The organism is Bacteroides sp. f07, from assembly GCF_042854785.1.
GTDB lineage: Bacteria > Bacteroidota > Bacteroidia > Bacteroidales > Bacteroidaceae > Bacteroides.
In genome coordinates, this window is the sequence record NZ_BAABXI010000001.1 from 2,018,501 (window position 1) to 2,076,171 (window position 57,671).

A 57,671-nucleotide genomic window follows, 5' to 3' on the forward strand; every position below is an offset into this window, starting at 1 on the left:
GCTTCCCTCTTTTTCCTTGAAGAATACCGGTTGCAGATAATCCCCCAAATGCTCTTTTACGGCATCCTCAGCATACTGCTGCATACGTGAGTTAATGGTGGTATAAATCTTCAAACCATCAGTATAGATATTATAGTTCGTTCCGTCCTTCTTCTTGTTTTTCGCACACCATCCATACAACGGATTTGTTTCCCAAGAAAGAGAATCTTCGTAGAATTTCTGCATTTGCCAACCACGATAATCGCTTTTTACCGGTTTTGGTGCAGTCATTACACCACGAAGATATTCGCGGAAGTAAGTAGCCAACCCCTCTTTATGGTCTACACGATTATAAGTCAACTTCAACGGAAGAGCCTGTAACGAATCACGTTCAGCTTCTGTGATATATCCTGCTTTGCGCATCTGTTCGAGCACCACATTACGACGTCCGCGAGCACGTTCGTTGAAGCGTACCGGATTATAAAGCGATGGATTTTTGCACATACCGACCAAAGTTGCCGCTTCTTCCAGTTTCAAATCTTTCGGTTCGCAGCCAAAGTAAGTGTGTGCAGCCGTCTTGATACCAACAGCATTATTCAGGAAGTCAAACTTATTAAGATACATGCTCAGAATTTCCTCTTTGGTATAATACCGTTCAAGTTTCACGGCAATCACCCATTCAATCGGTTTCTGAAAAAGGCGCTGAAGAGTATTCCTGGCAACATTTTCCGTAAACAACTGCTTGGCAAGCTGCTGAGACAGAGTACTACCCCCACCCGCATTTTTCTGAAACATCAAACCACGCTTTACAAATGCACGGAACAATGCTTTGGCATCAATACCCGAATGTTCGACGAAACGAACATCTTCCGTAGCAATCAATGCATTAATTATATTTGGAGAGAGTTCCTTATAAGCAGTATATACGCGATTTTCCTTACTGTAAGACCAAGTACCCAGCACTTTGTCATCCTCAGAGAAAATCTCCGTCGCAAACTTATAACTCGGATTCTCCAACTCCTCGACAGGCGGCATATATCCTATCCAACCTTTCGAGATGGAAACAAATATAGTGACCACAGCCACTACTCCAATTGCCAATAAAATCCAAAGAGCTTTTATTATTTTTCGAATCATGTTTTTTCTAGCTTAAAAACGCATTAAATTAAGGTGCAAAGGTAGATAAAATCCAGTACTCAGCCAACGAGTTTGATTATTATTTCAGTTTTGTTAAATACCACATTCCTCTAAAATCAATGGAACATATTCAAAACCAGTATCAGCCCAAATCGCTCAATTTATGATCGAGATCAAAACGCAAAACATAAAAAACACCATTTATGGTATTTCCAAAGCAACGGATTTTCTGGTCAATACGGAATTTATGAACACCAGCACGCCATTCATCATCAGAGAAATAAGTACCTGTTTTTTTATTCTTACTGAATTCCTTATAATCCAGTCCGTCATCAGTAACTATCTGCTGCCATGACAAACTTTCAAATTTATTAAAAGCAGATTTAAACAAACCGATATTTTCACTTGAAACAAGATTAAATCCATTTTTTGCATCCAAACTGTCAAAATTCAGTTTGCTAAACCTTATGTTACTACAATAAGACTCAAATGAGATGTCGCCCCTTTGCAAAAGAGTCTCTCCAAGCTGGCCACCTTCCCACACATTCGGAACACTGTCCGTTGTATTATCTTCTTTAATCTTAACATCAAACTCATCAGACAAAAACTCAGATTTGGCAAACGATATCAAACAAGCCCGTCTTGCTTGTGCCTCCGCCACCGATGTCAAAGTAACCTCCGTATCATCAGACCCCTTCCTTACCAAAAGATATATTTTAGTCACATCATGCTGTACATCCTCATCCCAAAATGGCTCGTTCTGCAGTTTTGCCAGCTGGCTTTTCATACGCCTCATGCTGTCATTTACCTTGGCAGCCCGACTAAATATTATACTGTAAAAAGTCTCATTAGAGGTTACATTACTATTATAAAAATCACTCTTCTTATAAAGTAGATCTATCCCCAAAACAGACATATCATGAAGCACAGCAGACAATGGCTTCACTCCCGACTTTTCAAAATCGTCAATGTCCTTATATTGCCCGTTTAATGATAGTTCATTCAATATACAATCCATGTCCTATCAACTTAATATATCATCAAGATCCTTGTCAAATTGCTCAAACATGCCAGGAATATAATTCTGTATTCCCCCTTGTTGGCTGAGGACCACTCGTTCCCCTTTTGTCAATCCATCCTTCCCCCGTATAAAATGGAAAACACGGACATCCTCCAATGAAATCTCGTTTTTGTGTAACAAGCGACGGATGCCATTAAACAAATGATCACTATGAGATTCTACAATCACCTGACGACCAGACTTTGCTACCATTGCCAGAAAATCAATCAAATCGGCTTGTGCCGACGGATGGAGATGAATCTCCGGATTCTCAATAATAACAATACTGTCCTCCGGAAGAGCCAAACAAACAATGATAACCTCAGTTATGAAACTGATGCCTGTGCCGACATGGTATGGAAAAAGTTGCTTTCCACCGATTGTCTCAAACTTCACTCTATATTGTGTACCCTCAAAATCAACAATTAGACGATATCCCGTCAGTTTGTTCAGCCACAGATTTACCTGCCCTTCTAAAGTCTTCGTTTCCTTTCCTGCCCACAGAGATTCCGGTAAGAGCTGCGTCCGATTGTTCTGGTAAAAGTCAATCACGAACTCACCGTTAAGTCCCAGCGGATTTTGTTCCGCATTCGGATTAATGGTAGAATTATCCAAACGCCCGGTTCTCATAGCAGGCAAATAGAATAAAGCATTATGCAACATTGAATATAAACGCTCTGACGGCTTCTTATCCTGTTCGACATTTATGCTTTTAAACGCATCATCACCTGGTGTAAAGACTATATTAACCTCATTTCCTTCTTCTAAGAAATCTATCTCGTAACTTTTAGCATTTGTAATAAAATTGCGGGTCTCATTGAAAGTGACAACCGGAGTATGACGTGCTACCGCCCGATGGCTTTGAGGTTCTTCACGAAGATTGTCTGCTGCATTCAGCAATGCCTGTATGGCCGAGGACTTTCCTGCTGAATTAGCGCCAGAATAAAGATTCAACCTGCCTAAATCAAAATTATTCTCTTCAAATGACTTGTAGTCTCTGATTTTATACCCGTTCAACATTTTGTTCGTTTTTACGTAAATAACTATTTATCATCTCATAACGCAAATGAGTCTGTTTGCGGCTGTCAACTGAATATGTGAGTGAATCCACATATTCAGTGTTACCCAGCATCAAAGAATATGCCTTACAGATTTCATCCTTATTTATATTGTCCATTTTTGCTATCAAATAGCTAAAGCTCTCAAAAAAAGCCATATTTATAGGCCTTTTTTGCCTTCCCTCATCTGATGGAAGCCTGAAACCGCCAAGAGGTATTACATATTCGGCCGCATGGCACATACACTCATCGAATATAACTTTCAACCTCCCTATCAATTCGTCCTGATATTTGAGTCCATTGAGAAAAGACATCGTCTTGCCTAGGAAATCCTCCAAATTACTCTTATATTCCAGACTTTGACCAGCTTCAATATCTACAGACAGATGTTCGTTCCATAAATAGAAAGCCAAAAAACGAATAACGAGATATCGGTCCTTCATGTGCTTGGAAGGAATCGTATATTCTGTGGCACGCAAAAAATTATCATTCTCCGCCAATTCATCAATCAATCTGGTAGAAGTACCTTGGTATAGAGCATTCCGCATTTCTTGATTATTCAAATTCGTACCGCCCCTATTCACACGGTCAAAAAGGTCAAATGTAACCCGATCGCTTGTAGGAGCCTTAATGACATTGATTGTCAAAGTATAGTCCTCTATTTTATTCTGTTCGATAGGTGAAAGATCTGAGAAATAACGCTTGACATGGTTCTTTAATATGGACAATTTTTCCAATTTGAATTTATTGTCAATAAAATCAAAAAGCGTCCCCAAACGTTGTTTTCCATCTACAACCACATATACGCCCTCCGGATTCTCCTTTACATAAAAAGCCGGTAATGGTATTCCCATAATGATGGATTCTATCAGTTCACTTTTCTGCTTGGGAGACCAAACCATATTGCGTTGAAATGGAGGTGTCAAATCCAGCATAGACGGTTCTTTTTCCCAGCGACGCTTCAATTGAAAGACAGATGCCGTTTCGCGGGCAATGTTCAATACAGCGTCCGGATATATGTCATCAACGTTTTCATCAGTTGTTTCCAAAGAAGGATTTAACGTTTCGTCCCCTTCAAAATCGACCTTCATATCTTCAGGTATTTCCATATCCATTTATCTATTACATCTATATCTCTGTAATTTGCAAAGATAGCTAATAATTTGCATAAGTCAGCAGAATAAATTCGCAAAATAAATAAGATACTTATCAACTACACATTATTTATCTTCTTATCAAAACACAAAACAGGCGGGATTTTTCCCGCCTGTCATTCATACCTAATTATATCTTAACTACAAGATACCTACTACATCGTTGCCGCCTGTACACCAATCACTCCGGCAATCGCACCGGCAACAGCAATAATCACTTTCAAAATCATACTCCAAGTTCTTTTCATAGACATTCTACTTTTAAAATTAAACATTAAACAAACTACCAGACAGCCAATTGTGAGTTGCCAATTAATCAAGCGGCCGGGTCAGGTGTTTCTCCGTCATCTCCCCCATCGTTGCCACCACCTTCATCACCACCATCATCCGGATCTTCCGGTGCTACAGTAACACTGATTTTCTTCAGATATTCATCCAGACTGATCAAGTCCAGCTTCTCATCTGCCCGCGTTGCAGTCTTTGTGACACGCAGTTCCTTATTCGCTTGAAAAAAGATACGAACACTCTCCACACTTTTAGCAGTGATATCCTTCGCCAGCTCCGCACCTTTCGAACGGGCAGCCAACATAAATACTCCTAAACCTTCGATATTCACCGACTTACCTTCCAGCAACTGTTCCTTCATCTTATCCACGAAGTTCTGAATCACACTCTTGATATCACCGACAGAAAGAGAAGAACGATCCTTCATCTTCTCTGCGAGATATCTCAAATTGACAGACTGGCCTAAAGTAATCAGATGCGGATAAAATCTCTTGGGAGAATTAGGGACACGCGGATCTGTCGGTCGCGTAATGACTTTGTAAATTACACTCATACTACGTTTTTTAAAAGATTCAAATTCAAGTTATTTATTCACGTTTCGTTGATCAACGATGCAAAGGTGCGGCTTTTATTTCGTATAGAAAAGGAAAAAGCCCCTTGCGGAGCTCTTTTTATTCGATCAAGTGCATAATAGACTATTAATCAACAATATATTTCTTTTAGAATCTCTTACATCTATTTTTCTGAGTATCAATAATCACTTCACAGACAGTTGTAAATGAAAAAGCAATAACTTATGTACATTGAATTTGATAAGGAATATCTGAGGGAACTTTATGAACAAGGACGCACATAAGTAACCATTACAAATTATGGAAACAAAGAAAATATATGCCCCGGATGAGCTTATACCTTCGGAACCTATACATCCTGGAGAAATGCTCAAAGATGAGTTACAAGCACGCGGAATATCGCAACGTAAATTTGCCGAACTTATAGGTGTGTCCTATTCAGTTTTGAATGAAGTATTGAACGGCAAGCGGCCGATAACAACAGAGTACGCACTAAAAATGTAAGCATCCGATAAAGTACCCGTTTTCTCTATCATATTTTCATAGCACCTTTGCCTGTGCAATATTGCATGAACTTCTAACATATTTTCATTATGACAAAAGAACAATTTACCTCTTTACAGGAACTGCATCGTTTAAGCGGTCTGAGTCTTCTGAAATTTCTGCAACGTGAACATGTCAGTTACTCCACGTACAATTATTGGAAACGTAAATCTTCCAGTGTTCCCGATCACGAGACATCTGCTCCCCAATCAGTCTTAGCCCCCATCAGCCTGAAGTCCCCCTGTATTGCTTCCTCCTCTTCCGTTTCCGGAATGACCCTGTTGTTTCCTAATGGCGTCCGTGCCCATTTGGGTGCCGGTATGGAAGAGGCCGCTTCCCGTTTGATTAACCAATACGCCTGTTGCCATGTTCTGCCTGAATGATACGATGCGGTATTTTCTCTGCCCCGGCAGGACTGATATGCGCAAGGGTATCAGTTCTCTCTGCGGTGTGGTACACGAGCGTATGGGCTGCAGTGTCAGGAACGGTGATGTATTCATCTTCATTGGCAGCAGCCGTAAATTGATGAAGCTTCTCCATGCCGAGGATGGCGGTCTGGTGATGTATGTCAAGCGCCTTGAAGCCGGTCATTTCAAGATTCCCGAATATGATGAGAAATCGCGCAGTTATCCGATGGAATGGCGCGATCTTGTCCTTATGGTGGAAGGAATCCAGGAATCTCCCGGGCAGCGTTTAAGACGTCTGAGGGCGGAACGAAATGTATATACTGTATAAAAAAAGATGCCGTATCCCTTGTCTGTCCGGGATATATTTTGTACATTTATAGTGTAATTAAAAGAAACGGATTATGACCCAAGAAGAGATGCTTTCACAGATGAACTCAATGCTGCAGTCCCTGCAGCAGGTGAACGCATCCCAGGCTGAGACCATCATCAGGCTTACCCGGCAGAATGAATCCTTACAGAATCGTCTCAATGAGCTGACGGCTCAAGTCGCATGGCTGAACCGCCAGCTTTTCGGTCACAAGTCAGAGAAACTCCCGTCTCTTGATTCCAACCAGCCTGACCTGTTCGGTGACTTTCTTCCTGATAACGCGGCTGAACTGGAAAAAGCGCGTGAAGTAGCGGTGCAGACAATCACAAAAGAAACGGTGGAGAGCAAGAAACGGGAACGGAATAACCGCAGGATAATGGAAGGTCTTCCCGTACTTGAAAGGGTAATCATCGAGCCGGAAGACATTGACCTGGAACTGTACAGGAAGATTGGTGAGGAAGTGACCCGTGTGGTGGAACATAAGCCCGGACAACTTTATATAAAGGAGATTGTACGGCCCAAATATGCCCTTAAAGACAACACTTCACTTCCACCGGTCGGCAGAAAAGGAGTGGAGATAGCCGCCATGCCGCTGTTGCCTATATACAAAGGAATAGCGGGACCTACACTTTTGGCGGAGATACTCCTGCAGAAATATGAGTATCATCTTCCCTTCTACCGCCAGGTGAAACAGTTGCATCACCTGGGCTTCAAAGCTAGTGAAAGTACCATAGACGGATGGTTCAAGCCTGCGGTTGAACTTCTCAAGCCACTTTACGAGGTACTCAGGCAGGAAATCATGAAATCCGACTACATACAGGGGGATGAAACGACCGTACCTGTACTGGACAAGGCAGGACATCAGACCAACAAGGAATACTTGTGGATGGTCAGGGCAGTAGTCGAACGACTGGTGCTTTTCCATTATGACAAAGGATCACGGTCAGGTACGGTGATAGGGCAACTGGCTAAAAACTTCAAGGGTTATTTTCAATGTGACGGCTTTGAGGGTTACGAATCGGCTTTCAAGGTCAACCCGAATGTGCGCCTTGTTAACTGCATGGCTCATATACGCAGGTATTTTGAGCAGGCACTTGCTGAAAACAGGCAGATGGCGGAACATGCCTTAAAAGAAATACAGCTTCTATATCGCATAGAACATGACTGTGACCAGAAGCAGCTTACAGAAAATGAACGAATGGGAAAACGTCAGGAACTTGCTGGACCTATTATGGATGCCTTGAAGCTATGGATGGAAACAGAAGGGATAAAATACAGCCCAAACAGCCTGACCGGAAAGGCGATAACCTATGCCTATACCCGCTGGGAGAATATGATGAGGTATCTGCAGGATGGACGTATCCATATTGATAACAATCTGGCGGAAAATGCCATCCGACCAATCACATTGGGTAGAAAGAACTACTTGTTCTGTGGAGACCATCAGGCGGCCGTCAGCATGAGTGTCGTCTGTTCGTTACTGGCTACGTGCAAAGCGCATAAAGTAAATCCGCGCACTTATCTGAATGACGTTATAGCAAGAATGCCATATATGCAAAAGGCAAATTATGAGGAACTGCTACAAATGTTGCCACACAAATGGAAGGAAAAGAATAAAGAATGATGGAGATACAACGATAGATGGCTGCTTACCTTGAAAGGAGATATAGCCATTTTTTATAGTGTACTTTATCGGATGCTTACCTAAAAATAGAGGCAGCAACCGGTACTAAAGCATACATGTGGGTGAATATGCAAACTGCATATAATATGCAAACTGCCCGCCGTGACAATCGACTTTCAGCCATATTAGAGCAAATACGCAAAGCAGTCGCAATGCTTTAAAGTAGCTCCAAACATTATTTATCTTCTTCGTTAAAACACAAAACAGGCGGGGAAAATCCCGCCTGTTTTGTGTTTTAACACTTTATTCACTGCTTAATTATTATTTATTCTTCTAATCCCTCATGCATTAAAGCAGGATATTATGTATTTTCAAGCATGCTGTTGCCATTTTCTTCTTTTTTATATACTATCCAATTTCATCATGCCACTCTCACTCAGCAAAAAATCATCAGGACAAGAAATACCTGAAAAACGAAGATGTATCTTTTCTAAAGATTCCTGTATCAATTCCAGCGTATGGTATGCGATCAAAATGTCATACATAAATGCCTTCCTTCAGCATCTTCTCACGCAAAAACGAATCATCTTGTCACGCAATCGTACAATATCCACTTTGCAACCCAGCAAGTCTTCCAACTCCTGCTTAATACCAGCCAAAGCAAAAAAGCCATGGAGTTGCCCTTCTATATAAATATCGACATCGCTTGTAGCAGTATGTTCATTGCGAGCTACCGAACCAAATATTCCCATACGCAGAATTCCATATTTAGATGCATTTTGTTTTGTTGCATATAGTGGTGCAATAAGCTGACATATTCTGATAATGTTTTCATTTCTATATCTCTTTAATGGCTCTGAGTTACTTATCTACGCTATTTATACCACAAATATAATAAGTAAATTCGAGAATATAATACTAAGCCATAATCTTCACAGAGAAAAGATATATCACCACATTCAAACCATTTATTTCACTACAATAGGAATCATTTTACTATCCATGCGATTATCCCATATATATGCGATATAAATAACAGAATCTTCTCACTAGTGTCCCGTTAAAATCGGGACGAGTTATTAATTAATCAAATAATCCCGGAATAAGGGGATTAAATTGTTCTTTGACATCATTGAAATTAGTCTTATTAAACAGCTCTTGTAAAGGCGTTTTATCTGTTAATGAGATGCTAAGAATCTGCAAGACCTCATAAGTTGAACGATTCAGTTGCATATCATATTGGACAATAGCTACTAAACAATAGGTGATGATAGCAACACTAATCTGTATTCGAACCGCATTCTCGGTAGTACCCCAGAACCTTTTTATCTTAAGGTGTTGTTTCAGCCATTTGAAGAAAAGTTCCACGAACCATCTTTTCTTATAAAGATTGGCAACATCAAGTGCAGATATGTGTTTGGCATTCGTCAGGAATGTGAATTCACGATCATCCTCTTCATCATAGAAACGGATGACTCTGAATGATTCAGGATACTTCTTTTCAGAAGTGTACCCTATCAGTTTCACTTCCGCATCTGAAAGGATATTCTTCGGCATTCTACGCTTCCATTTACAGAACTTGCATTTCAGATTAGACTTCGCTCTGACTACAAAGAAAGAACCTGTAAGATGAATCCGATAAAGTTCTTTAAACGAGTCATACGCTCTGTCAAATATATAATAAGCATTTGGCTCATAATTAATTGCGGACATTTCTGTTGAATCATGCCTGGATGCTGTAGTTACTGTATAAAAGGCTGGAAGTTGTGCTTCTATGTCATAAAGGACATGAGCCTTAACTCCACCTTTTTTCTTACGGAACTTCGCCCAAGGGAATGTAGCCAAACATAAAGGAATCGTAGTGGAATCAAACGCATACTTCCTTCCTGGAATATCCAAGATGTGAGTCGATCGTTTTTCACATGCTTCCTTCATCATATAGAAAGCAAAATCTTCGAAGATTCTGTAATCCCGATTCTGATTGGCAGATGCAAGCGTAGTTTTGGCAATGGGCTCACGACCCAATCCCAAATGATAACGCTTTCCTTGATGTGCTTCCAAAGCTACAATCAAGTCACGAAGACTTTCACGATTACTGAGTTGACCGAACATCATTGCAAGTAACTGACTCCAGCAAGTGAAATGTTTCACATAACGATTGCCATCATACTTGTCTACAAGTCTTCTGAACTTATCATTGTTCAAGAATTCTACTAACTGAGCGAAAACATATTTATCTTGGTTCATTTGAGGTCACCTTAATTGACCTCAAAGGTATGATTTCAAATCGTCGCGCCTAAAAAGTAGTATCTAATAGACTATATTTCAATTATTTCAAAGAACTATTTATCCACTTTTACGGGACAGTAATGGAATCTTCTATAAAATAAATTATACGATGATGAGGATACTCTAATAAAGAACGGTATTGCTTCTCTCTACCTACCAATAGTTCTTCTACCTTACCTAATTGAGGATTAGACTGTAAAATACGAACAGCATTCAATATGCCATTTCGAAACTTATCTGCAGCTTTCTGACCTAAATTCTTCTTATACCACTGAAATATAGCCTTGAAAACATCTAAAGCTTCTTCATCCCATTCAACTTGAAACTCTACCACGACATTATTCTCTTTAAGGCTTCTTCATTACACACCTTTTTTCCCTGAGAAAAATTCTTTTCTACACGGTCTAAAATTGTATGAAGTTCATCTATTGAACAACAACCTGGTATAGATGTAGAACTTGAATAAGCTCCATATTCAGAGGTTGGTTCTGACACATGTGAAAGATATTCTTTCTTCTCTTCTATATCATGAGATTCTTTCTTTTTCATTTTATGAATTATTTTATACCACAAAGGTAACAAGTAAATCCGAGAATAGATACTAATCCATAATTATTTTCCCTTAAACCGATAAAAAAGGACGTTAATCAACATACCCCCTAAAACTGATATATCAACCATCTTCACAGACAGTTGATATATCTTACATACAAACACATATCAGCTTTTACGCTAATATGAGGGATAAGTCAGGAATATACCGCTGTATTCTTCCCAACTCGTATAATGCAGGGAATTCATGAATATATCATGAGTTCAGGGACCTACATATTTCTTTGATATTCCTTTAAATAGTTCGTAATACCTTCCAGCAATATATTCGTGACGCACAGCTTCCCTTCTTCTGAGAGAAGGAATTCAACATTCTTCTTATTATCCTGAAAGAAATTCTCGACTAGCACTGCCGGACAATTCGTTTTCTGACAGATATAAAGATTAGCAGTCCAATACAACTTGTGCGGAGACGGACGACGTACTTTCACCTTCCTATTCAAGGCAACTTGTGCCAGTTGCCGGGCAAGCCGTTTGCTATTCATTGAAGCATTGTTACCAACAAATACGCTCCATCCGTTTGCAGACATCCACTCAGCACCATTCCCCATCGCATTGCAATGGATTGATACCAATATAGTCTCTTTGCCGAATGCATTGACACGCTTCACACGCTCAGATAACGTCACATCATTTTCTTCCGGCACAATACGCATAGCATCAATGCCTTCATTTTGTAATCCGGTTACCACTCGGTCTGCAATCTCACGAATATATGCATACTCCTTCAAACGACCGTCAGGCGAACATTTGCCGGGAGTTTCCTTGCCGTGTCCGTTATCTATTAATATTTTCATGTGTAGATGGTTCTATTTTTGATACACTCCGTCCTTGGCCTCAAATATCACCGAAGGCTCAAATACTTCTACTGTATGCCATGCACCTTTGGGGATTTGACAGCCATACTTGGCTTCTGCAGGATTGAGGTGAATACGTTGTACTTCTTGATACGACACCTTGCGAGATACATCTTGAGCATCCATACCTTGTAGAAGTCCTGCCATATCATTCTCATATGAAACAACCTCTTCATAAATAATTTCGTCCAACTTACCACACAAGCAGATTACAGTTTCTGTAGTATCTTCATGGCGATGGATAGGCACTTCAGTTCCTGGCAACAACGCATTGAGCATGCGTTGGCTGGTATCAGCAGATGAAGTACGCAGGTCGAAATTCTGACGCAAACGCGGATTTTCTTTAGCCTCCGCAAAGAGAGTTTCGAGCATTATTTTATTTATTTCCATACTGTATATTCAATTATTGGGCATTCGTTTCGCTCTTCTAGGAATAAAAAAGTAGAAGCAAAACACCCATAAACCTTTTAAATATTTCATACATAAACATTAATAACGTCTCAACACCACTTGGAACGCCTCTGCGTAACTGCATCCCCATTGACTACCTCGCATTGCAGCCAAACCTGAAATATACTCATTGCTACGAGGATGAGGATATGGACGCATGACACCACGGTACATAGCCAACGCCTCGCATTTGGCATCCACACCTTCCTTACCCACCTCAACATAACAGTTAGGACGAAATAAATTCATGGCATCATTGATTGCCCACTCGCTACATGAAGGTACTTCCATATACCAAAACTCCTTCACAGACTTTATATTTGACTGCCGCTGAAACAAACGAACAGCCTCCTGACAAGCCATGGAAGTCTGCAAATGATCATTGTTTGTATCTGCAGGATGATGTGTAATGATAATATCCGGCTCACTCTCACGTATTACACTTTCAATAAATTGTACCAATTTCAAGTGAGGAACAGTATTCATTTCAATATTTGGGAAAGTTCCTTCATATATTTTACTTACACCCAAAAACTTATTTGATGCATTTGTGTCATCTTCCAATTCGTTATCTCCTGGACGAAACGCACGAGCCTTTGCTTCCGTACACATGATAGCTACATCCACTGTCTGTCCTTCACGAGTCCATTTATACATAGATGCACCAGCACCAAGAGTCTCATCATCTGGATGAGCTACTACAAGTAAGTATTTCATAAATTTAGATTTTAAATGTTACTTTTCCATTGTTTCTTTCGCATCATTTATAAACTCGTTCAGCATCCATGTACATTCCTTACCGAACAACGCATAAATAATACAAATCACTGTATATATAATCATTTTCAAATCGTAGAAGATACCTGCTTTTTTCACGTATGTATATTCCAATTCACGACGTGTAGGATATACTTTTTCCATATATTCCTTTTCATCCGTGATTTGGTCCCCATATATGAAATCATACAAAGCAGCAGGACCACTCAATCCTACAGGTACTTTTGCAGCCTCATTCCATTTGCCATAACGAAACATTTCAAACTGATCTTGAGCAACAGGACGAGGACCAATGATTGACATTGTGCCATTCAGTATATTGATTAACTGAGGTAGTTCATCAATCTTAACCTGACGAATGAAGCGACCGAATGGAAAGATACGATTTTCTTCAGGACGAAGGCTTGCCTCCGCCCCCCTTAGTGTGCGAAGCACCTTCATAGAGCGGAATTTATACATCTTGAAAGGCTTATTACCTTTACCAATACGGTTGGCACAATAAAAGATAGGACCAAAGTCGCTGATCAGGATGCCAATAATCGCAATCAAAAATACAGGACTCAATACTACAAGTGCAATAAATGCACACATGAAATCAAATAATCTTTTAATTATTCTGAGGAACATACTATTACTAATTAAGTGAATAACCTTTCTTTCTGAATTCCTTTGCCTGCTCAACTGTCGGCCAAGTGAAATAACTGCCGTTTTCTGTATCATTCTTACGTGTTTTAAGCGTGCCAGTAGCAATCTGTTTGATGGTTTCTACAACCAACTCACCACCCAGTTCCTTGGTTTTCTTCATCAACTGGAACATCGTTTTGCAATCACTGATATCCACGCTTCCTTGTAGACAGATGTCACCATCGTCAATATCCGCACTCATATAGTGTACAGTTGCACCACCCAGTTTCTCATTATTATATAGATACCAAAAAGAAGGCATACATCCTCTATAGTTTGGCAGCAATGCACCATGTACATTAATGATACCATATTTAGGAACACTCAGTAACTCTGGTTTGATGATCTGAGGTGCTGAATACGAAATTATCAGGTCAGGTGCAATGTCACGCACATGCTGTACATAGTCCTTAACATTCAAATTTGACACCACATGGAAGTCAGCACCAATCACTTTAGCCGAATGTGCAATGTTGCACCTGCCTCCATACATCTTATAACCACTCACGACATCCATTACACCTTGCACCTTACGCCAAATAGTACGGAACCCCATCTTGGCACACTGGAAAAATCCGAACCACTTCAACATGTCCAAAATCTTATTGTCCAAAGCGTACTTGGCCCTATTATTCACCACTTCAACAATATTACACACCTTTGAAGCCTTCAATATGTTGGTTGGTATATAAAACGTATCGTTCTGAGTGATGACCATCACTTTCAGTCTGTTATTTCCCATTTTATTGTATTGTCGCTAAAATCTTTAATTATATAGTTTCTCAATCTCGTCCCAAATCACATGGCTATCAAAATTTTCCAAAACCCATCTGCGTCCGTTCCGGCCTATCGATTTTCCATATTTCATCAGCATCAACAGTTTTTCAGCTATATCATCCGAATCATGTGACACAAAGAATCCAGTCACGCCATCAACAATTGAATCCCTACAACCTGTAGCTCTTGTGGTCAGCACCGGTATAGACATTGACTGAGCCTCCAGTACACCTGTTGGGAACCCCTCACGGTATGAAGCCAAAACATAAGCATCAATCAATGAATAATAGAGTTCCATACCACCATTTACAAAACCGGTGAAAATGATGTCTGGATCATTCATAATGTTTTGTTTCAACGATTCCGGAATAGCATCACGCTCCTCAAACATTCCGACAAGCAGCAACTTCATTTTATGATTCTTTTTAAGTTTTATAAAGGCTTCAACCAACTCAATGATCCCCTTGTCACGAACCAGCCTGCCAGTGAAACCTACAACGAAATCATCCTCTTCTATACCATATTTAACCCAAAGTTCAGCGACCTTTGTATTATCCACATTCTTAGGATTAAAATGAAAGTGTGTATCTACACCATTGCAAGTACCCTTATTCAAAACACCTTGCTTATATGCAGGAGCAAGACGGTCTTTAATACTACCTTGCAGAACAGATGGACTGACACATATTATTTTTGTTGCGCAAAAAGATGTCAGTCTATCGGCTGCCATTATACACCAACGGACAACCCCTTTACTTGTTTCATAAACAAGACCATGACGAAAGAAAAGTCTCTTTGGGACTCTCGCTAGGAAAGAAGCTACAATACCGACTAATGCCCCCTTTGGCGTATGACCAACCACAATATCAATATTATTCTTCTTTATATAGTGATAGACAGCCTTGATAGCCTTGATATCATCAACCAGTGATATTTTTCTATTGATAGGTACTTCCAAATATTCTATGCCATGCTGCTTTGCATACTCCGGCAGATATTCGCTGGGACTACACACCAAGAACTCTTTATAACCTTTTTTCTGAAAATGGTCAAATTGATCGCCAAAATATGATAGCGTAAAATAAATATTTACAACATGAAGTATTCTCATATTAAATGTTATTTTATTAAACTCCAAAAATCATTTCTGATACCTTGTGAAACAGTCTCCAGCAAATGATTCTTTCTGCCCACCTCAAAAGCCTTGTGTTGCATCTGTATAAGATTGTTTTTATCAGACCATATATCACGCAACACCTGTTCCATTGTCTTTAGATCATGTACACATATTGCACACTCATTGCGTCTTAGATATGAACCACCTGCCTGTTTGTCATCACAGATAGCCATCACAGCACAACCACTGTCCAAACAATCCACAATCTTGGTTGAGAAAGACAATCGGACTATACGCTTGCTCTTTGAATCAAAGCCTTCAACATGCAATGCAATGTCGCTATTATGGTAAATATCCATAAGTTGGGACATCGATACAGGATCGTGCATAAAAGCCGACTTCCCGTCGTTCAGGGCTGCCCGTTGTGATTCTGTAAGTTCTGTATTGGTATAGATATCAAGACGGAAGTTAGCACCTTCAGCATTTACCTTACGAATTGCATCAGACAACACTTTTAGGGTCTTCCAACGATTGATATAAATACCACCACCATATATAAAACGAATTGGATCGCCAACAAACTTCTTTTCATATTTAGGCAAAAACTCTCCGCATTTGCACAATATCTTCATGTTAGCACCAAAGTCACGTTCGCATTGTTCCTTTTGCTCTTGCGTCATCGTGTAAACCAAACTATACAACTTGAAAATGCTTCGGGTATTTCTTCTAAGTGCAAAATGATTAATCCAAAACAACGGTGAAAAGTTCAACTGATTATTCCCATAAAAGTCATCAGAGATGTATGATACCACAGAAACATCTGCTGTCTTCTTTACCAATCTGAGCATTTTGTGCATATAGTGATTGCCATAACAAGGGGCAAATATGATATCAGGATTAAAGCAGGTGACAAAATCCTTTATTTCCCCTTCGTTCCATCGTCCCAAAGCCCATGCAACTTCCCTTGCCAATCTTAGATAGCCACCCGCCCAACGCACTCCACCGTAGCTTTGTCGCTCGGCTACGGTAAAAACAGGATAGTCGTCATATTTTAATGTCATACCAGCCAATCCCTTCCCCAATATACTGTTTACCATCATCTTATCGGTTATCTGATAGTATTTTTTACACAACTTATTGTTGGGTAACTGTTCGTTACAAAATATCTGAGCAAATTCAGCATCGAAGCCCTGAAAGATATTAGAGAGCACATTACCACCATTCTGTTCGTCTCTCCATGCCTCTTTTGAAATTATTAGTATTCTCATTTATGTCTATATTTTACATAAAAGCCTAACAGCTTTCTTACTGCTGTATATCCAAGGATACTACATTTATTTACAATGTGCACATAAGGATACCAACTATACTGTATTAAAGACCAGAATTGCTTCATGTCTTTAATAAGATCATCAATATCACGTTCTTTTGAACGTGAAGTGTTTGTTAGCCAAAGAACATATTGATTTGCCAAAAAATGATTCAAGTAAATATTGTTGGGGAGAGGACTTGCTTTCATTCTCGCATACTTTTCAATAACATTTTTCATATCAATCAGGTGTTTGCGACTGACATTGTTGGATATTGACAATGTATTTTGTTGCCTATAAATATAAAACGGCAGATCAATAAAAGCAATCTTTGAACTAAATTGTAATAAGGACAAGCACCACTGAATATCTTCACTCAACTGACCTTTAACAAAACGCAGGTCAAATCTATTTAAAAAGCTTCTCCTTACTACTTTGTCACATGCTGAAGCCACAAAGAGGTTCTTCCTCATCATTACCTCCATTGAAGTATCAAGCCCAACGCCTGTAGGTCGTACATTGGCATACTTATCAATATTTTGGTAATACTTGCAAAGACGGTAAACCAGCACATCGCAACCTGTTTTGTCAATAGCATCAACCACCTGATTCAGTGCAAATGATTGATTCCACCAGTCATCACTATCCAAAAACATTAGATAATCTCCTGATGCCGCCTCAATACCATAGTTACGCGCATCACTCAAACCACCATTAATCTTATGTATAACCTTTACACGCGCATCACTTTTTGCATATTCATCACAAATGCCAGGACACTCATCGGGACTCCCGTCATCTACTAGTATCACTTCAATATCCCTATACGACTGCTCAAGAACGCTATCCACACACTGGTGTAGATAAGCTTCCACCTTGTAAATTGGGATTATTATTGAAATTTTCATATATACCCTACTGTCAAAAAGCAATTAAAATTTTAGACTACAACATTTCATTACATTACCCACTTATGTGTTTGATTTTTGAAGTTATGCTTAATCTCTTTTAAAAATATCTCTTGTATAAACCTTTTCAATTACATCATCAAGACAGCAGTCATAGCGGTTTGCGATGATAGCCTGACTCACCTGCTTGAACTTTGCAAGGTCATTGACCACCATACTACCAAAGAAAGTCGTTCCATCCTCAAGTGCAGGCTCGTAAATCACAATATTAGCACCCTTGCCCTTGATACGCTTCATCACGCCTTGGATTGAGCTCTGGCGGAAGTTGTCAGAATTCGACTTCATGGTCAGACGGAAAACACCGATGGTACATTCCTCCATTCCATCCTCAAACTCATTCTTGCCAGAATAGCCATACCAGCCAGCCATCTTGAGGACCTGATCAGCAATGAAGTCCTTACGAGTGCAGTTGCTCTCAACAATAGCAGTCATCATGTTTTGAGGCACTTCGTTATAGTTTGCGAGCAGCTGCTTAGTGTCCTTTGGCAGACAATAGCCACCATATCCAAATGAAGGATTATTATAGTGAGTACCGATACGAGGATCAAGACCAACACCTTGGATAATAGCCCGTGCATCCAATCCCTTGACCTCAGCGTATGTGTCGAGTTCATTGAAATATGAAACACGAAGAGCAAGGTATGTATTGGCGAACAGTTTTACAGCTTCAGCCTCTTTCATACCCATAAATAGAGTATCAATATTCTCTTTGATTGCGCCCTCTTGTAGCAATGTAGCAAATGTCTTGGCATCCTCCTCCATATGGTCACCAGCAATTTGGATGATTGCTTCGTTCTCTTCCTCAAATTCCGAATTCTTGATAATCTTGGGATAACCTACAATAATGCGAGAAGGGTACAAATTGTCGTAGAGAGCCTTACTCTCACGCAGAAACTCCGGAGAGAACAACAAACGGAACTTGAAATCTGTACCTTTAGCTGCAAACTTCTGAGCATACTTAACATATAAGCTGCGTGTGTACCCAACTGGAATAGTAGACTTAATTACCATCAGAGTCTCTGGATTCACATCAAGAACTAAGTTTATCACATCCTCAATGTGATGTGTGTCGAAGAAGTTCTTCTGAGGGTCATAGTTTGTAGGAGCGGCAATCACAACGATATCTGCATCCTTGTAGGCACTTGCACCATCCAAAGTTGCAGTAAGGTTCAGTTCCTTCTCTGCAAAGTATTTTTCAATGTACTCATCCTGAATAGGAGAAATGCGGTTGTTGATTTTCTCCACTTTTTCGGGAATAACATCAACAGCTGTTACTTTATGATGCTGTGCAAGCAAAGTTGCTATTGAAAGGCCAACGTAGCCTGTGCCAGCTACTGCGATCTGAATTTCATTGAAGGTTCTCATTGTTGTTGATATTTATTTTTATATAAATCATTATTTATTGCTTATCATACGATTCATCAAGTCGATGTACATCATCATATTTTTTTCCATGGAGAACATTGACTCGGAACGTGAGCGACAATTATCACGATATACCTCACATCCAACTTGACGAATCTCTGCGATCTTTTGGGAATAAAGTTCAGGAGCAAGTGATGGTATAAGGTATCCACATTTCTCGTCCCGACCAATCAACTCGGGTGTTGCAGTGCCATCGTATGCTACAACGGGGACACCTGAAGACAAAGCTTCTGCTGTTGTTTTACCAAAGGTTTCCTGAAGTGTAGGGTTCACAAAAACATCAGCCATCGCATACAGTTCCGCGAGTTCAGCCACATTTACCGTTGGAGGTAGATATGAAATGTTTCCTCTCTTGTGCAATACAGACGAACTGTCACCTACCAAAACCAACCGCATATCGTTGGGAAGAATGTCACTAAGCAAATGAAAAAAGTTAATGCCCTTTGCTAACGACCAAGCCTGTGAAACACCCAAAACAATAAAATCCTCGGCAGAGAATCCATATTTCTTCCGTATTGGCGTTTTATCCTTTGGACAGAATGTCTTCAAATCGATCCAATTATATATGCACTGAATATCGAATGCTTTGCCAAGAATAGACTGCTTAGCATCATTTGCCACCCATTGAGAAACACCAATTGCAGCAAGTTTCTTTATGGTGCCAAAGAGCTCTTTTTTCTCCTTAAGCATTGTTGTAGTCTGATCGAAGAACCAACTATGTAAATCTGTCTTCAGAACAGGACAATGACCACACTGTTCCTTCCATTTACTACATCCGGGAGCTATATAATACACACAATTACCCGTGTAAAACCAACAATCATGCAGAACGAGTATTGTTGCAATATCATGTTTGGCAAGATACTTGAGTAGCATTGGGAGATTGACATAATTGCCATGAAGATTACGAAGAATAACCACATCTGGCTGGATTACATCCATATATTTCAACAATCCTTTTGTTGCGCAATGTGAAAAATATCCCTGTTTCCCCCATATTCTCGAAAACAACGCATGAAACTTGTAGTCGACCTTGTTTCCTATATGATAACAATTTTCAGTCAGATCTGCCAAATCAGGAGCAGCCACATACGATTCAATGCCATGACTCTGAAAAAATTCATGCATCTCACGGGTCGTGCGTCCTGTACTAGAGTTGGCAAATACTGCATTTATTTGTAATACTTTCATTGATTCCTAAATTTTATCTTCAGAACATTCATCCAAACAAACTGTGGTAAGTATTTCATTATAAAAAGCATATACTTATTCGCTCCCATGGTTGGATTTTTCATATACTCTTCGTAATTGATAAAAATCTCCCCTTTTATCCTATTGAAATGCTCAGAAGCCTTTTTCATTTCAGAATATTTTTTTAGCTGAAACAAGACGAAGAACTGCTTGGAGCAAAGATTTTTGCGTGCTATATTATAATATTCAGGAAGATGAACCATCAATATTTGAGAGATACCATCCTGAATTGGCAATAAAGCAAGTTTGTTAACGTTAAAAGAAGCTGTCATTGTACTATTTTCCCTGTTCAAATAAAAATACAACGGATTATTGATGCACACAATTTTAGTACTTTTTGATACCGTGTTGTAAATAAATTCATCATCCTCGTACGCTCGAACCTCCCTAAACTTAACATCACTTACAATTTCACGCTTGAATAGCTTGCAGCAAACACTCGTATTGATATGCTTTCCTGTACCCACTGTCAGTTCTGCTAACGCCTCCTTCTTTGTATATATTTCTTTAAAAACATCAGGATAAGAACATGATTGCTCTCCAGTGGGTTCAACCTTCCACCAACCACATTGGACGATGTCTGCACTCTCACGAATCATTGTGTCATAAAGAGTTTTGTACATTTCTGGTTCTATCCAATCATCACCATCAATATAACCAATATATTCACCTTGTACATACTCAAATGCGTAATTTCGTGCGGAAGCCTGACCACCATTTTCTTTTGATAATACTTTTATGCGATTATCCTTTTGAGCATATTTATTACATATTTCCAAAGATTGGTCGGGAGATCCATCATTAACAAGAAGAAGTTCAAAATTGTCGTAAGTTTGAGCCAATATACTTTCTATACATTTAGGAAGATACTGTTCAACCTTATATATAGCTACAATTATGCTAATCAATGGTCTACTCATAAGTTATTAACTATAAATTTCCAATTAAGACAGGATACAATTATATTTGGTCTCCAAGCTACATTACCACCACTTTCAGGAACATTAGGTATAAACTTTGCCTTTGTTCCCGAGTAGTCATGATTAGTTAGAAACTCCCCCTTTAAGTTATTCACCTCAAATATATTATAAAATCTTTCTATTTGATCTTTTCTAAAAAAATCATTTTCTGTTAGCAGGCAGAAAAGTTTCGAGTAATTTATTCTACTGCTACGTCTATACCATTTTGATAACGCCTCTTTGGGTGTTGAATAATGCATAAAATAGACCTCAATATCATCAATTCTACCAACAGGGAAAGAAAATGGTTTATATGAATTATAAATTGACGATTGGGAAGGTTCTATCAATTCAACACTATGTTTAAAGTAGTACTCAGGTCGCGATATCAACTTTAAATAATCATCTGTAGTAAAATAAACACCTTCTGTTGGTGTTTTATAAGCAATACCATAATACTGATAGACATACCCCCCTGTGCAATTGTTGCTGATAATGCTGAAATCATCACATTTCAAGCCAATACGTCTTTTCCATTTAAAGAAACGTACCAATACATGATAATATGGCTTTAATAGCTGTTTCAATTTATTCATCTTTTCCAATATTTATCAACTATATCTGTTGCTTTTACAAGGTATGCTTCAGATCCTTTTTGAGAGAGAATCTTTGCAGGTATCCCCCCAACACTTACATTGGGAGTAGGAATATCTTTGCACACAACTGAATTGGCTCCAACGGCAACACCATCTGCAATATGGACATTTCCAATTACAGCCGTTCCAAAACCAAGGAATACATTATCGCCAACCATTGGCTTCATATTATCTCCTGTAAACCCAACGACTGTGCCACCAATTACTCGAAAGTTCTTTCCACATTGTCCTCCAATTATCACCATTCCGTAATGCTCTATGCAAAGTCCGGGACCGATTACATTGAACGCGATAGAAAAGCCTAATTTATGACTCAATTTTACATACTTGTATTTGAGATACTTGCCATAAAGGCGACCTATAAGGTCATGACGACAATTCTCGTAATACTCACATTTGCGGAGAAGCCGCTCAAATGTCCAAATAATATCATGCAAATATCTTGGTCTTTTAGTCGTTTTTCTAAGCGCAACCTTATCACACTCCAAGTAGTATAGATAATCTTCTTTACTTTGTATCATCTTTAAACCAATTATTGTTTATAATTTCTGCTTTACTAATAGGACCATCGGGGTAATATATCGGTTTGCCTGTCTCTATGATTGCTTTACACAACTCATAAAATCGTTGTGCGCCATTCTTTGGATTCCAAAGATTTAACATGGTATCAATCGCATTCTTTGAAAGTCGTTTACGAAGTTCTTTTGACTCTATCAGTTTCAGCACATTTCGCTCAAATGAACCATAATTCCCAGTCTCGTAAATCAATCCATTTTCGTTATGCTTAGCAAGGAAAGGAGTCGCCCCTATACCATGACTTGTAACAACGGCACAACCAGAGGCCATCGATTCACCAAGAACTGCCCCCCATCCCTCATTGAAGTCAGATGTAAACAGATAGATGTCTGCATGCTCCATAAAGGTGCGAACCTCTGTTGGTTTCATAATACCATGTATAATAACATTATCCTCAATATTATAGTCTTTTATAAGACTCTTCATGGCGGTTTCTTGCTCTCCTGAACCAATAATATCCAAAACGAAGTCAACATCACGTTCTTTCAATGTCTTAGCAATACGGATAGGATAATCAGGGTGTTTCAATTTTAAGAAACGACCAGCCCATAGCAAATGGATCTTGCCATCATCAACCTTTGTTTTTCTGCCCTCTGGATAAGCGACCTCAATAAAATGCCCCCATTTGAACCTACGACCTTTGAAAGCTGTAATTTTTTGCGTATCTATAGCTGTAAATCCGCTTGCCGCAAGCAAATAAAAATTGCTTTTGTGACCAGGAATTATGAATCGCTTCAATACCGTTATGAAAGTTAAAGGATTCAACATATGCCATACACCGTTACGGAACAACCGTTCGGCATAGAAGAAAGTTAATTTATCCTTTTTTACACGTTCTGCAATAAACTCATTCGGTGCAGCACCAAGAATCAAAGCATCTGCATTGTTACATGAATCCATGGCTCTTACATAGTCATCAGGACTTTCATATGAACATATGCAATAAGGAACATCTGACATATCCTGCCACCCCATATTTATTCGTCCCTGCTCTATCGGTTTGGTTTGTATAAAAACAAAATCAATTCTTGGATTTTCATATAAAGCATCACAAAGAAATCTCTCGTGATGATTTAGATAATTTGAAGCGAATACGATTTTCATTAGAAAAAAAATTCATAGTTGAAACTGTCGTCAAGTCTATGGATAAATATATATCCCATCATTGACAAAACTATAATCAAAACAATACTCTTATTTCTCGTATTTTGAGTCAATAATTCCTCCAGTACCAAATAAGTGTGAGGCATGAAATAAAAGGAGACACGTTCCGCAGTTCGGCTAATCAGACGCGCAGTCCATACTGATAATGACATAAATGAGATATTTACACTACCAACATTCGTTTCTTTTTGTTTTTGTATTTCGTCACGGTATTTATATGCATAATATGTAATAATCGCTACAATACTAAAAAATATGTATCCATTATCTGCTTTTTCAATATTCGTATACTTATCATATTCCATTACATCTGCAGCCCAAAGAAGCATCTTATCTCCAAGAAGTACAATTACCAATAGCCCCATAAATAACACCCCAGCTTTCTTCGGTGTCATATTCATATTTCCAATAATATATAACGGTATAGCCAATACCACTGATTTATGGAATTGTGCAGCTAACACGATCAATAACAAGAAGTACAATGTTTTCTTTTTTTTTACAAATTCATATGCAAACATTGTTATGCAAATCGCAATAGTCTGTCTCATTCCAGAAAGGGAAAATTGGAAGAATCCCATTGTAGTAAAAAAATACAATAATACTACTTTATTTGTAGCATTTCTTGCTATAAAATAGAACATTGATACGCATGTAAATAAAGAAGTCGCATAGATTAAGTAACGTGAATCATTTGTAAATAACTTTATTATAATCTGCAATAGATAGAAACCATGTTCATAATCCAACGTGTCATCAAAATAAGAAGTATAGTTTTCCAAATCTACCATTTCAAACATATGTAAATACGGCATTGTGTCAGTCCCTACAGTTTCCGATCGCAAGGCAAGTATCAAGAATATAGGTAATGTTCCTGCAAACAATAGTTTATTACCAGACCGCTGATTCGAGTACCGCTGTTCAATAAAGACTAAAATTAACAGCCAAAGTAATAACAAGTAATATATCATATCATTACTGTCCCGTAAAAGTGGATAAATAGTTCTTTGAAATAATTGAAATATAGTCTATTAGATACTACTTTTTAGGCGCGACGATTTGAAATCATACCTTTGAGGTCAATTAAGGTGACCTCAAATGAACCAAGATAAATATGTTTTCGCTCAGTTAGTAGAATTCTTGAACAATGATAAGTTCAGAAGACTTGTAGACAAGTATGATGGCAATCGTTATGTGAAACATTTCACTTGCTGGAGTCAGTTACTTGCAATGATGTTCGGTCAACTCAGTAATCGTGAAAGTCTTCGTGACTTGATTGTAGCTTTGGAAGCACATCAAGGAAAGCGTTATCATTTGGGATTGGGTCGTGAGCCCATTGCCAAAACTACGCTTGCATCTGCCAATCAGAATCGGGATTACAGAATCTTCGAAGATTTTGCTTTCTATATGATGAAGGAAGCATGTGAAAAACGATCGACTCACATCTTGGATATTCCAGGAAGGAAGTATGCGTTTGATTCCACTACGATTCCTTTATGTTTGGCTACATTCCCTTGGGCGAAGTTCCGTAAGAAAAAAGGTGGAGTTAAGGCTCATGTCCTTTATGACATAGAAGCACAACTTCCAGCCTTTTATACAGTAACTACAGCATCCAGGCATGATTCAACAGAAATGTCCGCAATTAATTATGAGCCAAATGCTTATTATATATTTGACAGAGCGTATGACTCGTTTAAAGAACTTTATCGGATTCATCTTACAGGTTCTTTCTTTGTAGTCAGAGCGAAGTCTAATCTGAAATGCAAGTTCTGTAAATGGAAGCGTAGAATGCCGAAGAATATCCTTTCAGATGCGGAAGTGAAACTGATAGGGTACACTTCTGAAAAGAAGTATCCTGAATCATTCAGAGTCATCCGTTTCTATGATGAAGAGGATGATCGTGAATTCACATTCCTGACGAATGCCAAACACATATCTGCACTTGATGTTGCCAATCTTTATAAGAAAAGATGGTTCGTGGAACTTTTCTTCAAATGGCTGAAACAACACCTTAAGATAAAAAGGTTCTGGGGTACTACCGAGAATGCGGTTCGAATACAGATTAGTGTTGCTATCATCACCTATTGTTTAGTAGCTATTGTCCAATATGATATGCAACTGAATCGTTCAACTTATGAGGTCTTGCAGATTCTTAGCATCTCATTAACAGATAAAACGCCTTTACAAGAGCTGTTTAATAAGACTAATTTCAATGATGTCAAAGAACAATTTAATCCCCTTATTCCGGGATTATTTGATTAATTAATAACTCGTCCCGATTTTAACGGGACACTAGTGATATCATATATATTTTCACCTTAAATAATTATTCAATAATTCAATACATCGTTGACGTTCCTTCTCTAAAAGAATATTTGTATTCTCCCAATCTATCTTATCATCTATTTGGATATCAGATAGTTGTGATATGGAAATTAACCTATGCTCAAGCTGTAAAACAGATAATAGAGATTCGAACCTTGCCATTCCGCGACCCGGATTGCCAATAACCCAAAAGTCCTTATTGAAAATAATACTGAACACCATACCATGAAAGGAATCGATAATAACCAACTTTGCGTCCATAAACCCTCTTAACCATTTAGTTACTGATGAGAAAGGTTTCTTTGTATTGAACGAATCATTCCCCTCATTGTCCTCTTGGTTGACAGTAAAGGGTGTTAAGTCTTCCCTTTGAGCCATCCCGTTTATAACCGACAAAACCTCTGGAGTTTTATTGAATACATAATAAAACAAGTTCCCTTCACTTTTTACTTCATGTTCATTCTCAACCAATCTAATATAATCTTCTCTCTGTAAAAGCATAGTTGGATCCAACACGTGGGTAGCTTCTACACCTAAATATTCCTTACACAACGAGATTCCAGAACTTTCACGAACCGTTATCAAGTCGAATTTTTTGGCAAGTTTAGAGCATACTGTTGTTTGCTTTTCATCATATTCCCAAAAGTCAACTCCGAATGATGTAGCATATGCAATGCGTTTTACCGTATCGTTTTTTGTAAACTGTAGAAACATTTGTTCTAACAAAGGGTTATATGCAGGTCTCCATGTTTGATCACTACCTACTATATAGGCTTCTTTTGGGTGCTGAATATGATAATAAGAAAACGCTTTTGCTGACTTTAGGGGTTGAGTGCGGGAAATATATTTATTTATAAATTCTACCAGCCTAATGCCCTGTTTTGCATTTTCTTTTTGTTGTTGCAATATGGTTCGTTTAATCCGCCCAATACTATACAGAAAATAGTTTCTAATAAGTTCATTAAGTCTTTGGAAAGCGTTATTCCTGGACAGAGGATCCCAATCTAAGGTCTCAACCTCATGTCCATTTCTTTTTAAAATAGTCTGTAGAGCATAATTCTGCAACAAACATCCGTAATTATAAAGGAGCGCTTGCGTTAATATTCCTATCTTCATTTTACTATTCTTTTAACAATATTTCTCTTTAACCACTCTATAAGTCGGTGGTTAAAACTAACCTCAAAGTGCTTGTTAACCTTGCTTGCCGCTCTTATGCCACCTTCTGCATATTTTTTCCAAAACACACTAACATATTCCGTTTCAGAGACACAATGTTCGATGGGGGGATTATACTTCAAAGCGTATTCATAGTCTGTTTCTTCAATGTCGGGTAACATCTCCAACAAAGCACATCCCTTTGACGAATATCCCAATACAAGAGAAACCCCTTTATCATCCAGCCATCTACTATACTTCAAATCATAGCCCCAAAAGTCAGCTAAGGTAATGTCTGCACATGATTTTCCAGATTTTGCAGGACACTTATAGCAAGAAGGGCGAAGCGATAAATTGTTCAGGAAGAATTTCATATAGAGATCCTGATTGTATATAGTGGACAACAAAATTGAATTTTGGTAGTTCTTAGAGGGTGACTTGTAAACAACAAAACCAAATTTTTTCCAACTATAACCACCAAGTTGCTTTTCTCTAAAATTTATGTCTGTTATCGTAGGCATAATCTTTAAAGAAGAAGACAAAACCGATTTTTTCCAGCCGCTTCGCTCGGATTTTATTTCTTCCAAATATTTACGCCAAACTCCAGGGCTTGGAACGCCATGGCAAACCACATCAACGGTAATTAAATTATCATAATCCTTGCGAAGACACTTCATGAGACCAGCAATCTGGCAAGAGGTACCTGTGTACAACACTTTTCTTCCCTGCTTAAGGAATTCAAGAGTCCGCCTGTAGGTTTCCCCTATTCTGCTCTGAACATACTTAGAGCCACGAAAAGCATCCAAACCCTTTATAGTTTCAACATAATCATGAACCACATCCAAATTCTCATCAAAGCGAGCTCCAAATACACACCCCCCCTCTGCAATGACAGTCTCTGCTAATAAGGTAAAAACGCCACCGGAGGAACTTTTCAATCGAATCTCTTCATTCGGATTGATTGCAGCAAATACTTTAAGTGGTATTCGAGGTTCGTTTGGATTGAGCACAAGGCATACTTTCTCGCAAAGACCACAATCAATACATTGTTCTTTGTCTACCACAGGATATCGGAAACCTTGCCCATCTTCTTCAAATGAGATGCATTGCTTGGGGCAAGACTGCATACATGCAGCACAACCGCAACAATTATGTTTGTCTATTATGTTGATCATTTTTAGGGGAGATTCAAAAAACTTATAAAATGTCAGTCAATATACGTTTAATCTTTCTTAATGGCATCTTTACGAATCTTTTCAACATACCTATATAGTACAACGTATTTTGCTCTATAGCTATTGTAATATACGTTTTCCAAAAGGGTTTTTCAAACAAGTCCATAACATATTTTTTAGTCTTAGAGTCTCGTACCATTGACAGATTAGTCAACTCTAGATTAAATAATGGCATTATGGAATTTTGTGTAAAATTCTTCAATGATTTATATGGATATTTACTCATATTTGAAAGAAGCAAATATCGATACAATACTCTTGTTATTGGTCTATCGATAATATAGTTAACCTCATATTTCTTTAAACCTTCGTTATTGCATATAGCAAGGAGACGTTCAAAGGCTTCGTAATTCCTTTTTTGTATAAAGATAAAATACTCAGGTTTTCTAAGTGCCCCTCCTAAGCCTATTTGTTTTTCATATTTTGTCCATATAAAATTTAAAGCATATGCAGCCCCTGTGTAATAAAATCGATTAACATGATGAAGGTAGTCTAAGACAAAAATCTGATCTTCGCCTAAAGTTACATCCTCCTGAAACATAATTTTGTGTTCGTCCAATATTGATTTTCGAAATAATTTATCATGTACAAAGAAAAAATCATGACTATAAGGGTCGAACCTATTAAAAAGATAGTCTATTATCTTGTCGCGACTTTCTAAATCAACCTTATCCCCATCAGGATAATGCTTTAATAACACTTTGCCATCTCTGAATCGTGAAAAGCCTCTACCAAACATCAATAAATCATAAGCTTCGAGATACCCTCCATCATACAGTGTACTATAACATGAAGGATGTATACCGTCATCACTATCTACAAAAGTAACCCAGTCACCAGTTGCATTACCAAGACCATTATTACGAGCTGCGCTAACTCCAGCATTATTCTGGGGAATAACACTTATGCGGGAATCTTTAGATGCCAATTCTTCGCAGATTTTTAAGCTGTTATCAACACTACCATCATCAACAATAATAATCTCAAGATTTTTATATTCTGATTGAATAATGCTACTGACACATGCAGTTATAGTATTTTCTCTATTATAAACAGGTATGATAACAGATATTTTAGGTCTATCCATAAGTCATCAATTGTAATACGTAGTATTAATGATTAGATCAATTTGTTAACAATTTATGTAATTTCAAATAAACGGTTAATCCATAAGGTATAAAAGTTATAATATATATAATATGATGAGTAATTTTCGCATTACCTAAATCACATAATCTTTTATACAATCTCCTAATATGTTCTGATGATTTACGCACAAGTATAACATTGAACAAATCCGTGACAAGCAGATTGCGAATCTCAGAAATATAGAATTCTTTCTTGCGGGATTCCAGACCATTTATACTATTAATAGCCGAAACTAGAGTATCCTCGTAAGAGTGGTATCTCTTAATTATTCCATCGATATCGCCATATTGTCCTCTTGAATGAGAATTGGATCGTGCAAGTACATTGCACAATATTTCTTTAATGGTATAGCTCTTATATCTAGCTAATATCGGGAGCATGATTTGCCAATTTTGACCAGTATTCTTAGCGCAGAAGATCTCCAACCCTGTTACCTCTTTCAAGTAGTCAATACGAACCATATATGCAATTGGAGGAAAGTAGAATCCATTTCTTGAGAACAGACAATCCTCAAACAACTCAAAATCCTTATAGTCTGGGGCATCCAATCCTGAGGTAGACAATGTTTCTAAAGTATCTTCATCAACAAACTGTAGCGCGCTTCTTACCAAACCATAATCTTGAGGCAACTCTTCAAACTTGGTGACAAGTTTTGAGATAAAAGCGGATGAATTGTAATAATCATCACTATCAGGCCATAACAAATACTTGCCTGTCACCAGTTTCAGAGCCCTATTTATGGCATAAGATTGCCCTGCGTTCTCTTGGTATATATATGAGAGATTATATCCCTTCTCTCCAAATTTCGAGATGTAACTTTCAACAACATATCGAGTGTTATCTTTCGATCCATCATCTATACAAAACATTTCCACATAGGGATAGTCCTGCATCAAAACAGAATCCAAAAGACGATGTAATATTGCTCCCGTGTTATAACAGGGTGTAATTATTGATACAAGTTTATCTTTCATGAGTGAAACTTTTTCACAATTTTTATAGTAATACTAACACGCATATCTTTTGATAATAATGCATACCATCCTGTTACACCAAGACATATAAGTGTTGATAGAACAGTTAGAACAAGCCTAAAGAAACCTTCCTCAATATTTACATGCAACAAGTAGATTATTAATACAGGTAAGACAGATATCAATAAACATCTCAATAGCACATCACAAACAAATGTGTTCACTTTATAAACTGGACAATACATGTGCAGTGTCCATGCATTAGACAACATGCCAAGTATTACTGCACAAAAGTTGAAAGCATACGATATCCATGCATTACCGCCCAAAGAGAAAGCGAAATATGAAATTGGCATAACTAGCAGATATAGTGTTCCATTAATAAGACTTGGACGTTTAATCTTCCCTGTTGCATGTATTCCAGCGACAATTAAATATGATACATTAGAAAACAAACAGAAAAGCATAGTAAATAGGCAAAAATAAGATGTCTGCTCAGGTACCACTCCCAACCACAATTTAAGAATATAGTCAATTTCACCTAAGATGGGTACAATTATCATCATCATCAATAAATAATTCATCTTACATGAATTATTAATAAGTCCAGACATCTCTTCATAATGATTTTGAGCATAATACTTGATGATCTGTGGACGAACAGCTGTATTTATATTATTTGCAAATGCTCCCACAGCACCTTGAACATTCGTTGCTATACCTGCTGCCGCATTCATTGCTGGACCAAAGAAAATATTGATTAGCATAGCTACACCTTGAGTACGAGCTGTTACACTGAGATTACCATATAAATCCCACCCCGAAAATGACAGCATTGGTTTTACGATTTCAGGAGAGTATTTTCTCAGAACATGACACTCCTTGAAATGGCAAATACAATAATACCTATAGTACATAGCGATTCCAGCACCAACCATAAGTACCAAAATTGCATATATTATAAGTTTGTCTAATGGTAATATCACCAATAAGTATAGTGTTCCAAGTTTGAGAAACACATTGACAAGTTCCACATATGCATACACATTCATTTTCTCATGAGCAATGATACTGGCATTATATGGTACTTGCGTTATTGAAATGAGAGTCGATAGAACGGATAATTGAAAAACAACATGAGCCGCAAACATACGATTCTCAGCTATAACCATCTTAGATGTCAAGAACCATAATCCTATAGTTTCACTCAATAAAAAAACGATTAATGCGATAATGGTATGAACCCAAAATGATGACGAAAAAGTGTCCCGTAGTTCACAAATATTTTCTTTACCAAGAGCATAAGTCAAGAAACGACTAGTCGCGCCAGACATAGTACTATTTATGAAAGAGAACATAGCCACCACCCCACCAACCACATTGTATATACCATAATCATCTATACCCAATGTATGTAATATGACCCTAGATGTATAAAGCGACACCGCCATGGATATAAACATGCGAATATATAAAAGTAATGTATTTTTTGCTATTCGCTTGTTATTTTGGGAAATATATTGCATATATTATTTTAATACTAATACCGAGCATTTAATAATTATTGCAGCAACAGAAGGAGGCAAGCCTTCTGCTACTTGGGGATGTTGATATGGTAGAACTTCCTCCACACCATTTTATTAACCACACCAGTGTAGCTTTGAATAATCTTCACCACCTTCTTGGCAACATCTTCAACATATACAGGTACGGGTATCCCGTTATCACCCTCGGCATTCATAGCAATAGCCGTGTCTACAGCCTGAAGGAGAGATTTTTCGTCAATGCCTGCAAGAATAAAGCCAGCCTTATCCAACGATTCGGGACGTTCGGTACTGGTACGAATACAGACAGCCGGAAAAGGATGCCCCACACTGGTAAAAAAGCTGCTTTCCTCGGGCAAAGTACCCGAATCACTGATTACAGCAGCAGCATTCATTTGAAGGCAGTTGTAATCATGAAAACCGAGAGGTTCATGACGTATTACACGTTTATCCAATTGGAAACCGCTCTTCTCAATACGGTTGCGCGAACGGGGATGACAGCTATAAAGGATAGGCATGTCATACTTCTCAGCTATGGCATTGATGGCATTGAACAGTGAAAGGAAATTCTCCTCTGTGTCTATGTTCTCCTCGCGGTGGGCACTGAGCAGGATGTATTTGCCCTTCTCCAAACCGAGACGTTGATGAATATCGCTGGCTTCTATGTCGGCAAGATTGGCATGCAATACCTCAGCCATGGGACTACCGGTAACATAGGTGCGTTCTTTGGGAAGACCGCACTCATGAAGGTATCTTCTTGCATGCTCGCTGTATGCCAGATTCACATCACTGATGATATCAACAATACGTCGGTTGGTCTCCTCAGGAAGACATTCATCCTTGCAACGGTTTCCTGCCTCCATGTGGAAGATGGGAATGTGCAGGCGCTTTGCCGCAATGGCACTCAAACAAGAGTTGGTATCACCCAATATAAGCAATGCATCAGGTTTGATCGCATTCATTAATTTGTAGGAGCAGTTGATGATATTACCAACCGTTGAACCCAAGTCGTCACCTACGGCATCCATATAAACCTCAGGATCGGCTAATTTCAAATCCTTGAAAAAAACTCCGTTGAGGTTGTAATCATAGTTCTGACCAGTATGCGCCAAAACTGTATCAAAGTATTTGCGACACTTGGTGATAACTGCCGCAAGACGAATAATCTCCGGTCTTGTACCTACTATGATAAGAAGTTTCAGTTTGCCGTTATCCGCAAACTTTACATCGCTATAATCTGTTTTAATATCTGCCATAATGTATTTATTCTACGGGTAAGAAATAAGTGTCCGGACAATTGGGGTCAAATGCCTCGTTGGCCCACATGAGGGTTACCAAATCGCAAGTATCAGAGAGGTTTATGATATTGTGAGTATAGCCGGGCAACATGTGTACAGCCTCTATCTTATCACCGCTAACCTCAAAATTCAACACTTCGTCAGAATCTATCCGGCGTTGCTGAATGAGAGCCTTACCCGATACAACAATAAAAAACTCCCATTTCGTATGATGCCAATGCTGCCCCTTGGTAATACCGGGCTTACTGATGTTCACACTAAACTGACCACAGTTCATTGTCTTCAGTAACTCGGTGAAACTCCCACGGTCATCTACGTTCATCTTCAACGGAAAGATTACCTTTTCTTGGGGTAAATAGCTAAGGAAGGTACTATAAAGTTTCTTGGCGAATGAGTTCCCGGGAATCTCGGGCATTACCAATGTTTGGGGCTGTGCCTTAAAGGATTCGAGTAACGAAACGATTTCACCAAGGGTTGCTTTGTGGGTAGTAGGCACAGCACAGTAACGCCCGTCAGCATTAAGGACTGTCTCCACACCGTCAAACTCACAATGATGTTCTTCACCTTGCAAAGCATTTATCATTTCTTTTACAAGGTCATCAATATAAAGAAGTTCAAGCTCTGCACCGGGATCATTAACCTGTATGGCAAGGTCGTTGGCGATGTTGTTGCAGAATGTGGCAACCGCACTGTTATAATTAGGACGACACCATTTGCCAAAGAGATTCGGGAAACGATAGACCAATACTCTGGCACCTGTTTCTCTACCATATTCAAAGAACAGTTCCTCACCCGCCAACTTGCTCTTACCGTAATCGCTGGTACCGTAACGGCCAATCAGGGTTGCCTGGATGCTACTTGACAACATCACGGGGCAATTGTTCTTATGAGCCTTCAAACAATCGAGCAACATTGACGCGAAGCCGAAGTTGCCGCTCATAAACTCGCTATTCTCTTTGGGACGGTTTACACCTGCCAAATTGAAAACAAAGTCACAGTCAGAACAGTAAGCATCCAGTTCCTCCTGACTACTGTCTATGTCATACTCATAAACAACGTCAATAACAAGACCGCCATAACAGCGGGCCTTTCCTTCCTTTATATTGTTGAGTTCGGCACAAAGATTCTTTCCTACAAAACCTTTGGCACCTGTAACCAATATCTTCATTATTCTGAACGGATTTCTTTAGACTTTGCACGCTCTATTAAACCGAGATCTTCCTGAATGAAACGTAAGCGCATAAGCTGTTCCTTCATCCCCTCAACATCCAGACGTGCGGTATTGTGAGAGTGATAGTCCTCAATTGCTGAAACCTTCTCATTACCTTCCACAAAGAACTTGTCATAGTTGAGGTCACGAGTGTCGCAAGGAATGCGGTAGTAGTTGCCGCAATCAATAGCTTTTGCCATTTCCTCACGGGTAACCAAAGTCTCATAGAGTTTTTCACCGTGACGGGTACCGATGATCTTAACCTCGGTTTCACCGTATTTAGGATCAATCCTGGAATAAATCTGCTTCAAAGCTTCAGCAAGCACATCCAAGGTGGCGGCAGGAGCCTTCTGTACGAAAAGGTCACCATTGTGACCATGGGTAAAGGCATAGACAACGAGGTCTACCGCATCATCCAAAGTCATCATGAAACGGGTCATATTGGGATCGGTAATGGTTATGGATTTACCCAACATGATTTGTTCCACCCACAAAGGAATAACCGAACCACGCGATGCCATTACATTGCCATAGCGGGTACAACAGATAGTCGTCTGAGCACCTTCACCTAATTCCCGTCCCTTCGCAATAGCCACCTTTTCCATCAAAGCTTTGGAGATCCCCATGGCATTGATGGGATAAGCCGCCTTGTCAGTAGAAAGAACGACTACATTCTTCACGCCGTGATCAATGGCTGAAAGCAGCACATTGCTTGTGCCCATCACATTGGTCATGGCCGCTTCCATAGGGAAGAATTCACAGGAAGGCACCTGTTTCAAAGCGGCAGCAGCAAACACATAGTCCACTCCACGCATCGCAACATCCACAGATTCACGGTTACGAACATTACCAATATAAAACTTCACCTTTGACGCCTGTTCGGGATGCTGTGCCTGAAGATGGTGACGCATATCATCCTGTTTCTTTTCATCCCGTGAAAAAATACGGATTTCCTTGATATCACTTGTGAGAAAACGACGGAGTACGGCATTACCGAATGAACCTGTACCACCTGTGATTAACAGGACTTTGTCTTTAAACACTGACATATCTTTGATATTTTTTATTAATTAGTCTTGTTTTTTACCTTATGCTCCCCATAACCGTAACCATAACCATATCGTTTACCATAGCCATAGTATTTGCCATATTTACCATAACCATAGTAATAGCCATATTTCTTCTTCTGAAGATTCAAACCATTGATGGCAATACAGAGATTAGGCAGTTTATTGTTTTCGGCAAGTTCGTTAATCAAAGTGAACTCTGCCTTACGGGTGTAATCAGCACGACATACATAGACGGATAAATCCGCCACACGTCCTATTAGCAAAGTATCTGTTACCATACCTACCGGAGCCGTATCCAATATCACATAATCAAAGCTCTTCTTAAGTGTTTCAACAGCTTTCTCCAATCCGTCACGAGCCAATAACTCTGTCGGATTAGGAGGAACTGTACCACCAGGAAGAATATATAAGTTCTTGTTTATATCAGAAGCCTGTACCAAATCAATCAGATTTATAGCAGGATTAGTCAGAAACTGGGTAATACCATGCTCCTTTCTAGGTATGTTGAAGACCTTATTCAAGCCCGGTTTACGGATATCAAGCCCTACAATTACAACTTTCTTGCCTAACAAAGAAAGACTGATAGCCAAATTAGCGGATACAAAAGACTTCCCTTCACCACTCACTGTAGAGGTCACTAAAATTACATTCTTGCCATTTTCAAGCATGAACTGAAGATTGGTACGGACATTACGGAAAGTCTCGCTCATCAAATTGTTCTGATTCTCAAATACGGCAATAGAACCCGTCTTTTCATCTGCCAATGGAATATCACCAATAACAGGAAGCGAAGTCAGTTTTTCAACATCTACACGACCTTCTATCTTAAATTTGGTCAGACCAATCAGATAAATGATACCTACCGGAATACCTATTCCAAATACCAAAGCCGCAAGATAAATCGTACTCCGCTTCGGAGAAATTGGAGCGCCGTCCGCCTGTGCCTCGTCAATAATCTTGGCATTATTGGCTATAGCAGCCAAAACAATGGCATTCTCCTCACGCTTTTGAAGTAACATCAGATACAAGCCAGACTTGATTTCCTGCTGGCGGGCAATACTAACAAACTGACGTTCCTGAGTGGGCGCGTCACTGATACGACGAGAATAGCGGCCTGCCTCACGAGCTAAATCCGCCCTCGTAATTTCCAGACCTTTCAGCATTGCATCCAAAGTGGTCTGTATGTTGCCACGCATCGCACGGATGCTGGCATTAAGATTTACAATTGCCGGATTGTTTTCAGTCGATGTACGCAACAGACGGTTACGCTCGGACACCATTTCATTATACCGGTCAATTGCTCCCGCTACACTAGCATCCTGTAAACCGACATTCGAAGGCAACACTTCATATTCGGCACCCTGCAGATATCTTTGCAAATCCATGACAAGATTAATCTGAGTCTGATTCTCCACGCGTTTCTTCTCATATTCGGCATTACCAGCCAAGGCTATTTGGGCTTCACTTGTCAAATCCGTAATACCTGCGCTACGCTTGAAGTTCTCCAAATCACGCTCTGTACTGCCCAGTTCTTTTGAGATAATACCGATACGTTCGTCAATAAACTCGGCTGTTCTCTGAGCCACCTCATTCTTGTCATTGTTGGCATTGATATTATACATTTCAAGCAGCTTGTCTATATAGTCCTTACCACGTTGGGTATTGGAGTTTTTAAGTGAAACGGTTACTACTGAAGTAGCCTTCGAGGTAGGGATTATTGACAGGGAACCGGCGTATCCTTTCGCTACAGAAAAAGGTCTGTTAATATAAGCCGTGATATGGCGTTCTTTTGTTACACTCTCAGGACGAAGTGATGACAAGGTATCGTTGTTCGCAAAAAAAGCAATTGTACCTTCATCGGTCGGGAGTACGGCAGGCAATTTCTCAAAACGTTTCCGGTACTCTTTTTCTCCCACCTTAATCTGTACATCCATCACACCGGAAGGTTGCAAGGACATATCTACTTCCATTGTCTGAGGAAGTTTATCCGCTTCCTGAGGAGTCAGGCTCACTAAGACAGGAGAAGTGCGATACAGTTCCTTTTTGGGAAACCTGTCCTCGTCCATATAAGTCACGAACAATCCCAGAGAACTGACCACCTCCCTTGCCAATGTTCTGGAACTCAAAACTTCAATTTCATTCTCTATATTACCCGATGAGGAGACAAAACCGTTCATCCCCATCTTTTCCAGTTCGGATGACATATTCGCACCACCGCCTTTCTTCTCATCCTTGATCAGGACTGTGGCGGAAACATTATAAATGGGGGTTGTCAAACGTAAATACCCCCATGCTAAGGCAACACAGACTATTACCGAAGCTACGAACCATGGCCAATGAATCAGATAATGGAAAAGGATTTCCTGAATATTGATCTGCTCTTCAGATTGTACTCCCGTTTTTTCTTTTCTTTCCTCAATCATATGATGTTATTATCTGAAGATTGTTACTAATAAACTTGCTAATGAAATCAAGATAGATGTAGCTGAGAACCAAATACTCGTACTGTTGCTGATATCCGAATTACGGGCCTTCGCCTTATTCGGAGTCACATATACAATATCATTCTGCTGCAACCAGTAATAAGGGGAAAGCAGAGTTTCAGCCTTATTCAAATCCAACGTTATGATCTGCTGCTTACCGTCAGCATCTTCACGAATCAATTTTACATTGTCACGCATTCCATAAATCGTCATGTCACCTGCCATGGCCAAAGCCTCCAACAGGTTCACTTTCTCATTGCTGATAGTGAATGTACCGGGACTGGCAACTTCACCCAATACGGAGATTTTATAGTTGACCATACGGGCGGTAACAATCGGAGTTTCTTTGATGTAAGGTTTCAGCTTCTCCATTATCATTTGCTCCACTTCCTTTTTGGTCAGTCCACCAACTTTCAATATTCCCAATACGGGAAAATTGATATTACCCTCATTATCTACCAGATAAGTCTGTTGGGAGGATTGGGAAGCACTCTGTGAGTTTCCGGCAGTCATACCGGCAGAACCAGTCACCGTTAGGTTGAAAGGAGCCGCCAGTTCAGGGTTGGTACATGACACAACAACAGTAAGCTGATCTTTCGGCATTATCCTGGCATCATACAGAGTTTCCTGTTGGACAGCCTGTCCCACCACTTCAGAATCCTGCAAATAAGGAACTTTCTTATAGGACTGGCAGGAAGCAAACAGAAAGATGGCAACTAAGCAGGAAAGTATTCCCCTAGCTTTTATCTGCATACTTGTAGCAATGTAAAATGATGTATTCATAATATATTCTAGTTTATTATTCTTTATCCAGTACCTCAAATCGCGGAGAATTCTTCGACTTGAATTCAGGCACTACTTTCTTCATCAGTCTGACCGTATCCATTATCTCTACAGCACGGGAAAGTCTCTCAAACTCTGTGTACGTATCAAGAATATCGGCATATTCATACCGACGTACTTTAGCTATCATAATCTTCTTATTCCCGGTAGGAATCGTATTTTCCTTGTCACTCAATACTTCTTCATAAAGCTTTTCACCCGGACGTAAGCCTGTGAATTCAATTTTGATATCCTCTCCCGGACGATAACCCGCCAGTTCAATCATACGGGTAGCCAAATCCACAATCTTAACAGCCTTCCCCATTTCAAAGACAAAGATCTCATTACCCTCTCCCATCGTAGCGGCTTCCATTACTAATCGGCAAGCCTCAGGAATAGTCATGAAAAAGCGAATAATGTCAGGATGAGTGACAGTAACAGGGCCTCCATTCTCTATTTGTTCTCTAAAACGGGGAATAACAGAACCGTTACTACCCAATACATTCCCAAAGCGCGTAGTGATGAATTTGGTATGACCTTTCACTTTACCCTCACGAATGGCACAACCCAGACTCTGCACATAGATTTCTGCCAGACGTTTGGAACATCCCATCACATTGGTAGGATTAACTGCTTTATCGGTAGAGACCATGATCATTTTTTCTGCACCATACTCCACAGCCATATCAGCTACCTGACGTGAACCGGTAACATTGACAAGTACAGCCTCGCAAGGGTTTTCCTCCATCAAAGGCACATGCTTATAAGCAGCAGCATGAAAGACAATTTGAGGATGGTAAATCTCAAATACCATACGTACGCGTTCTTTTACACGAACATCGCCAATCACCGGAATAAAATCTATAGTAGGATAATTCTTCTCAAATTCAAGACGGACATTATGCAAGGGAGTTTCAGCAGAATCGAACATGATAAGTTTCTGAATACCCATTTGTACCAATTGACGACAAAGCTCACTACCAATACTACCGGCAGCACCTGTCACCAATATAGTTTTCCCTCTGAATTCTTCTGCAACCTGACGGAGATTGATATTAATCTCAGCACGTCCCAACAAGTCTTCAATCTTAATGGGACGTATCCACTGGTGGAAATTACCATTGGAATCCGCCTCACTGATAGTGGGAGCAATCAGAGTTTTAAGCTTATTGCTTTTACAATACTCCAAAAGACGGTTCTCCTCCAGACGGGTATCCTCATAACGGGCAAACAGAATACCCTTAATACCACGTTTACGTATTATATAGTCAACATCCGCTTCGTTCTCAAAATAATAAATAGGAAGATCTGCCAAGTGACGACGGCTGTTGTTTTTGCCATAAACATAAAAGCCTGCGACCTTATAATGTGCACTGTCACGGAGACGCAACTTCAAAGCCACACTCTCTTCGTCAACGCCATAAATAAGGATACGTGTATTCTTTTTATTTACCCAATCCAACAAAAGATCGTAAGTGATGATAAGCGAAACACGAAAGACGATCAGCGCAGCCAGCGTCAACAGACCGTCAAACAGAAGGTAGGAGACTTTATAATTATCAAGCAGTTGTGTGTCGGATATAATCCAAAAAGAAATCACGGACAAACATCCTATCTTGAATAATACAGCGCACATGATACGCCAAAGCTCGCGTGCCTGAGAAAAACGGATAGTATTTCGATAGGTGTGAAACAGTAAAGATCCGGCAACACTTGCCGCCAAAGAAACGCCAACCAACTGGCAAAGTACCCAATCACTCATCGGAACATGTGCCATATAATGAATAACGGCATAAGCGACCAATGAACATAAGACAGATACCATCGTATCAATACCCAAAATGATCCAATAACTCAAATAGTTCTTACGAGCGTATTGAGCTATACCCCTTAATGTTTTTTCCATGATAGTATAAACGAAATTATTGTGTATCAGAGATGCAATCAGAAATTAAAATCAAGGCTTCACTGGTTCTACATACCCCATTGGCATGTCAGCACAAGCACATCCAAGCATATTTAGCCGGACGGCAATCTTACTCTTGCCATCAACATTGACAAGTTCACCCACAAGTCCCGTCAAAGGACCTTTGATGACGCGAACCTTTTCACCACGTGCCAAGGGAGCACTGTTCATGGAAATAACATCTTCTGAATAATCAAGCATAAAACGGAAACGAGCCATCTGCTCATCAGGAATCACGGTCGGACTGCTCTCACCACGCATTATCATATACCGACTTACTGTAGAAAAGGAAAGAACTTCTTTGCGTTCTTTTGCATCAGCGTGTACAAACACCATCATTGGAAGAAGCACTGATTCAACAACTTTACGGCGGTCACTCCACTGGTGAACCTCCTGTTGAACCGGAACAAAATTTTCAATCCCCATTTTTGTCAAACGCTCTGCAACTTTCTTTTCGTGATGCATACGAACCAAAGCTACATACCAGCGTTTAGAGTGTGCTACGCCTTCCCCTGTCCCATTACTAGGCCCAGCAATTACTGATTTTGCTTTTGTTAAAATCATGTTTTTTTACCCCATATTTGTCCGTTACTTCTTAGGTAACGGATAAGTCACATACAACAATGAAAAAGGAAATTACACACATAGACAGGGGAAAAAAGATAAAAATGCCTAATAATCAACGAGAAGATTCTTCGGATTAGGCAATAAAAATGATTGAACATGAAAAATCTACGATTTCATGTTCGGGTAGTTTTTTGCCCTATGTTTCAGATGAAACTAAAAAAAGTGAAGAAATATTTGTATGCTATCTATGTTTTTGTCTATCTTTGCGTCAAATTTAAATCCGTTACCTAAGAAGTAACGGGTAATTATTATCACTGATTACCAATACATTACACTATAATTATCTGCTAGCACAGTAGTTCCTTACGTAAGATAAATTCCCTTTATTTACCTTTGTACGTTCTTCAAGTTCGAAACCTTTCAAGTAGATTTGCGTGGTCTTTATAGATTTGTGCCCCAATGATTCACTAATCATTTCAATCGAAATTCCCCGGTATTTGGCAGTAGTAGCCCAAGAATGACGAAGCGTATAGGAAGTGACCGGAGACTTCAAGTGCAACGCCCTCGCCAACTCTTTCAAGCTATTATTAAACCGACGAAGAGCAGACTGGTATTCCCGATAAGCTGCCACATCTTTCCGTTTCTTATCCCCACGAAGAATATCAAAAAGATAATCAGGACAATTGGGCAAAGAAGCCCGATTATTCCGAAGTTGGTTTATTATTTCCCTGGCGCTGTCCAGTACTTCCAAGCTCATAGAAGTCTTCGTCTTGATACGATTGTACCGAAGCACATTACTGTCCAAAGCAGATTTCTCCAGATGAGCCAAGTCGGCAAACGACATCCCGCAAAACTGGAACATCAGGACGGCAATAGATTGCGTACGACGTAAACGCTCCGACTTCGGATCCTCATACAGAAGCTTGTGCAATTCGTCAAGCGGCAAAGCTTTTTTCTGACGGACATCGACTCCCGTATAAACATCATGAAACAATCGCGGCACGTAAGGGGTATTCCCTGCTTCCACTCCCCGATTGTAAATGCTACGAAGCATACGCATATACGTAGAAATCGTATTTGGCTTCAAGCCACACTCATAAAGATACTGCCCGTAGCATTGTAAACGTCCACGGGTGACTTGTCTGAACGACACATTGGATATGCCGCAGAACTTACTGAAAGAAAAGAGGGCGTTCTTGTAGACATGCGCTGTGGAATGGCGACCCTCCTCTCGCAAACGACCGATGTAGAGCTCTCCACACCGGCTAAATCCATTTTTACTTGTCATTTGCATCACTAGTTATTTTATATATATACCATTTGGCAAGCGGCAAAAAAACGAATCTTTTTGCAGCTTTATAGCACACTTACCAAAGTATATTTTAATATTTTATATTTTTAACAACAGTAAAAATTAGCAATTATGGCTAGTAAAAAAACATCCAAAAGAGAAACGAAAACACGAGTAAAAAACAATGCCAAAAATCAGAAAAAAAGCGGCGACAGACGTAAGAGAACTGAAATCATCAGTGAGGAAGAACTGGAAAAAAGAGGCGGACTGACCGGAGATGAAACGGCACTTTTCACAGTATATCTACAAAAGTTGGACGAAGGAGAAGTCCATATGGGATACTCAAAAAAGCTAAAAGATTTAGCCAAGCAAATCCATGAAAAAGAGCATTTGTACGTCCCAAAGCAAGGTGGGTATAAGTTAATGGAAATCAGCAGCATAGAGACTGAGTTATCCGTAATCAGAGGAATTCTCCGGGAGCAGCGGGAAGAAAAGGAAAGACAAGCTAAAGAGAAAGGTTCTAATAAGTATTTACAAAAATAATTGTGCAGGTGAGATGCAAACTTTACTTTTGCCGCCGTTTTCAACCGGCTGAAAAACAGTAAACTTTTTCCCTAAAAATAGTGACGCTATCCGGTCGTGATGGCGTCACTATGAGGCGAGGATAGTGACGCTATATCTGCAGTATACCGTCATTATCCCGAAAGGAAGAAATTTGCTAAAACAAACATGAATTTATAATTAAACAATTTAAACAATGAAAAGAAATAAAAAAAGGTCTGATGACTGTATGTCAATATGGAAAAGACGTATTGCCGCTGAAAAAGGAATTTCAGAAATAAATGCGGAGAAGATTGTACAGAAGTGCATGGAACTGGTAAAACACATGTTGTATGGAAATGTAATGATAGCTTTTCAGAAACAGGACGGAACATTCTGCCTGGAGAAAGGCACTCTGGTAGGATACGAAAAATTCTTTCATCGGGAGTTCAAGTTAACAGTAAAGCAGGAGTCTGTTGTCTACTGGAGTGAGGAACAACACGGATGGAGAAGATTCAGAATCAGCAACCTGATGGGATGGAAAGCAGTCGTTTAATTCAAAGTAAAACATATTGAACTATGAGTATGATAAACAAAGGAATCTCCTATTTCCCTACACCGGCCAACTTTTTCGATGAAGAAGTTATGGAATTGCTGGAAGCAAAATTTGGCGTTTTAGCCTCTTATGTCGTTCTGCGATTACTTTGCAAAATCTATAAAGAGGGATATTACATCTCTTGGGGAAAAGAACAAAGCCTGATTTTCGTCCGTAAAGTGGGCGGAGGAATTAATGAGGAAATGATGGAAAGGATTATGGGACTGCTATTGGAAAAGGGATTTTTCCATAAGGAAACTTACGAGCAATATGGTGTACTGACCTCGGAACGGATTCAGGAAGTATGGTTCGAAGCAACCACACGGCGGAAAATAGACTTTTCCCAATTACCTTATATATTAGAGACAAAAAGGAGAAAGGGGAAACAAAAGGAGGTGATGAACAATGAAAATGCAGACATTTCTTCGACTCAAGAGGACGCGAACCCGGATAATGAGGACATTTCCGGACAAACTAAACTAAAGCAAACTAAACTAAATCTTGAGGAAGAAGAAATAAGCGATGCCTCGTTTGAAATTCCGGGGTATGCCTACAATCAGGCTACACACAACATAGCCGGACTAATAGAAAGCCTGGAATACCATAAAGTGACGAATCCGAAAGAAAGGCAGACGATTCTCCGGCTGTCGGATTATGGCAGGAAAGGCACGCAGGTGTGGAAACTGCTTTCCAATACGTCCTGGAACAAAATCGGGGCGCCGGGGAAATATATCATTGCGGTGCTAGCCGGCGGACGGAAACAAGCCGGCTGATAAAAAGGTGATAAAAAAGGTGCGAAAAATCTGTGCTTCTCACAAATTCTTCGTACCTTTACACTCCGGTAAAACAAGTTCTATCCACATAAAATATAACAAAATGGAAAACAGAAGTTTAGTAACCATTGCCGAACATTCTAAAGAAAAAATCCTCTACATGCTCGAAATGGCGAAGCAGTTTGAAATGAACCCCAACCGCCGGTTATTGCAAGGAAAGGTTGTAGCAACCCTGTTCTTCGAGCCTTCCACCCGCACCCGCCTGAGTTTTGAAACTGCCGCCAACCGCCTCGGCGCACGGGTTATCGGATTTTCCGATCCCAAAGCAACCAGTTCTTCCAAGGGGGAGACACTTAAAGACACGATTATGATGGTGAGTAACTATGCGGACATTATCGTCATGCGCCACTACCTCGAAGGAGCGGCACGATATGCCAGCGAAGTAGCTCCGGTGCCTATTGTCAATGCAGGAGACGGAGCCAACCAGCATCCGTCGCAGACCATGCTCGACCTCTACTCTATCTACAAGACGCAGGGTACGCTGGAGAACCTGAATATTTTCCTGGTAGGCGATTTGAAATACGGACGTACCGTACACTCACTGCTGATGGCAATGCGCCACTTCAACCCCACTTTCCACTTTATCGCTCCCGATGAGCTGAAAATGCCGGAAGAATACAAACTCTATTGCAAGACTCACCAGATAAAATACGTTGAACATACGGACTTCTCCGAAGAGATTATCGCTGATGCCGATATTTTGTATATGACCCGTGTGCAACGCGAACGTTTCACCGACCTGATGGAATATGAACGGGTGAAGAACGTGTATATCCTCCGCAACAAGATGCTGGAAAATACTCGTCCGAACCTGCGTATATTGCACCCGCTGCCACGTGTCAACGAGATTGCTTACGATGTGGACGATAATCCGAAAGCATATTACTTCCAACAGGCACAGAACGGTCTGTATGCCCGCGAAGCGATTCTTTGCGATGTGTTAGGTATCACATTAGATGACGTTAAAAACGATATTTTATTATGAGCGAAAATAAACAAGAACTGCAAGTAGCCGCCCTGGAAAACGGGACGGTGATTGACCATATCCCGTCTGAAAAGCTCTTTACCGTAGTGCAACTGCTCGGCGTGGAGCAAATGAAAAGCAATATTACCATCGGTTTCAATCTCGACAGCAAGAAGCTGGGAAAGAAAGGTATCATCAAGATTGCGGACAAGTTTTTCTGTGATGAGGAGATTAACCGTATTTCGGTAGTCGCCCCGAACGTGAAGTTGAACATTATCCGCAACTATGAGGTAGTGGAAAAGAAGGAAGTGAAAATGCCGGACGAGCTTTGCGGAATCGTGAAATGCGCCAATCCGAAATGCATCACGAACAATGAGCCGATGTCTACGTTATTCCATGTGATAGACAAGGATAACTGCATCGTGAAATGTCATTATTGCGAGAAAGAGCAGAAACGTGAGGAGATTACAATCATTTAATTTTCAACTTGCCATTTTCCATTAAAGAAGTGAAACAAGACTGGAAACCAGGAACGATGATTTATCCGCTACCGGCTGTACTGGTCAGTTGCGGAAAGGAAGAAAGTGAATATAATATTATCACTGTGGCATGGACGGGTACGATTTGTACGAACCCGCCCATGTGTTATATATCCGTACGCCCGGAACGGAATTCTTATGGGATTATCAAGCGGAATATGGAGTTTGTCATTAATCTGACGACAAAAGACATGGCTTTCGCCACCGACTGGTGCGGAGTCCGTTCGGGACGCGATTATCATAAGTTTGAAGAAATGAAGCTCACTCCGGGACGATGCACCGTAGTGAACGCACCGTTGATTGAAGAGTCTCCCCTTTGCATCGAATGCCGTGTGAAGGAAATTGTTTCTCTCGGCTCGCATGATATGTTTATCGCGGATGTAGTGAATGTACGTGCCGACGAGCGGAATCTGAATCCCAAAACCGGCAAGTTCGAACTGGCGGAAGCTAATCCGCTGGTATATGTACATGGCGGATATTATGATTTGGGAGAAAAAATCGGCAAGTTCGGCTGGAGTGTGGAAAAGAAAAAATAAATCAGTATGTTGCGCAAAATCCTTCTTCTCGGTTCGTTGGCTATAGCCTGCATGGCTTCCGCCCAGAATTATAACTCTGACAGGGTAGACCGCCCCAATACAAGGAAAATAAATTTCGGGATCAAGGCGGGATTCAATTCTTCCATGTTCATGGTGTCCGAATTGAAGATTAAGGACGTAACAATTGACGAGGTGCAGAATAACTATAAAATCGGCTATTTCGGTGCTCTCTTTATGCGCATCAATATGAAAAAACATTTCATCCAGCCGGAAGTATCATACAATGTGACCAAATGCGAGATTACTTTTGACAAGCTGGGGTCGCAACATCCCGCCATCGAACCGGATTATGCTGCTGTGCAGTCTGTGCTGCACAGCATTGACTTTCCTATTCTTTATGGATACAATGTGGTGAAGAAAGGACCATACGGCATGTCTATCTTTGCAGGTCCGAAGCTCCGTTACTTATGGGGCAAGCATAATGAAATCACTTTCAAGAACTTCGACCAGAAAGGTATCCGTGAAAAGTTGTATCCATTCAATATCAGTGCAGTAATCGGCGTTGGCGTCAATATATCCCGTATCTTTTTCGATTTCCGCTATGAGCAGGGGGTAGGAAATATATCCAAATCCATCGTATATGATAATATCAATTCCGATGGCAGTACAGGAGTCAGCCACATCACTTTCCGCCGCCGCGACAGTGCGCTAAGTTTTTCGCTGGGATTCATCCTTTAGAGATAAAATATCATTAAATCCCGCCTTTTACTAACATTTTTCTTGCACTTCCTTCATTTTTTATTTATTTTCATTAACTTTGTACGCTTAAAAATAGGTATCTCGAATTAGAAATTTAATCTTACTTATAAAAGAATGAAAAGAGACGACTTAATTTTCGACATCATCGAAAAAGAGCATCAACGTCAGCTGAAAGGTATCGAGCTGATTGCATCAGAAAACTTTGTGAGTGACCAGGTAATGCAGGCAATGGGTTCTTGTCTGACTAACAAGTACGCAGAAGGTTATCCGGGCAAACGCTATTATGGTGGTTGTGAGGTTGTAGACCAGAGCGAACAAATCGCTATCGACCGTCTGAAAGAAATCTTCGGAGCCGAATGGGCAAACGTACAGCCGCACTCTGGAGCACAAGCTAACGCTGCTGTCTTCCTGGCTGTCCTGAATCCGGGCGACAAATTCATGGGATTGAATCTTGCACACGGCGGACACCTTTCTCACGGTTCACTGGTGAACACTTCAGGTATCATCTATACTCCTTGCGAATATAACCTGAACAAGGAAACAGGACGCGTTGACTACGACCAGATGGAAGAAGTCGCTCTGCGTGAGAAACCGAAAATGATTATCGGCGGCGGTTCCGCTTACTCCCGCGAATGGGATTACAAGCGTATGCGCGAAATCGCTGACAAGGTAGGCGCTATCCTGATGATCGATATGGCTCACCCTGCCGGTCTGATTGCTGCCGGAGTACTCGAGAACCCGGTTAAATATGCACACATCGTCACTTCTACTACACATAAAACACTTCGCGGACCTCGTGGTGGTGTCATCATGATGGGTAAGGACTTCCCCAATCCATGGGGCAAGAAAACTCCGAAGGGTGAAATCAAAATGATGTCTCAATTGCTGGATTCAGCCGTATTCCCCGGTATCCAAGGCGGACCGCTGGAACACGTGATTGCTGCCAAGGCAGTAGCTTTCGGTGAAATCCTGCAACCTGAATTCAAAGAATACGCTAAACAGGTACAGAAAAATGCGGCTGTACTTGCACAGGCTCTCGTAGACCGTGGCTTTACCATCGTTTCCGGTGGTACTGACAACCACTCCATGCTGGTAGACCTGCGTAGCAAATATCCGGATTTGACAGGTAAAGTAGCGGAAAAGGCATTGGTTTCCGCTGATATTACCGTTAACAAAAACATGGTTCCGTTTGACAGCCGTTCAGCTTTCCAGACTTCCGGTATCCGTCTGGGTACTCCCGCTATCACAACCCGTGGAGCTAAGGAAGACCTGATGCTCGAAATCGCTGAAATGATTGAGACTGTATTGTCTAACGTAGAAAATGAAGAGGTTATCGCACAAGTTCGTGCACGTGTCAACGAAACAATGAAGAAATATCCTCTGTTTGCTTATTAAGAAATAATTTGTTTTTTAATTGATAGCTTTGGCTATCTGAATAAAAATTGCATTCAGGTCTGTCCTTTATGAAAAGAGACAGACCTGTTTTCTTTATATTTATTAACTCTACTTTTCGAACTATCTGTCCCGAAAACCGTTGTTCTTATCACAAAAAGGATCTAAAATATCTCTTCAACAAAAAATCGTACGGTACATCGGAAGAGATGTAAAAAAATGTACCGGACTCTATATACTAGCATCCCCGTCTTTCCCTATTGATTTATAAGGAAAGACGGGGATTTACCATGTATTATCGGGAAATTTATTATTGATACACCTTAACTCAGCCCTTCAATTTCTCCATCCACAATGTCGATATGCAATGCCTGCGGCTCTTTCGGAAGTCCCGGCATACGGAGGATTTCCCCTGCTATCGCTACAATCATTTCCGCACCGTTATTGATAACTATATCCTTGATGTGGAATTCGAAATTGTTCACTGCACCATAAATTTTTGGGTCGGCAGAGAATGAGTATTGTGTTTTGGCAATGCAGACGGGATAGTGGGTAATTCCCATTTTCTCAATCAGCTTGATACGGTTGCGGGCAATGCTGCTGTAAGTAATGACACTCGCACCATAGATATTGGTAGCCACTTTCTCAATCTTCTGCTCGATACTGTCCTCTTCTTTGTATGTATAACGCAGAGATTCGGAGGGTTTATTTTCGATGGTATCCACTACCAGGCGAGCCATATCCACTGCCCCCTCTCCGCCTTTACTGAAGGCGTTGTTGATGGCAAAGCCCACACCCAGTTGCTCACAATGTTCGCGAAGCAGTTCCATCTCTTCGTCTGTATCGGTAGCGAACTTATTAAAAGCTACAATCACTGTCTGCCCGAAAGAACGGAGATTGCGGACGTGCTTGTCAAGGTTGCGCAATCCTTCTTTCAATCCTTCCATGTTCGGCTCCTTGATGCGGTCGAGACTGACGCCACCATGCATCTTCAGTCCTTGCGCAGTAGCAACGATTACTGTCAGTCGCGGTTGGAGCCCGCTTTTACGGCATTTGATATTATAGAACTTTTCCGCACCGAGGTCAGCGCCGAATCCGGCTTCTGTGATTACGTAGTCACCAAAAGACATTGCCAGCTTGGTAGCCAGGATAGAGTTGCAACCATGAGCGATATTGGCAAACGGTCCGCCGTGTACGAAAGCGGCAGTACCTTCAGTGGTCTGGACGAGATTGGGGTGGATAGCATCTTTCAGCAATACGGTGATGGCCCCTGCTACTCCCAGGTCTTTGACTGTGAAAGGCTTGTCATCGTAAGTGAATCCGAGCAGGATATTTTCGATACGACGGCGCAAGTCGCTCACATCTTTCGAAAGACAAAGAATTGCCATAATCTCCGAGGCCGGCGTAATGTCGAAACCGGACTCTTGTGTGATGCCGTTCGATTTCGGTCCCAAGCCGACAACGATACTACGCAATGAACGGTCGTTCACATCGAGTACACGGCGCCAGAGGATTTCTTTCAGTCCGAAACCTTTTGCCTGGTTCTGATAAAGATAATTATCCAACAGGGCGGAAATCATGTTGTGTGCAGAGGTAATGGCGTGAAAGTCTCCGGTGAAGTGAAGATTGATTTTGTCCATCGGAAGTACCTGGGCGTATCCGCCACCGGCTGCTCCGCCCTTCATGCCGAAGCATGGGCCGAGAGAAGGTTCGCGAAGCGCAACAATCGCTTTCTTTCCTATTTTATTGAGTCCCAAGGCAAGACCGATAGATACTGTAGTTTTGCCGATACCCGCTTTAGTGGCTGTAATGGCAGTCACCAGGATGAGATTGCTTTTCTTTACTTTCTCTTCATCAATCAGTTGTTCGGGAATCTTTGCGATATAGCGACCATAATTTTCCACCTCCTCGCGAGGAATTCCAATACTTTCGGCAACCTGCTTTACTTTTTTCAGCTCAATGCTGCGAGCTATTTCTATGTCTGATTTCATACAGAATATGATTAGTTTTATTTTGAAAATGCAAAAGTAACAAATCTGCGCCGAGTAACAAACTCTTTCCGCACAATAACTGTTGTAAGTAGCATAACCTAAACAACAACTTAATTATGGAATGGATTATTAATCAACTAAGGGTACACCCTGAGCTTGCCATTTTTCTCACTCTCTTTGCGGGATTCTGGTTGGGCAGGCTCAAAATAGGGAAGTTTTCTTTAGGTACGGTGACCAGCGTACTTCTTGTAGGAGTACTGGTGGGACAATTGAACATTACCGTAGACGGTCCGATGAAGGCCGTATTTTTTCTGCTCTTTTTGTTCGCCGTCGGCTATAAGGTAGGACCGCAGTTCTTTCGCGGACTGAAAAAGGATGGGTTGCCGCAGGTAGGATTCGCCGTGCTGATGTGTATAGTGAGCCTGGTGGCGCCATGGATTCTTGCGAAAATCATGGGGTATCATATGGGCGAAGCTGCCGGATTGCTGGCCGGGTCACAAACAATATCCGCCGTTATCGGCGTAGCAAGTGATACTATCAATCAGTTGGGTATCAGCGATGCGCAGAAGGCTACATATATCAATGCCATTCCGGTGGCTTACGCCGTGACTTATATTTTCGGTACGGCAGGCTCGGCATGGATTCTGGCTTCCCTCGGACCGAAAATGCTCGGCGGACTGGATAAAGTGAAAGCTGACTGTAAGGAGCTGGAAGCTCAGATGGGGACTTCGGAAGCTGATGAGCCCGGCTTCTCTCCCGCCCTTCGTCCGGTGGTGTTCCGTGCCTATAAAATCACGAACAAGTGGTTCGGCAAAGGAAAAAAAGTCAGCGAACTGGAAACTTATCTGAGCGAAAAAGACAAACGTTTATTTGTGGAGCGGGTTCGCCAGCGAGGAGTTGTGAAGGAAGTCAGTGCCGACATGATTCTTCATGCAGGAGACGAAGTCGTACTAAGCGGACGACGGGAATTCGTTATCGGTGAAGAAGACTGGATTGGGCCGGAAGTGATTGACGCCCAGTTGCTCGATTTTCCGGCGGAGACTCTTCCGGTAATGGTTACCCACCGGACTTTCGCAGGAGAAAAGATTGCGACTATCCGGGCACAGAAATTTATGCACGGTGTCAGCATCCGCAGCATCAAGCGTGCGGGTATCAATGTTCCCGTGCTTGCGCAGACAGTGGTAGATTCGGGAGATGTTCTCGAACTGACGGGAATGAAGCATGAGGTGGAAGCCGCTGCCAAACAGATGGGATATGTAGACCGTCCGACCAATCAGACGGATATGATTTTCGTAGGGCTGGGTATTCTGCTCGGCGGGCTTTTCGGCGCGCTTGCCATTCATTTGGGCGGTGTTCCCATCAGTCTTTCGACGAGTGGCGGAGCATTGATTGCCGGACTTCTATTCGGTTGGCTGCGCAGCAAGCATCCTACTTTCGGTGGTATCCCCGAACCGTCTTTATGGGTACTGAATAATGTGGGATTGAATATGTTTATCGCGGTAGTCGGCATTGCCGCAGGTCCCAGTTTTATAGCCGGATTCAAGGAAGTGGGTGTCAGCCTGTTCATCGTCGGTGCGCTGGCAACAGCCATTCCTCTTCTTGCAGGGTTGCTGATGGCAAGGTATCTGTTCAAGTTCCACCCTGCCCTGTCTTTGGGATGCACGGCGGGGGCACGTACTACAACTGCTGCGCTAGGTGCCATTCAGGATGCGGTGGAAAGTGACACGCCTGCCCTGGGATATACTGTGACGTATGCTGTCGGCAACACATTGCTGATTATTTGGGGAGTGGTCATCGTTCTGCTTATGTAATTCTGTATTCAATCAACTATTTCGAAAATATATAAATAAATAAATATCATTATGGAAAAGAAAACAAATAATCCGGCTATCACCAAAAGTTATGCCAGGAAAATGGAATCCATCAGCCCGTTCGAGCTTAAAAACAAGCTTATTGATATGGCGGATGAAAGTATCAAAAAGATAGCACATACCATGCTGAATGCCGGAAGAGGTAATCCGAACTGGATTGCCACCGAACCACGCGAAGCATTTTTCCTGCTGGGGCAATTCGGGCTTTGCGAATGTCGACGGGCGTTCTCACTGGAAGAAGGAATTGCCGGTATTCCGCAAAAGGCAGGGATTGCCGCCCGCTTCGAGGCTTTCCTGAAAGACAATGAAAAGGCGGCGGGAGCCAATCTGCTGAAAGAGGGATACAACTATATGCTGATGGAACACGCTGCCGACCCGGACACGCTGGTGCATGAATGGGCGGAATCTGTTATCGGTGACCAGTATCCCGTGCCCGACCGTATCCTACATTTTACGGAAATCATCGTACAGGATTATCTGGCTCAGGAAATGTGCGACCGCCGTCCACCGAAAGGGACTTGCGACCTCTTCGCGACCGAAGGGGGAACGGCTGCCATGTGTTATCTGTTCGATTCGCTGCAAGAGAATTTCCTGTTGAATGAGGGAGATGCCATCGCTTTGATGATTCCGGTTTTCACACCTTATATCGAGATTCCGCAACTGCGGCGTTACCAATTTGATGTCACTGAAATATCTGCCGACCAAATGACCGCCGACGGATTGCATACATGGCAATATAAGGATGAGGATATTGATAAGTTGAAAGATACGCGAATCAAGGCACTGTTTATCACCAATCCGAGCAATCCGCCCAGTTATGCGCTCAGCGCGGAGACTGCCGCACGCATTGTCAACATCGTAAAGAATGACAATCCGAACCTGATGATTATTACAGATGATGTGTATGGGACATTTATCCCGCACTTCCGTTCGTTGATGGCAGAATTGCCGCATAATACGCTTTGCGTTTATTCTTTCTCCAAATATTTCGGAGCTACGGGATGGAGAGACGCAGTTATTGCTCTACACGAAGACAACATCTACGACAAAATGATTGCCCGCCTGTCGGCGGAGCAGAAGGCAATCTTGAACAAGCGCTATTCCAGTCTGAGTTTGCAACCGGAAAAGATGAAGTTTATCGACCGCATGGTGGCTGACAGCCGGCAAATTGCACTGAATCATACCGCTGGACTTTCGCTGCCCCAACAGATGCAGATGAGTTTGTTCGCTATATTCTCCCTACTTGATAAGGAAGACCGCTATAAGGCAAAGATGCAGGAAATTATCCATCGCCGCTTGCATGCGTTATGGGATAATACCGGTTTTACACTGGTGGAAGACCCGCTGCGTGCCGGATACTATTCGGAAATAGATATGCTGGTATGGGCGAAAAAATTCTATGGAGATGATTTCGTTGCCTATCTGCAAAAGACATACAATCCGTTGGATGTAGTGTTCCGCCTCGCCAATGAGACTTCACTCGTGTTGCTGAACGGTGGCGGTTTCGCCGGACCGAAATGGAGCGTCCGCGTTTCACTTGCCAATTTGAATGAAGCCGATTATGTAAAAATCGGGCAGAGTATCAAGCGGGTGTTGGAAGAGTACGCCGAGGTGTGGAAAGCATCCTTATCATAAGTTTATTTAAAACGGGAAGTATCAATTTCTTCCCGTTTTTTTTCTTTATATCCCCCGAATTTGTAATTGAAGGAGATGCCGAACGCACGGGTAGTCCGCATATAATGATTGTTAACATTCTGCTGACCGTAGTGGACACGTGTCGATATGGTGGAAGTATTGAATATATCATCACATTTCAATGTCAGTTGCGCTTTTCCTTTCACAAAGGTATAGCGGAGCGCTGCGTCCAGGTTTCCCGAACGGGGCAGGTCGAAGATACCTTGTATGGCTTTGTTCTGATAGAAGCCGGTCAGGGTAAATTTCAAATCGGGTTTGGTGGAGAGGATAAATGTGTTGTTCATTGTCAGCACAAATGTATAGAGCTTACGGTCGAAGGGAATGTCCCAGAAATCGCTGTCTTTCTGGCGATAGCGGAAACCGATTGCGGTGATTCGGGAATCCAGCCATTTTTTTATTTTGAAAGGAATTACGGCTACCAGTCCCGCCTGTTCTGAAAAGTCAAAGTTGAAGCATTTGTAGATTTCCACCAGGCGTTCGGGCGACTGGTAGAGGGTCTGCATTTCCTTATTTTTGGTGTAGCCATAAAAGGCGGAGAAGACATATTTACCTTTTAGTATATAGTTGAGAGTGGTTTCGTAGTTCGTGGCAGGTCTGAGCAGGGGATTTCCTTGGATTTCGGAGTAGGCTCCCATGTAAGAGGTGGAGTTTTGCAGACTCCAGTATTCAGGGTATTCTTTGTCGCTACTCAATGATAGTTGCAGGACGTGTCCGGCAGCAGGCATGTATGTAAAATTGGCTACGGGATAAAAGCTCCATTCATTCCAAATGTTTGTGTGGTACAGTTCTGCGGCTAAAGAAATATCGGCGGAAAGTTTCTCACCGAAACTTTTGCTTAATCCTGCGTAGAGGTTCAGGGTTTGTTCACGACGGCGGGATTTCATGTTATTGTCCGGTAAGAGGTCGTTTGTTTGAGGGTCGTAATACATTTGAGAGCTATTGTCTAAGGCTGTGGTATAAGCCATACCGTAATTCAATCTCCAGTCTTTGCCTAATGTATGCTCTTGTCCGGCGTAGAATCGCCATTGATTGATTCGTTGGTTATCCCGGCTCAGGAAATTCAGTGATTCATTTCCTAAGGTGCTGTTCAATAGTTGTTCGCCCGGAGAGCGGTAGTATGTAAATGATGCGCCTGCTTTCAGTCCGAAAGGTGCCTGATAGTCAAGTTTCGCGTTATGGAGCTGGTTATCTCCGTATGAATCGGTTACGGAGTTCTGTGCACCGACAACGGTGGCATAGTGCTTGGAATCGGTAAAGGCTGTTGTATAGACCAGGCTTAACAGATGATTTTCCGCTAAATTATAGTCCATTCCGAAACGTATCTGATGGTTGTTATTACGGGAAAGCGTGACATCGTACATATCCATTTGATGCACCGAACCGTCGGCAAGCGTGTGAAGCGCTTCTTTGTCCGTCACCCGCCGGTCGCGGTCGTAAGTGTAAGAGTAAAGAAGGTCAGCAGAGAATTTACGTCCGGAATAGAGAAGACTTCCACGCTCTGCCAAAGATTCGTAGTGTGTTTGTGCATAGGCTGTATAAAGTTCTCCTTGCAGAGAGGGTTCTTTTCCCGTGCCCGAAGCGAGTACCAGGTTAATAGGTTTTTGACCGCATCGTAGGCATTGTCCACGGGCAGGTTACCCACCAGTCTCGGAACGTCATAGACTAATTTTCCCTGCTCTGCTTTCACTATCGGGCGTTCGCCGGTAATCATCACTTCGGGAAGTTCCTGATATAAACTATCTATGTAGACTCTATTTTTCACGCTATCGGCAGGTTCTTGCATCTGTTTACTTTCTTGCGCAGCTACGTGCAGCCAGGTACAGAAAAAAGAGAGGAAGAGTATGTTAATCCGTTTCATATCGCATTTATTTTGTTATACTGCAAAATACGGCAGAAAAAACGGAAGTTTGCGTTATCGTTGGGTTATCTAGTGTTATTTAGTGTTATCGCCAACTATCCAAACAAAGAAGAATTTGATAATAACACTGATAACAGACTGAATAATAATGAATCTATAATTATTAAAGTATTCCCTGTTTTCTTTTAAAAGAAGGCTATTTATGGTAACCTTTAGCACAATCTATTGATTAACTTTGCACCCAAATAACAACAGGATATTTATGAAAATCAATACTGAAACAAAATACTGCCAGACGTGTGGAATACCTTTAGATATAGATTATACAAATCTTGAGGCAAACCAAAATGTGGAATATTGCGACTATTGTTTGCACAATGGAGTTAAACTCTATGATTTTTCAATGGATTATCTCATTTATCTTTGGGGGCTTTTCCCCGAAGAATATTATAAAGAGACAGGAGTCAATCTCACTTCGGAAGAGTTGAGAACGGAAATGTCCAACCGACTTCCGAATATCAAGAGATGGAAACAAAAGATTAATACGGCTCATGTGCAATATGATTTGATTATAAGAGTTCAGGAGTATATCAACCGCCATTTATTTGACGACCTTGATTCCGAAAAGCTATCGCATGTTGCAGGTATCTCCAAATATTATTTTCGCAGGCTTTTCAAAGCAGTTTGTGGCGAAAATATGGGAATGTACATTCAACGACTGAGATTAGAGTACATTGCATTTAAGCTAATAACAACTGACGTAAGTGTCCCGAAACTTCTCGGTCAAATCAATTATCAGAACAAGCATACACTTTCGAGGGCATTCAAGAGTTATTTCAATTGTTCCATTCCGGAATTTCGCAAAAAGCATTCAAACGTCAATCCCGAAAGGAAAAATCCGATACAAATTGAACCAAGTATTGAAAAAATATCTGGTATCCGAATCGCATA

Annotated in this window: 54 protein-coding genes and 2 pseudogenes (2 of these 56 running past the window's edge); 16 read left to right on the plus strand and 40 right to left on the minus strand. The window is 40.8% G+C overall.

Annotation, left to right across the window (positions count from 1 at the left end; all coding sequences use genetic code 11):
• The 6 genes from ACGHVY_RS08085 to ACGHVY_RS08110 all read right to left on the minus strand — a co-directional run.
• Positions 1 to 1,116 carry the start of a transglycosylase domain-containing protein gene (locus ACGHVY_RS08085; RefSeq protein ID WP_308745234.1) on the minus strand. 1,209 nt of this gene lie to the left of the window's left edge, so 1,116 of the gene's 2,325 nt are visible here — the first part of the coding sequence; the start codon lies at positions 1,114 to 1,116; the stop codon falls past the left edge of the window.
• A 142-nt stretch (positions 1,117 to 1,258) separates the two neighbouring features.
• Positions 1,259 to 2,134, minus strand: a complete 876-nt coding sequence (locus tag ACGHVY_RS08090) for a hypothetical protein (RefSeq protein ID WP_308745233.1) — start codon at positions 2,132 to 2,134, stop codon at positions 1,259 to 1,261.
• Between the two features lie 6 nt (positions 2,135 to 2,140).
• The gene (locus tag ACGHVY_RS08095; protein WP_308745232.1) at positions 2,141 to 3,196 is read right to left on the minus strand and encodes a DUF3696 domain-containing protein; all 1,056 of its coding nucleotides are present in this window, start codon (positions 3,194 to 3,196) and stop codon (positions 2,141 to 2,143) included.
• Positions 3,180 to 4,343 (minus strand): DUF262 domain-containing protein, encoded by a 1,164-nt coding sequence (locus ACGHVY_RS08100; protein ID WP_308745231.1) that lies wholly within the window; start codon positions 4,341 to 4,343, stop codon positions 3,180 to 3,182. Before ACGHVY_RS08100 ends, ACGHVY_RS08095 begins: the two co-directional genes overlap by 17 nt.
• Before the next feature lie 200 nt (positions 4,344 to 4,543).
• Positions 4,544 to 4,636 (minus strand): smalltalk protein, encoded by a 93-nt coding sequence (locus ACGHVY_RS08105; RefSeq protein ID WP_156150203.1) that lies wholly within the window; start codon positions 4,634 to 4,636, stop codon positions 4,544 to 4,546.
• A 68-nt stretch (positions 4,637 to 4,704) separates the two neighbouring features.
• Positions 4,705 to 5,226, minus strand: coding sequence for an HU family DNA-binding protein (locus tag ACGHVY_RS08110; protein ID WP_390598282.1), 522 nt, complete (start codon positions 5,224 to 5,226; stop codon positions 4,705 to 4,707).
• A gap of 319 nt (positions 5,227 to 5,545) precedes the next feature.
• Here ACGHVY_RS08110 and ACGHVY_RS08115 point away from each other — a divergent pair.
• The 4 genes and pseudogenes from ACGHVY_RS08115 to tnpC form a co-directional block, all read left to right on the plus strand.
• Positions 5,546 to 5,740 (plus strand): annotated as a pseudogene (locus tag ACGHVY_RS08115) (transcriptional regulator); the annotation flags it as partial.
• Positions 5,741 to 5,838: 98 nt separating this feature from the next.
• Positions 5,839 to 6,171, plus strand: coding sequence for an IS66 family insertion sequence element accessory protein TnpA (gene tnpA, locus ACGHVY_RS08120; protein WP_195473341.1), 333 nt, complete (start codon positions 5,839 to 5,841; stop codon positions 6,169 to 6,171).
• Positions 6,155 to 6,523, plus strand: coding sequence for an IS66 family insertion sequence element accessory protein TnpB (gene tnpB / locus ACGHVY_RS08125; RefSeq protein WP_390598284.1), 369 nt, complete (start codon positions 6,155 to 6,157; stop codon positions 6,521 to 6,523). Before tnpA ends, tnpB begins: the two co-directional genes overlap by 17 nt.
• Before the next feature lie 73 nt (positions 6,524 to 6,596).
• Positions 6,597 to 8,186, plus strand: a complete 1,590-nt coding sequence (gene tnpC, locus ACGHVY_RS08130) for an IS66 family transposase (protein WP_195473342.1) — start codon at positions 6,597 to 6,599, stop codon at positions 8,184 to 8,186.
• A gap of 557 nt (positions 8,187 to 8,743) precedes the next feature.
• Here tnpC and ACGHVY_RS08135 read toward each other — a convergent pair.
• From ACGHVY_RS08135 to ACGHVY_RS08225, 19 genes are all read right to left on the minus strand, one after another.
• Positions 8,744 to 8,938 carry a nucleotidyltransferase family protein gene (locus tag ACGHVY_RS08135; protein ID WP_390598285.1) on the minus strand — a complete coding sequence of 65 codons (195 nt, stop codon included), beginning with the start codon at positions 8,936 to 8,938 and terminating at the stop codon, positions 8,744 to 8,746.
• Positions 8,939 to 9,269: 331 nt separating this feature from the next.
• On the minus strand, positions 9,270 to 10,433 hold the full coding sequence (locus ACGHVY_RS08140; protein ID WP_002561845.1) for an IS4 family transposase: 1,164 nt from the start codon (positions 10,431 to 10,433) through the stop codon (positions 9,270 to 9,272).
• 109 nt (positions 10,434 to 10,542) lie between these two features.
• On the minus strand, positions 10,543 to 10,809 hold the full coding sequence (locus ACGHVY_RS08145) for a type II toxin-antitoxin system RelE/ParE family toxin (RefSeq protein WP_390598287.1): 267 nt from the start codon (positions 10,807 to 10,809) through the stop codon (positions 10,543 to 10,545).
• Positions 10,803 to 11,024, minus strand: coding sequence for a hypothetical protein (locus tag ACGHVY_RS08150; protein WP_308746147.1), 222 nt, complete (start codon positions 11,022 to 11,024; stop codon positions 10,803 to 10,805). Before ACGHVY_RS08150 ends, ACGHVY_RS08145 begins: the two co-directional genes overlap by 7 nt.
• A gap of 275 nt (positions 11,025 to 11,299) precedes the next feature.
• A complete protein-coding gene (locus ACGHVY_RS08155; RefSeq protein ID WP_390598289.1) occupies positions 11,300 to 11,884 on the minus strand; it encodes an N-acetylmuramoyl-L-alanine amidase in 585 nt (194 codons plus the stop codon).
• Positions 11,885 to 11,896: 12 nt separating this feature from the next.
• The gene (locus ACGHVY_RS08160; RefSeq protein WP_390598291.1) at positions 11,897 to 12,334 is read right to left on the minus strand and encodes a WbuC family cupin fold metalloprotein; all 438 of its coding nucleotides are present in this window, start codon (positions 12,332 to 12,334) and stop codon (positions 11,897 to 11,899) included.
• 99 nt (positions 12,335 to 12,433) lie between these two features.
• Positions 12,434 to 13,111, minus strand: a complete 678-nt coding sequence (locus tag ACGHVY_RS08165; protein WP_390598292.1) for a PIG-L deacetylase family protein — start codon at positions 13,109 to 13,111, stop codon at positions 12,434 to 12,436.
• A gap of 18 nt (positions 13,112 to 13,129) precedes the next feature.
• Positions 13,130 to 13,798, minus strand: a complete 669-nt coding sequence (locus ACGHVY_RS08170; RefSeq protein ID WP_390598294.1) for a sugar transferase — start codon at positions 13,796 to 13,798, stop codon at positions 13,130 to 13,132.
• Between the two features lie 7 nt (positions 13,799 to 13,805).
• A complete protein-coding gene (locus ACGHVY_RS08175) occupies positions 13,806 to 14,597 on the minus strand; it encodes a methionyl-tRNA formyltransferase (RefSeq protein ID WP_390598296.1) in 792 nt (263 codons plus the stop codon).
• Between the two features lie 24 nt (positions 14,598 to 14,621).
• On the minus strand, positions 14,622 to 15,743 hold the full coding sequence (locus tag ACGHVY_RS08180; RefSeq protein ID WP_390598298.1) for a glycosyltransferase family 4 protein: 1,122 nt from the start codon (positions 15,741 to 15,743) through the stop codon (positions 14,622 to 14,624).
• An 8-nt stretch (positions 15,744 to 15,751) separates the two neighbouring features.
• Positions 15,752 to 17,017, minus strand: coding sequence for a hypothetical protein (locus ACGHVY_RS08185; protein ID WP_390598299.1), 1,266 nt, complete (start codon positions 17,015 to 17,017; stop codon positions 15,752 to 15,754).
• Positions 17,014 to 17,967, minus strand: a complete 954-nt coding sequence (locus ACGHVY_RS08190; protein ID WP_390598301.1) for a glycosyltransferase family 2 protein — start codon at positions 17,965 to 17,967, stop codon at positions 17,014 to 17,016. Before ACGHVY_RS08190 ends, ACGHVY_RS08185 begins: the two co-directional genes overlap by 4 nt.
• A 90-nt stretch (positions 17,968 to 18,057) precedes the next feature.
• Positions 18,058 to 19,392: a nucleotide sugar dehydrogenase gene (locus ACGHVY_RS08195; protein ID WP_390598303.1), complete on the minus strand. Its 1,335-nt coding sequence runs from the start codon at positions 19,390 to 19,392 to the stop codon at positions 18,058 to 18,060.
• Between the two features lie 30 nt (positions 19,393 to 19,422).
• Positions 19,423 to 20,643 (minus strand): glycosyltransferase, encoded by a 1,221-nt coding sequence (locus ACGHVY_RS08200; RefSeq protein WP_390598305.1) that lies wholly within the window; start codon positions 20,641 to 20,643, stop codon positions 19,423 to 19,425.
• Positions 20,640 to 21,623 carry a glycosyltransferase family 2 protein gene (locus ACGHVY_RS08205; RefSeq protein WP_390598307.1) on the minus strand — a complete coding sequence of 328 codons (984 nt, stop codon included), beginning with the start codon at positions 21,621 to 21,623 and terminating at the stop codon, positions 20,640 to 20,642. The genes ACGHVY_RS08200 and ACGHVY_RS08205 overlap by 4 nt, the downstream gene beginning before the upstream one ends.
• Positions 21,620 to 22,258 (minus strand): DUF1919 domain-containing protein, encoded by a 639-nt coding sequence (locus ACGHVY_RS08210; RefSeq protein ID WP_390598308.1) that lies wholly within the window; start codon positions 22,256 to 22,258, stop codon positions 21,620 to 21,622. The genes ACGHVY_RS08205 and ACGHVY_RS08210 overlap by 4 nt, the downstream gene beginning before the upstream one ends.
• Positions 22,255 to 22,839, minus strand: a complete 585-nt coding sequence (locus tag ACGHVY_RS08215) for a serine O-acetyltransferase (RefSeq protein WP_390598310.1) — start codon at positions 22,837 to 22,839, stop codon at positions 22,255 to 22,257. The genes ACGHVY_RS08210 and ACGHVY_RS08215 overlap by 4 nt, the downstream gene beginning before the upstream one ends.
• Positions 22,826 to 23,998: a glycosyltransferase gene (locus ACGHVY_RS08220; protein ID WP_390598312.1), complete on the minus strand. Its 1,173-nt coding sequence runs from the start codon at positions 23,996 to 23,998 to the stop codon at positions 22,826 to 22,828. Before ACGHVY_RS08220 ends, ACGHVY_RS08215 begins: the two co-directional genes overlap by 14 nt.
• Complete coding sequence (locus ACGHVY_RS08225; protein WP_390598314.1) at positions 23,998 to 25,029, minus strand: EpsG family protein; 1,032 nt, start codon at positions 25,027 to 25,029, stop codon at positions 23,998 to 24,000. Before ACGHVY_RS08225 ends, ACGHVY_RS08220 begins: the two co-directional genes overlap by 1 nt.
• Positions 25,030 to 25,156: 127 nt before the next feature.
• Between ACGHVY_RS08225 and ACGHVY_RS08230 the strand changes: the two genes are divergently transcribed.
• Positions 25,157 to 26,320: an IS4 family transposase gene (locus tag ACGHVY_RS08230; RefSeq protein WP_002561845.1), complete on the plus strand. Its 1,164-nt coding sequence runs from the start codon at positions 25,157 to 25,159 to the stop codon at positions 26,318 to 26,320.
• Between the two features lie 51 nt (positions 26,321 to 26,371).
• Here the strand turns inward: ACGHVY_RS08230 and ACGHVY_RS08235 are convergent, their stop codons facing one another.
• From ACGHVY_RS08235 to ACGHVY_RS08295, 13 genes are all read right to left on the minus strand, one after another.
• Entirely contained in the window at positions 26,372 to 27,499 is a 1,128-nt protein-coding gene (locus ACGHVY_RS08235) for a polysaccharide pyruvyl transferase family protein (RefSeq protein WP_390598316.1), read from the minus strand.
• Positions 27,496 to 28,713, minus strand: a complete 1,218-nt coding sequence (locus tag ACGHVY_RS08240; protein ID WP_390598318.1) for a Coenzyme F420 hydrogenase/dehydrogenase, beta subunit C-terminal domain — start codon at positions 28,711 to 28,713, stop codon at positions 27,496 to 27,498. Before ACGHVY_RS08240 ends, ACGHVY_RS08235 begins: the two co-directional genes overlap by 4 nt.
• Before the next feature lie 22 nt (positions 28,714 to 28,735).
• Complete coding sequence (locus tag ACGHVY_RS08245; RefSeq protein WP_390598320.1) at positions 28,736 to 29,860, minus strand: glycosyltransferase family 2 protein; 1,125 nt, start codon at positions 29,858 to 29,860, stop codon at positions 28,736 to 28,738.
• A 37-nt stretch (positions 29,861 to 29,897) separates the two neighbouring features.
• Positions 29,898 to 30,896, minus strand: a complete 999-nt coding sequence (locus ACGHVY_RS08250; protein WP_390598322.1) for a glycosyltransferase family 2 protein — start codon at positions 30,894 to 30,896, stop codon at positions 29,898 to 29,900.
• Complete coding sequence (locus ACGHVY_RS08255) at positions 30,893 to 32,422, minus strand: polysaccharide biosynthesis protein (RefSeq protein ID WP_390598324.1); 1,530 nt, start codon at positions 32,420 to 32,422, stop codon at positions 30,893 to 30,895. Before ACGHVY_RS08255 ends, ACGHVY_RS08250 begins: the two co-directional genes overlap by 4 nt.
• A 68-nt stretch (positions 32,423 to 32,490) precedes the next feature.
• Complete coding sequence (locus ACGHVY_RS08260; protein ID WP_390598326.1) at positions 32,491 to 33,696, minus strand: UDP-N-acetyl glucosamine 2-epimerase; 1,206 nt, start codon at positions 33,694 to 33,696, stop codon at positions 32,491 to 32,493.
• A gap of 7 nt (positions 33,697 to 33,703) precedes the next feature.
• The gene (locus ACGHVY_RS08265) at positions 33,704 to 34,906 is read right to left on the minus strand and encodes a capsular polysaccharide biosynthesis protein CapF (protein WP_390598328.1); all 1,203 of its coding nucleotides are present in this window, start codon (positions 34,904 to 34,906) and stop codon (positions 33,704 to 33,706) included.
• Positions 34,906 to 35,997, minus strand: a complete 1,092-nt coding sequence (locus ACGHVY_RS08270) for a polysaccharide biosynthesis protein (RefSeq protein ID WP_390598330.1) — start codon at positions 35,995 to 35,997, stop codon at positions 34,906 to 34,908. Before ACGHVY_RS08270 ends, ACGHVY_RS08265 begins: the two co-directional genes overlap by 1 nt.
• 17 nt (positions 35,998 to 36,014) lie before the next feature.
• Positions 36,015 to 38,441: a GumC family protein gene (locus ACGHVY_RS08275; protein ID WP_390598332.1), complete on the minus strand. Its 2,427-nt coding sequence runs from the start codon at positions 38,439 to 38,441 to the stop codon at positions 36,015 to 36,017.
• Between the two features lie 9 nt (positions 38,442 to 38,450).
• Complete coding sequence (locus ACGHVY_RS08280; RefSeq protein WP_390598334.1) at positions 38,451 to 39,284, minus strand: polysaccharide biosynthesis/export family protein; 834 nt, start codon at positions 39,282 to 39,284, stop codon at positions 38,451 to 38,453.
• 16 nt (positions 39,285 to 39,300) lie between these two features.
• Positions 39,301 to 41,229 (minus strand): polysaccharide biosynthesis protein, encoded by a 1,929-nt coding sequence (locus ACGHVY_RS08285; RefSeq protein ID WP_390598336.1) that lies wholly within the window; start codon positions 41,227 to 41,229, stop codon positions 39,301 to 39,303.
• Between the two features lie 51 nt (positions 41,230 to 41,280).
• Positions 41,281 to 41,853 (minus strand): UpxY family transcription antiterminator, encoded by a 573-nt coding sequence (locus ACGHVY_RS08290; protein WP_390598338.1) that lies wholly within the window; start codon positions 41,851 to 41,853, stop codon positions 41,281 to 41,283.
• A 343-nt stretch (positions 41,854 to 42,196) separates the two neighbouring features.
• Positions 42,197 to 43,144, minus strand: coding sequence for a tyrosine-type DNA invertase cluster 3b (locus ACGHVY_RS08295; RefSeq protein WP_308746123.1), 948 nt, complete (start codon positions 43,142 to 43,144; stop codon positions 42,197 to 42,199).
• Between the two features lie 135 nt (positions 43,145 to 43,279).
• On the opposite strand from ACGHVY_RS08295, the gene ACGHVY_RS08300 reads away from it, so the two are divergent.
• From ACGHVY_RS08300 to glyA, 8 genes are all read left to right on the plus strand, one after another.
• Complete coding sequence (locus ACGHVY_RS08300; protein ID WP_308746122.1) at positions 43,280 to 43,690, plus strand: DUF4119 family protein; 411 nt, start codon at positions 43,280 to 43,282, stop codon at positions 43,688 to 43,690.
• Between the two features lie 214 nt (positions 43,691 to 43,904).
• On the plus strand, positions 43,905 to 44,243 hold the full coding sequence (locus tag ACGHVY_RS08305) for an SH3 beta-barrel fold-containing protein (protein ID WP_308746121.1): 339 nt from the start codon (positions 43,905 to 43,907) through the stop codon (positions 44,241 to 44,243).
• A gap of 23 nt (positions 44,244 to 44,266) precedes the next feature.
• Positions 44,267 to 45,055, plus strand: coding sequence for a DUF4373 domain-containing protein (locus ACGHVY_RS08310; protein WP_390598341.1), 789 nt, complete (start codon positions 44,267 to 44,269; stop codon positions 45,053 to 45,055).
• A gap of 103 nt (positions 45,056 to 45,158) precedes the next feature.
• Positions 45,159 to 46,100 (plus strand): aspartate carbamoyltransferase, encoded by a 942-nt coding sequence (gene pyrB, locus ACGHVY_RS08315; protein ID WP_308746119.1) that lies wholly within the window; start codon positions 45,159 to 45,161, stop codon positions 46,098 to 46,100.
• Positions 46,097 to 46,558 (plus strand): aspartate carbamoyltransferase regulatory subunit, encoded by a 462-nt coding sequence (pyrI, locus tag ACGHVY_RS08320; RefSeq protein ID WP_308746118.1) that lies wholly within the window; start codon positions 46,097 to 46,099, stop codon positions 46,556 to 46,558. Before pyrB ends, pyrI begins: the two co-directional genes overlap by 4 nt.
• Positions 46,559 to 46,587: 29 nt before the next feature.
• Entirely contained in the window at positions 46,588 to 47,154 is a 567-nt protein-coding gene (locus ACGHVY_RS08325) for a flavin reductase family protein (RefSeq protein ID WP_390598344.1), read from the plus strand.
• A gap of 6 nt (positions 47,155 to 47,160) precedes the next feature.
• On the plus strand, positions 47,161 to 47,892 hold the full coding sequence (locus ACGHVY_RS08330; protein WP_308746116.1) for a porin family protein: 732 nt from the start codon (positions 47,161 to 47,163) through the stop codon (positions 47,890 to 47,892).
• Between the two features lie 135 nt (positions 47,893 to 48,027).
• A complete protein-coding gene (gene glyA, locus ACGHVY_RS08335; protein WP_308746115.1) occupies positions 48,028 to 49,308 on the plus strand; it encodes a serine hydroxymethyltransferase in 1,281 nt (426 codons plus the stop codon).
• A 320-nt stretch (positions 49,309 to 49,628) separates the two neighbouring features.
• Here the strand turns inward: glyA and ACGHVY_RS08340 are convergent, their stop codons facing one another.
• Complete coding sequence (locus ACGHVY_RS08340) at positions 49,629 to 51,296, minus strand: formate--tetrahydrofolate ligase (RefSeq protein WP_390598347.1); 1,668 nt, start codon at positions 51,294 to 51,296, stop codon at positions 49,629 to 49,631.
• A 116-nt stretch (positions 51,297 to 51,412) separates the two neighbouring features.
• On the opposite strand from ACGHVY_RS08340, the gene aspT reads away from it, so the two are divergent.
• Together aspT and aspD are read left to right on the plus strand one after the other, a co-directional pair.
• The gene (gene aspT / locus ACGHVY_RS08345; RefSeq protein WP_390598349.1) at positions 51,413 to 53,107 is read left to right on the plus strand and encodes an aspartate-alanine antiporter; all 1,695 of its coding nucleotides are present in this window, start codon (positions 51,413 to 51,415) and stop codon (positions 53,105 to 53,107) included.
• Positions 53,108 to 53,158: 51 nt separating this feature from the next.
• A complete protein-coding gene (aspD, locus tag ACGHVY_RS08350) occupies positions 53,159 to 54,802 on the plus strand; it encodes an aspartate 4-decarboxylase (protein ID WP_390598351.1) in 1,644 nt (547 codons plus the stop codon).
• Positions 54,803 to 54,804: 2 nt separating this feature from the next.
• Here aspD and ACGHVY_RS08355 read toward each other — a convergent pair.
• Positions 54,805 to 56,720, minus strand: a pseudogene (locus tag ACGHVY_RS08355) (outer membrane beta-barrel family protein).
• A 262-nt stretch (positions 56,721 to 56,982) separates the two neighbouring features.
• On the opposite strand from ACGHVY_RS08355, the gene ACGHVY_RS08360 reads away from it, so the two are divergent.
• A protein-coding gene (locus ACGHVY_RS08360; protein WP_390598353.1) for a GyrI-like domain-containing protein crosses the window boundary here: on the plus strand, positions 56,983 to 57,671 show its 5' portion. It continues 439 nt past the right edge of the window; the window shows 689 of its 1,128 coding nt (coding positions 1–689); its start codon is at positions 56,983 to 56,985; its stop codon lies beyond the right edge, outside the window.

Bases quoted from the DNA above. Each gene is read 5' to 3' on its own strand.
- ACGHVY_RS08105 (WP_156150203.1), bottom strand. From the start codon at position 4,636: ATGAAAAGAACTTGGAGTATGATTTTGAAAGTGATTATTGCTGTTGCC.
- ACGHVY_RS08240 (WP_390598318.1), bottom strand. From the start codon at position 28,713: ATGATCAACATAATAGACAAACATAATTGTTGCGGTTGTGCTGCATGT.
- glyA (WP_308746115.1), top strand. From the start codon at position 48,028: ATGAAAAGAGACGACTTAATTTTCGACATCATCGAAAAAGAGCATCAA.
- ACGHVY_RS08135 (WP_390598285.1), bottom strand. From the start codon at position 8,938: ATGGGAATATTTGGTTCGGTAGCTCGCAATGAACATACTGCTACAAGC.
- ACGHVY_RS08275 (WP_390598332.1), bottom strand. From the start codon at position 38,441: ATGATTGAGGAAAGAAAAGAAAAAACGGGAGTACAATCTGAAGAGCAG.
- ACGHVY_RS08270 (WP_390598330.1), bottom strand. From the start codon at position 35,997: ATGTCAGTGTTTAAAGACAAAGTCCTGTTAATCACAGGTGGTACAGGT.
- ACGHVY_RS08170 (WP_390598294.1), bottom strand. From the start codon at position 13,798: ATGTTCCTCAGAATAATTAAAAGATTATTTGATTTCATGTGTGCATTT.
- ACGHVY_RS08110 (WP_390598282.1), bottom strand. From the start codon at position 5,226: ATGAGTGTAATTTACAAAGTCATTACGCGACCGACAGATCCGCGTGTC.
- ACGHVY_RS08305 (WP_308746121.1), top strand. From the start codon at position 43,905: ATGAAAAGAAATAAAAAAAGGTCTGATGACTGTATGTCAATATGGAAA.
- ACGHVY_RS08235 (WP_390598316.1), bottom strand. From the start codon at position 27,499: ATGAAGATAGGAATATTAACGCAAGCGCTCCTTTATAATTACGGATGT.
- ACGHVY_RS08210 (WP_390598308.1), bottom strand. From the start codon at position 22,258: ATGAATAAATTGAAACAGCTATTAAAGCCATATTATCATGTATTGGTA.
- ACGHVY_RS08180 (WP_390598298.1), bottom strand. From the start codon at position 15,743: ATGAGAATACTTCATGTTGTAAATATTTATTTTACGCTATCATATTTT.
- ACGHVY_RS08260 (WP_390598326.1), bottom strand. From the start codon at position 33,696: ATGGCAGATATTAAAACAGATTATAGCGATGTAAAGTTTGCGGATAAC.
- ACGHVY_RS08290 (WP_390598338.1), bottom strand. From the start codon at position 41,853: ATGATTTTAACAAAAGCAAAATCAGTAATTGCTGGGCCTAGTAATGGG.
- ACGHVY_RS08185 (WP_390598299.1), bottom strand. From the start codon at position 17,017: ATGAGAATACTAATAATTTCAAAAGAGGCATGGAGAGACGAACAGAAT.
- ACGHVY_RS08245 (WP_390598320.1), bottom strand. From the start codon at position 29,860: ATGGATAGACCTAAAATATCTGTTATCATACCTGTTTATAATAGAGAA.
- ACGHVY_RS08095 (WP_308745232.1), bottom strand. From the start codon at position 3,196: ATGTTGAACGGGTATAAAATCAGAGACTACAAGTCATTTGAAGAGAAT.
- ACGHVY_RS08225 (WP_390598314.1), bottom strand. From the start codon at position 25,029: ATGATATATTACTTGTTATTACTTTGGCTGTTAATTTTAGTCTTTATT.
- ACGHVY_RS08090 (WP_308745233.1), bottom strand. From the start codon at position 2,134: ATGGATTGTATATTGAATGAACTATCATTAAACGGGCAATATAAGGAC.
- tnpC (WP_195473342.1), top strand. From the start codon at position 6,597: ATGACCCAAGAAGAGATGCTTTCACAGATGAACTCAATGCTGCAGTCC.
- ACGHVY_RS08220 (WP_390598312.1), bottom strand. From the start codon at position 23,998: ATGAAAATCGTATTCGCTTCAAATTATCTAAATCATCACGAGAGATTT.
- ACGHVY_RS08140 (WP_002561845.1), bottom strand. From the start codon at position 10,433: ATGAACCAAGATAAATATGTTTTCGCTCAGTTAGTAGAATTCTTGAAC.
- aspT (WP_390598349.1), top strand. From the start codon at position 51,413: ATGGAATGGATTATTAATCAACTAAGGGTACACCCTGAGCTTGCCATT.
- ACGHVY_RS08200 (WP_390598305.1), bottom strand. From the start codon at position 20,643: ATGAAAGTATTACAAATAAATGCAGTATTTGCCAACTCTAGTACAGGA.
- ACGHVY_RS08175 (WP_390598296.1), bottom strand. From the start codon at position 14,597: ATGGGAAATAACAGACTGAAAGTGATGGTCATCACTCAGAACGATACG.
- ACGHVY_RS08295 (WP_308746123.1), bottom strand. From the start codon at position 43,144: ATGACAAGTAAAAATGGATTTAGCCGGTGTGGAGAGCTCTACATCGGT.
- ACGHVY_RS08190 (WP_390598301.1), bottom strand. From the start codon at position 17,967: ATGAAAATTTCAATAATAATCCCAATTTACAAGGTGGAAGCTTATCTA.
- ACGHVY_RS08250 (WP_390598322.1), bottom strand. From the start codon at position 30,896: ATGAAAGATAAACTTGTATCAATAATTACACCCTGTTATAACACGGGA.
- ACGHVY_RS08100 (WP_308745231.1), bottom strand. From the start codon at position 4,343: ATGGAAATACCTGAAGATATGAAGGTCGATTTTGAAGGGGACGAAACG.
- ACGHVY_RS08280 (WP_390598334.1), bottom strand. From the start codon at position 39,284: ATGAATACATCATTTTACATTGCTACAAGTATGCAGATAAAAGCTAGG.
- tnpA (WP_195473341.1), top strand. From the start codon at position 5,839: ATGACAAAAGAACAATTTACCTCTTTACAGGAACTGCATCGTTTAAGC.
- ACGHVY_RS08265 (WP_390598328.1), bottom strand. From the start codon at position 34,906: ATGAAGATATTGGTTACAGGTGCCAAAGGTTTTGTAGGAAAGAATCTT.
- ACGHVY_RS08310 (WP_390598341.1), top strand. From the start codon at position 44,267: ATGAGTATGATAAACAAAGGAATCTCCTATTTCCCTACACCGGCCAAC.
- ACGHVY_RS08155 (WP_390598289.1), bottom strand. From the start codon at position 11,884: ATGAAAATATTAATAGATAACGGACACGGCAAGGAAACTCCCGGCAAA.
- ACGHVY_RS08230 (WP_002561845.1), top strand. From the start codon at position 25,157: ATGAACCAAGATAAATATGTTTTCGCTCAGTTAGTAGAATTCTTGAAC.
- pyrI (WP_308746118.1), top strand. From the start codon at position 46,097: ATGAGCGAAAATAAACAAGAACTGCAAGTAGCCGCCCTGGAAAACGGG.
- ACGHVY_RS08300 (WP_308746122.1), top strand. From the start codon at position 43,280: ATGGCTAGTAAAAAAACATCCAAAAGAGAAACGAAAACACGAGTAAAA.
- ACGHVY_RS08205 (WP_390598307.1), bottom strand. From the start codon at position 21,623: ATGAGTAGACCATTGATTAGCATAATTGTAGCTATATATAAGGTTGAA.
- ACGHVY_RS08150 (WP_308746147.1), bottom strand. From the start codon at position 11,024: ATGAAAAAGAAAGAATCTCATGATATAGAAGAGAAGAAAGAATATCTT.
- ACGHVY_RS08285 (WP_390598336.1), bottom strand. From the start codon at position 41,229: ATGGAAAAAACATTAAGGGGTATAGCTCAATACGCTCGTAAGAACTAT.
- ACGHVY_RS08160 (WP_390598291.1), bottom strand. From the start codon at position 12,334: ATGGAAATAAATAAAATAATGCTCGAAACTCTCTTTGCGGAGGCTAAA.
- ACGHVY_RS08165 (WP_390598292.1), bottom strand. From the start codon at position 13,111: ATGAAATACTTACTTGTAGTAGCTCATCCAGATGATGAGACTCTTGGT.
- tnpB (WP_390598284.1), top strand. From the start codon at position 6,155: ATGTTCTGCCTGAATGATACGATGCGGTATTTTCTCTGCCCCGGCAGG.
- pyrB (WP_308746119.1), top strand. From the start codon at position 45,159: ATGGAAAACAGAAGTTTAGTAACCATTGCCGAACATTCTAAAGAAAAA.
- ACGHVY_RS08255 (WP_390598324.1), bottom strand. From the start codon at position 32,422: ATGCAATATATTTCCCAAAATAACAAGCGAATAGCAAAAAATACATTA.
- ACGHVY_RS08215 (WP_390598310.1), bottom strand. From the start codon at position 22,839: ATGATACAAAGTAAAGAAGATTATCTATACTACTTGGAGTGTGATAAG.
- ACGHVY_RS08330 (WP_308746116.1), top strand. From the start codon at position 47,161: ATGTTGCGCAAAATCCTTCTTCTCGGTTCGTTGGCTATAGCCTGCATG.
- aspD (WP_390598351.1), top strand. From the start codon at position 53,159: ATGGAAAAGAAAACAAATAATCCGGCTATCACCAAAAGTTATGCCAGG.
- ACGHVY_RS08195 (WP_390598303.1), bottom strand. From the start codon at position 19,392: ATGAGAACCTTCAATGAAATTCAGATCGCAGTAGCTGGCACAGGCTAC.
- ACGHVY_RS08340 (WP_390598347.1), bottom strand. From the start codon at position 51,296: ATGAAATCAGACATAGAAATAGCTCGCAGCATTGAGCTGAAAAAAGTA.